General features: G+C 70.3%; 51 protein-coding genes and 1 riboswitch (2 of these 52 running past the window's edge). Of the genes, 27 read left to right on the forward strand and 24 right to left on the reverse strand.

The genetic code is table 11. From position 1 onward, the window contains the following. Positions 1-2080, reverse strand: partial view of a DNA helicase PcrA gene (gene pcrA, locus ABT340_RS08835; protein ID WP_352010176.1) — the 5' portion only. It extends 146 nt beyond the left edge of the window; only the first 2080 of its 2226 coding nucleotides appear in the window; the start codon lies at positions 2078-2080; its stop codon lies off the left edge, out of view. A 140-nt stretch (positions 2081-2220) separates the two neighbouring features. Between pcrA and ABT340_RS08840 the strand changes: the two genes are divergently transcribed. Continuing rightward, the gene (locus tag ABT340_RS08840; RefSeq protein WP_352010095.1) at positions 2221-2940 is read left to right on the forward strand and encodes a PIG-L deacetylase family protein; all 720 of its coding nucleotides are present in this window, start codon (positions 2221-2223) and stop codon (positions 2938-2940) included. 259 nt (positions 2941-3199) lie between these two features. Then, positions 3200-4702, forward strand: a complete 1503-nt coding sequence (locus ABT340_RS08845) for a M1 family metallopeptidase (protein WP_352010096.1) — start codon at positions 3200-3202, stop codon at positions 4700-4702. A 120-nt stretch (positions 4703-4822) separates the two neighbouring features. Here ABT340_RS08845 and ABT340_RS08850 read toward each other — a convergent pair whose 3' ends face one another. The 5 genes from ABT340_RS08850 to ABT340_RS08870 all read right to left on the reverse strand — a co-directional run bounded on the left by ABT340_RS08850 (position 4823) and on the right by ABT340_RS08870 (position 9499). Then, complete coding sequence (locus tag ABT340_RS08850) at positions 4823-5632, reverse strand: CPBP family intramembrane glutamic endopeptidase (RefSeq protein WP_352010097.1); 810 nt, start codon at positions 5630-5632, stop codon at positions 4823-4825. Between the two features lie 32 nt (positions 5633-5664). Further along, a complete protein-coding gene (locus tag ABT340_RS08855; protein ID WP_352010098.1) occupies positions 5665-5928 on the reverse strand; it encodes a WhiB family transcriptional regulator in 264 nt (87 codons plus the stop codon). Between the two features lie 196 nt (positions 5929-6124). Further along, complete coding sequence (locus ABT340_RS08860) at positions 6125-7603, reverse strand: glutamate-cysteine ligase family protein (RefSeq protein WP_352010099.1); 1479 nt, start codon at positions 7601-7603, stop codon at positions 6125-6127. A 38-nt stretch (positions 7604-7641) separates the two neighbouring features. Then, on the reverse strand, positions 7642-8280 hold the full coding sequence (locus ABT340_RS08865) for a response regulator (RefSeq protein ID WP_352010100.1): 639 nt from the start codon (positions 8278-8280) through the stop codon (positions 7642-7644). 4 nt (positions 8281-8284) lie between these two features. Continuing rightward, positions 8285-9499: a PspC domain-containing protein gene (locus ABT340_RS08870; RefSeq protein ID WP_352010101.1), complete on the reverse strand. Its 1215-nt coding sequence runs from the start codon at positions 9497-9499 to the stop codon at positions 8285-8287. 142 nt (positions 9500-9641) lie between these two features. On the opposite strand from ABT340_RS08870, the gene ABT340_RS08875 reads away from it, so the two are divergent. From ABT340_RS08875 to ABT340_RS08915, 9 genes are all read left to right on the forward strand, one after another. Beyond that, complete coding sequence (locus tag ABT340_RS08875) at positions 9642-11369, forward strand: PspC domain-containing protein (RefSeq protein WP_352010102.1); 1728 nt, start codon at positions 9642-9644, stop codon at positions 11367-11369. Next, positions 11359-11565 (forward strand): hypothetical protein, encoded by a 207-nt coding sequence (locus ABT340_RS08880; RefSeq protein ID WP_352010103.1) that lies wholly within the window; start codon positions 11359-11361, stop codon positions 11563-11565. The genes ABT340_RS08875 and ABT340_RS08880 overlap by 11 nt, the downstream gene beginning before the upstream one ends. Positions 11566-12482: 917 nt before the next feature. Next, complete coding sequence (locus tag ABT340_RS08885; protein ID WP_352010104.1) at positions 12483-12968, forward strand: (2Fe-2S)-binding protein; 486 nt, start codon at positions 12483-12485, stop codon at positions 12966-12968. Beyond that, a complete protein-coding gene (locus ABT340_RS08890; protein WP_352010105.1) occupies positions 12965-15577 on the forward strand; it encodes a xanthine dehydrogenase family protein molybdopterin-binding subunit in 2613 nt (870 codons plus the stop codon). The genes ABT340_RS08885 and ABT340_RS08890 overlap by 4 nt, the downstream gene beginning before the upstream one ends. Next, positions 15574-16488, forward strand: coding sequence for an FAD binding domain-containing protein (locus ABT340_RS08895; protein WP_352010106.1), 915 nt, complete (start codon positions 15574-15576; stop codon positions 16486-16488). The genes ABT340_RS08890 and ABT340_RS08895 overlap by 4 nt, the downstream gene beginning before the upstream one ends. 53 nt (positions 16489-16541) lie before the next feature. Beyond that, the gene (locus tag ABT340_RS08900) at positions 16542-17339 is read left to right on the forward strand and encodes an SRPBCC family protein (protein WP_352010107.1); all 798 of its coding nucleotides are present in this window, start codon (positions 16542-16544) and stop codon (positions 17337-17339) included. 204 nt (positions 17340-17543) lie between these two features. Beyond that, complete coding sequence (locus tag ABT340_RS08905; RefSeq protein WP_352010108.1) at positions 17544-20384, forward strand: helix-turn-helix transcriptional regulator; 2841 nt, start codon at positions 17544-17546, stop codon at positions 20382-20384. 189 nt (positions 20385-20573) lie between these two features. Further along, the gene (locus ABT340_RS08910; protein WP_352010109.1) at positions 20574-23339 is read left to right on the forward strand and encodes a bifunctional glycosyltransferase/CDP-glycerol:glycerophosphate glycerophosphotransferase; all 2766 of its coding nucleotides are present in this window, start codon (positions 20574-20576) and stop codon (positions 23337-23339) included. After that, the gene (locus ABT340_RS08915; RefSeq protein ID WP_352010110.1) at positions 23336-24430 is read left to right on the forward strand and encodes a glycosyltransferase; all 1095 of its coding nucleotides are present in this window, start codon (positions 23336-23338) and stop codon (positions 24428-24430) included. The genes ABT340_RS08910 and ABT340_RS08915 overlap by 4 nt, the downstream gene beginning before the upstream one ends. On the opposite strand, the gene ABT340_RS08920 is transcribed toward ABT340_RS08915, so the two are convergent. The 3 genes from ABT340_RS08920 to ABT340_RS08930 are packed head-to-tail and all read right to left on the reverse strand — an operon-like array spanning position 24422 to position 27319. Next, on the reverse strand, positions 24422-25474 hold the full coding sequence (locus ABT340_RS08920; protein ID WP_352010111.1) for a sulfotransferase family protein: 1053 nt from the start codon (positions 25472-25474) through the stop codon (positions 24422-24424). The two genes, ABT340_RS08915 and ABT340_RS08920, sit on opposite strands and share 9 nt — an antisense overlap. A 2-nt stretch (positions 25475-25476) precedes the next feature. Continuing rightward, on the reverse strand, positions 25477-26487 hold the full coding sequence (locus ABT340_RS08925; protein WP_352010112.1) for a sulfotransferase family protein: 1011 nt from the start codon (positions 26485-26487) through the stop codon (positions 25477-25479). 25 nt (positions 26488-26512) lie between these two features. After that, the gene (locus tag ABT340_RS08930; RefSeq protein WP_352010113.1) at positions 26513-27319 is read right to left on the reverse strand and encodes a CDP-alcohol phosphatidyltransferase family protein; all 807 of its coding nucleotides are present in this window, start codon (positions 27317-27319) and stop codon (positions 26513-26515) included. A 251-nt stretch (positions 27320-27570) separates the two neighbouring features. Between ABT340_RS08930 and ABT340_RS08935 the strand changes: the two genes are divergently transcribed. Next, positions 27571-28371: a polysaccharide deacetylase family protein gene (locus ABT340_RS08935; RefSeq protein ID WP_352010114.1), complete on the forward strand. Its 801-nt coding sequence runs from the start codon at positions 27571-27573 to the stop codon at positions 28369-28371. Here ABT340_RS08935 and ABT340_RS08940 read toward each other — a convergent pair. Further along, on the reverse strand, positions 28278-29537 hold the full coding sequence (locus ABT340_RS08940; RefSeq protein WP_352010115.1) for an acyltransferase family protein: 1260 nt from the start codon (positions 29535-29537) through the stop codon (positions 28278-28280). The two genes, ABT340_RS08935 and ABT340_RS08940, sit on opposite strands and share 94 nt — an antisense overlap. A 195-nt stretch (positions 29538-29732) precedes the next feature. Between ABT340_RS08940 and ABT340_RS08945 the strand changes: the two genes are divergently transcribed. After that, positions 29733-30095 (forward strand): nuclear transport factor 2 family protein, encoded by a 363-nt coding sequence (locus tag ABT340_RS08945; RefSeq protein ID WP_352010116.1) that lies wholly within the window; start codon positions 29733-29735, stop codon positions 30093-30095. A gap of 129 nt (positions 30096-30224) precedes the next feature. After that, entirely contained in the window at positions 30225-30614 is a 390-nt protein-coding gene (locus ABT340_RS08950) for a hypothetical protein (RefSeq protein WP_352010117.1), read from the forward strand. A 58-nt stretch (positions 30615-30672) separates the two neighbouring features. Here the strand turns inward: ABT340_RS08950 and guaA are convergent, their stop codons facing one another. Beyond that, positions 30673-32223, reverse strand: coding sequence for a glutamine-hydrolyzing GMP synthase (gene guaA / locus ABT340_RS08955; protein WP_352010118.1), 1551 nt, complete (start codon positions 32221-32223; stop codon positions 30673-30675). Between the two features lie 122 nt (positions 32224-32345). Beyond that, positions 32346-33875, reverse strand: coding sequence for a DUF885 family protein (locus ABT340_RS08960; protein ID WP_352010119.1), 1530 nt, complete (start codon positions 33873-33875; stop codon positions 32346-32348). A 163-nt stretch (positions 33876-34038) separates the two neighbouring features. Here ABT340_RS08960 and ABT340_RS08965 point away from each other — a divergent pair, with 163 nt between their 5' ends. Next, positions 34039-34446 (forward strand): hypothetical protein, encoded by a 408-nt coding sequence (locus tag ABT340_RS08965; RefSeq protein ID WP_352010120.1) that lies wholly within the window; start codon positions 34039-34041, stop codon positions 34444-34446. A gap of 59 nt (positions 34447-34505) precedes the next feature. Here the strand turns inward: ABT340_RS08965 and ABT340_RS08970 are convergent, their stop codons facing one another. From ABT340_RS08970 to ABT340_RS08980, 3 genes are all read right to left on the reverse strand, one after another. Next, positions 34506-35882, reverse strand: a complete 1377-nt coding sequence (locus ABT340_RS08970; protein ID WP_352010121.1) for a pyridoxal phosphate-dependent decarboxylase family protein — start codon at positions 35880-35882, stop codon at positions 34506-34508. Positions 35883-35995: 113 nt separating this feature from the next. Further along, positions 35996-36559: a PIN domain-containing protein gene (locus ABT340_RS08975; RefSeq protein WP_352010122.1), complete on the reverse strand. Its 564-nt coding sequence runs from the start codon at positions 36557-36559 to the stop codon at positions 35996-35998. A 19-nt stretch (positions 36560-36578) separates the two neighbouring features. Beyond that, positions 36579-37025 carry an excisionase family DNA-binding protein gene (locus ABT340_RS08980; RefSeq protein ID WP_352010123.1) on the reverse strand — a complete coding sequence of 149 codons (447 nt, stop codon included), beginning with the start codon at positions 37023-37025 and terminating at the stop codon, positions 36579-36581. A 99-nt stretch (positions 37026-37124) separates the two neighbouring features. Here ABT340_RS08980 and ABT340_RS08985 point away from each other — a divergent pair, with 99 nt between their 5' ends. Further along, positions 37125-37520, forward strand: coding sequence for a VOC family protein (locus tag ABT340_RS08985; RefSeq protein WP_352010124.1), 396 nt, complete (start codon positions 37125-37127; stop codon positions 37518-37520). 88 nt (positions 37521-37608) lie between these two features. Here ABT340_RS08985 and ABT340_RS08990 read toward each other — a convergent pair whose 3' ends face one another. Beyond that, entirely contained in the window at positions 37609-39000 is a 1392-nt protein-coding gene (locus ABT340_RS08990; RefSeq protein ID WP_352010125.1) for an alpha/beta hydrolase family protein, read from the reverse strand. Between the two features lie 225 nt (positions 39001-39225). Here ABT340_RS08990 and ABT340_RS08995 point away from each other — a divergent pair, with 225 nt between their 5' ends. Both ABT340_RS08995 and ABT340_RS09000 read left to right on the forward strand, forming a co-directional pair. After that, positions 39226-40566, forward strand: coding sequence for a sensor histidine kinase (locus tag ABT340_RS08995; protein ID WP_352010126.1), 1341 nt, complete (start codon positions 39226-39228; stop codon positions 40564-40566). Next, positions 40563-41261: a response regulator gene (locus ABT340_RS09000; protein WP_352010127.1), complete on the forward strand. Its 699-nt coding sequence runs from the start codon at positions 40563-40565 to the stop codon at positions 41259-41261. The genes ABT340_RS08995 and ABT340_RS09000 overlap by 4 nt, the downstream gene beginning before the upstream one ends. A gap of 119 nt (positions 41262-41380) precedes the next feature. On the opposite strand, the gene ABT340_RS09005 is transcribed toward ABT340_RS09000, so the two are convergent. Together ABT340_RS09005 and thiC are read right to left on the reverse strand one after the other, a co-directional pair. Beyond that, on the reverse strand, positions 41381-41737 hold the full coding sequence (locus ABT340_RS09005; protein WP_352010128.1) for a DUF5335 family protein: 357 nt from the start codon (positions 41735-41737) through the stop codon (positions 41381-41383). Between the two features lie 87 nt (positions 41738-41824). Further along, positions 41825-43516, reverse strand: a complete 1692-nt coding sequence (gene thiC / locus ABT340_RS09010) for a phosphomethylpyrimidine synthase ThiC (RefSeq protein ID WP_352010129.1) — start codon at positions 43514-43516, stop codon at positions 41825-41827. After that, positions 43511-43622, reverse strand: a riboswitch (TPP riboswitch). It overlaps the preceding gene by 6 nt. A 208-nt stretch (positions 43623-43830) precedes the next feature. Here thiC and ABT340_RS09015 point away from each other — a divergent pair. After that, positions 43831-44415 carry a cysteine hydrolase family protein gene (locus ABT340_RS09015; protein WP_352010130.1) on the forward strand — a complete coding sequence of 195 codons (585 nt, stop codon included), beginning with the start codon at positions 43831-43833 and terminating at the stop codon, positions 44413-44415. Positions 44416-44427: 12 nt separating this feature from the next. Continuing rightward, positions 44428-45360, forward strand: coding sequence for a GlxA family transcriptional regulator (locus ABT340_RS09020; protein ID WP_352010131.1), 933 nt, complete (start codon positions 44428-44430; stop codon positions 45358-45360). Between the two features lie 39 nt (positions 45361-45399). Here ABT340_RS09020 and ABT340_RS09025 read toward each other — a convergent pair whose 3' ends face one another. The 3 genes from ABT340_RS09025 to ABT340_RS09035 all read right to left on the reverse strand — a co-directional run bounded on the left by ABT340_RS09025 (position 45400) and on the right by ABT340_RS09035 (position 48073). Further along, positions 45400-45972, reverse strand: coding sequence for a hypothetical protein (locus tag ABT340_RS09025; protein ID WP_352010132.1), 573 nt, complete (start codon positions 45970-45972; stop codon positions 45400-45402). A 108-nt stretch (positions 45973-46080) separates the two neighbouring features. Next, on the reverse strand, positions 46081-46446 hold the full coding sequence (locus ABT340_RS09030; protein ID WP_352010133.1) for a hypothetical protein: 366 nt from the start codon (positions 46444-46446) through the stop codon (positions 46081-46083). A gap of 157 nt (positions 46447-46603) precedes the next feature. Next, positions 46604-48073, reverse strand: coding sequence for an NsdA family TPR-like regulatory protein (locus ABT340_RS09035; protein ID WP_352010134.1), 1470 nt, complete (start codon positions 48071-48073; stop codon positions 46604-46606). 524 nt (positions 48074-48597) lie between these two features. On the opposite strand from ABT340_RS09035, the gene ABT340_RS09040 reads away from it, so the two are divergent. The 7 genes from ABT340_RS09040 (at position 48598) to ABT340_RS09070 (ending at position 52965) form a co-directional block, all read left to right on the forward strand. Further along, positions 48598-48813 carry a hypothetical protein gene (locus ABT340_RS09040; protein ID WP_352010135.1) on the forward strand — a complete coding sequence of 72 codons (216 nt, stop codon included), beginning with the start codon at positions 48598-48600 and terminating at the stop codon, positions 48811-48813. Further along, a complete protein-coding gene (locus ABT340_RS09045; protein WP_352010136.1) occupies positions 48810-49205 on the forward strand; it encodes a hypothetical protein in 396 nt (131 codons plus the stop codon). Before ABT340_RS09040 ends, ABT340_RS09045 begins: the two co-directional genes overlap by 4 nt. A 59-nt stretch (positions 49206-49264) precedes the next feature. Beyond that, positions 49265-49555: a hypothetical protein gene (locus tag ABT340_RS09050; protein WP_352010137.1), complete on the forward strand. Its 291-nt coding sequence runs from the start codon at positions 49265-49267 to the stop codon at positions 49553-49555. Between the two features lie 415 nt (positions 49556-49970). Continuing rightward, the gene (locus ABT340_RS09055; protein WP_352010138.1) at positions 49971-50204 is read left to right on the forward strand and encodes a hypothetical protein; all 234 of its coding nucleotides are present in this window, start codon (positions 49971-49973) and stop codon (positions 50202-50204) included. A gap of 13 nt (positions 50205-50217) precedes the next feature. After that, positions 50218-50436, forward strand: coding sequence for a BldC family transcriptional regulator (locus ABT340_RS09060; RefSeq protein WP_352010139.1), 219 nt, complete (start codon positions 50218-50220; stop codon positions 50434-50436). A 61-nt stretch (positions 50437-50497) separates the two neighbouring features. After that, complete coding sequence (locus ABT340_RS09065) at positions 50498-51217, forward strand: AAA family ATPase (protein ID WP_352010140.1); 720 nt, start codon at positions 50498-50500, stop codon at positions 51215-51217. A 521-nt stretch (positions 51218-51738) separates the two neighbouring features. Further along, positions 51739-52965: an outer membrane protein assembly factor BamB family protein gene (locus tag ABT340_RS09070; RefSeq protein ID WP_352010141.1), complete on the forward strand. Its 1227-nt coding sequence runs from the start codon at positions 51739-51741 to the stop codon at positions 52963-52965. Positions 52966-53208: 243 nt separating this feature from the next. Here ABT340_RS09070 and ABT340_RS09075 read toward each other — a convergent pair whose 3' ends face one another. The 3 genes from ABT340_RS09075 to ABT340_RS09085 form a co-directional block, all read right to left on the reverse strand. Further along, a complete protein-coding gene (locus ABT340_RS09075; RefSeq protein ID WP_352010142.1) occupies positions 53209-53424 on the reverse strand; it encodes a hypothetical protein in 216 nt (71 codons plus the stop codon). Between the two features lie 180 nt (positions 53425-53604). Beyond that, positions 53605-54018: a hypothetical protein gene (locus tag ABT340_RS09080; protein WP_352010143.1), complete on the reverse strand. Its 414-nt coding sequence runs from the start codon at positions 54016-54018 to the stop codon at positions 53605-53607. Between the two features lie 739 nt (positions 54019-54757). Beyond that, positions 54758-56956 carry the 3' portion of a GDSL-type esterase/lipase family protein gene (locus ABT340_RS09085; RefSeq protein ID WP_352010144.1) on the reverse strand. The gene runs 1446 nt beyond the window's last position, so the window shows 2199 of its 3645 coding nt (coding positions 1447-3645); its start codon lies beyond the right edge, outside the window — the gene reads right to left on this strand; its stop codon occupies positions 54758-54760.

The following is a 56956-nucleotide window of genomic DNA, read 5'->3' on the forward strand; positions in this document are numbered from 1 at the left end:
CGGGGGCCAGGTTGGGGACCTGCCGCCCGCCTGACTTCCTTGGCTGGGCGGGACGTGCCTCACGGCGGGTCGTCGCGGCGCTCCAGGCGCTCTTGCCGGGATCGCCGCGCCACTCGACCAGGTCGGCCGGGATCTCGGTGACGAACCGGGAGGCCGGGTTGAAGGCGGGGGCGCCCCAGGAGCTGCGGACGGCCGCGCGGGAGAGGTACAGCCGCCGTTCGGCCCGGGTGATGCCGACGTAGGCCAGTCTGCGCTCCTCCTCAAGCTCCTTGGGCTCGCCCAGCGAACGCATGTGCGGGAAGACGCCGTCCTCCATGCCGGTCAGGAAGACCACGGGGAACTCCAGCCCCTTGGCCGTGTGCAGCGTCATCAGCGTGACCACGCCCTGGCCGCCGTCACCGGCCGGGATCTGGTCGGCGTCGGCCACCAGCGAGACCTGTTCGAGGAACTCGACCAGCGTGCCCTCGGGGTTGGCCTCCTCGAACTCGGAGGCGACCGAGACCATCTCGTCGAGGTTCTCCAGGCGGCTCTCGTCCTGCGGGTCCTCCGAGGCGGCCAGCTCGGCGCGGTAGCCGGTGGCCTCAAGCACCTCCTGGGCCAGCTCCGAGGGCGGCGTCGTCTCCGCCTTGGCGAGCAGGCCGTCGAGCAGCGCGACGAAGTCCTTGATCGCGTTGAGCGAGCGGGTGGCCATGCCCGGTGCCTCGTCGGCCCGGCGCAGCCCCTCCCAGAACGAGACGCGCTCACGGGAGGCGAACGCCTCGACCATGGCCTCGGCCCGCTCGCCGATGCCGCGCTTGGGCACGTTGAGGATGCGGCGCAGTGAGACCACGTCGTTCGGGTTGGCCAGGACCCTGAGGTAGGCCAGCAGGTCGCGGACCTCCTTGCGCTCGTAGAAGCGCACCCCTCCGACCACCTTGTACGGCAGGCCGGTCCTGATGAAGATCTCCTCGAAGACCCGGGAGGCCGCGTTGGTGCGGTAGAACACGGCCACCTGGCCGGGGACGACCTCCTCGTCGTCGGCGAGCCTGTCCACCTCCTGGGCGACGAACATGGCCTCGTCGTGCTCGTTGTCCGCGACGTAACCGATGATCTTCGGCCCCGCGCCCTGGTCGGACCAGAGGTTCTTCGGCTTGCGGCTCTCGTTGCGCGAGATCACCGCGTTCGCCGCGCTGAGGATCGTCTGGGTCGAGCGGTAGTTCTGTTCGAGCAGGATCGTCCTGGCGTCGGGATAGTCGCGCTCGAACTCCAGGATGTTGCGGATCGTCGCGCCGCGGAAGGCGTAGATCGACTGGTCGGCGTCGCCGACGACGCACAGCTCGGCGGGGTCGACGGTGCCCTCCCTGACCACCTCGCCGTCCGCGGTGACCAGCTCGGGAGAGCCGACCAGCTCTCTGACCAGGGTGTACTGGGCGTGGTTGGTGTCCTGGTACTCGTCGACCATGACGTGCCGCCAGCGGCGCCGGTAGTGCTCGGCGACGTCGGGGAAGATCTGCAGCAGCGTGACCGTCAGCATGATGAGGTCGTCGAAGTCCATCGCGCCGGCCTCGGTGAGCCTGCGCTGGTAGTTGCGGTAGGCCTCGGCGAGGGTGCGCTCCAGGTGGGTGCCCGCCTGGGCCGCGGCCGTCTCGTAGTCGATCAGCTCGTTCTTGAAGTTGCTGACCTGCGCCGAGAAGGAGCGCGGCGGGTAACGCTTGGGGTCGAGGTCCATCTCCCTGCAGACCATGGCCATCAGCCGCTGGGAGTCGGCCTGGTCGTAGATGGAGAAGCTCGTGGGGAAGCCGAGCCGCTTGGCCTCCCTGCGCAGGATGCGCACGCACGCGCTGTGGAAGGTCATCACCCACATCGAGGCCGAACGCGGGCCGATGAGGGCGTCGATCCGGTCCTTCATCTCCCTGGCGGCCTTGTTGGTGAAGGTGATGGCCAGGATCTCCTGCGGCCTGACGTCACGCTCGGCCAGGAGGTAGGCGATGCGGTGCGTCAGCACCCGTGTCTTGCCGGAGCCCGCGCCCGCGACGATGAGCAGGGGGGCGCCGTGGTGCACGACGGCCTCACGCTGCTGGGGGTTGAGCCCGTCGAGCAACGGGTGGGTCAGGGGAGCGGCTGGGATCGACACGTCCCCTAGGGTAAGGCGGCCCGCCGACAGCCGGGTCCAGGAATGTGGGCGGGCCGGTGGACGGTTATGAGAATTCATCAGTACGTGAACGACACGAGGGGGCGCACATGTTGTCGGAGAGCGAGATCGAGCGGGTGCTCGTGGTCACCGCCCACCCTGACGACGTCGACTTCGGCGCGGCGGGCTCGATCGCGCGTTTCACCGACCGTGGTGTCGAGGTGACGTACTGCGTCGTCACGGACGGCGACGCGGGGGGCTTCGACCGGGAGGTGGACAACGGCGGGATGGCCGAGCTGCGCCGTGGCGAGCAGACCGCGGCCGCCAAGGCCGTCGGCGTGACCGACGTGCGCTTCCTGGGCTACCCGGACGGCTCCGTGGTGCAGAGTCTCGACCTGCGGCGTGACATCGCCCGGGTCATCCGCCAGGTCAGGCCCGACCTGGTGATCACCCACTCGCCGGAGCGCAACTACCGTTTCGTGGCCCCCAGCCACCCCGACCACCGGGCCGTCGGCGGGGCCGCGCTCGACGCCGTCTACCCCGACGCCCGCAACCCCTACGCCTTCCCCGAGCTCCTCCTCCAGGAGGGTCTTGAGGCGTGGACGGTCAGGGAGGTCTGGCTCAACGGCTCGCCGACCCCGGACCACCACGTGGACATCACCGAGACCGTGGACCGCAAGATCAACGCGCTGCGCGCCCACGCCAGCCAGGTGAGTCACATGGACGACCTCGACGGCTTCGTGCGCGACCGGTTCGGTCAGACGGCGGTCACGGCGGGCTTCGGCGAGGGCCGTTACGCGGAGGCCTTCCAGCGGGTCCTGACCGTCTGACCTCCGGCCTGCGAGCCGTACCTTTTCGGCGGAGTCCGAGGCCGCCCGCGTGGGCGGGCGGCCTCCTCCCGTCCGCGTCGAGTGCCCGGAGACCGTCTCGCGACCGCGGTGACCGCGAAGGAATCCGAGAAGGTCCGACCGGTCCGCAGCGTGTCCTGACCGTCTGAGACCACGATCGCGTTCGTCTCTTGTAAGCTTTGCCCACATTACCTAGTATTCAGGTAGGTAATGCATGCTTAACGACCGGATGGAGACAAACGTGCGCAAGAGAGTCCTCGCCACCGCAGTCGTCGCCCTCGCCGGCATGTTCACGAGCCTGCCAGCCGGTGCCGTCACCGCGGGCCAGGGCGCGCCGGGGGTCGGCGACCCCTACTACCCCGACTACGGCAACGGCGGATACGACGTCGCCCACTACGACCTGAGACTGAAGTACCAGCCCGCCGACGACCACTTGGAGGGCACGGCGACCATCACGGCCACCGCGACCCAGGATCTGACCCGCTTCAACCTCGACTTCGCGCTGACGGTCAGCGAGGTCCTGGTCAACAACCGCAAGGCGACCTTCGCCCGGTCGGGCGCCCACGAGCTTGAGATCACCCCGGCGCTGCCCCTGCGCAGGAACCAGCCCGTCACCGTCGTGGTGAGATACGCGGGCACGCCGTCCCAGGTCACGGTCAACGGCATCAACCCCTGGCTGCGCACCCCCGACGGCGGTGTGGCGGCGGGCGAGCCCGAGGGCTCCTGGTGGTGGTTCCCGAGCAACGACCACCCCTCGGACAAGGCGACCTACGACGTCTCCGTCCTCGTCCCCGACGGCACCCAGGCCATCAGCAACGGCACGCTGCAGTCGGCCGTCTCCCGCCTCGGCTGGACCCGCTACAACTGGCGTTCCTCCAAGCCCCAGGCGACCTACCTGACCACCCTCGCGGTCGGCAGGTTCGAGATCGTCACGGACACCACGGAGAGCGGCCTTCCGGTCTTCAGCGCCTACAGCAGGGACCTCGGCGCCGACGAGGGCGCGGCCAAGGCGAGCGTCGGGCGCGCCGCGGAGATCCTCGACTGGGAGACCGGGGTCTTCGGCCCCTACCCGTTCGACGCGATCGGCGGCTACGTCCCCAACGTGCCCACCGGCTACGCCCTGGAGACCCAGACCAGGCCCTTCTACAGCCCGCGTCACTTCCGCAGCGGGGCCAACCCCTACGTGGTGGTGCACGAGCAGGCGCACCAGTGGTTCGGCGACGACGTCTCGGTGAGGACCTGGCGCGACATCTGGCTCAACGAGGGCTTCGCACGTTACGCCGAGTGGCTCTGGTCGGAGAAGGAGGGCGAGGGGACGGCCGCGGAGCTGGCCGCCTACACCTACGGCTTCTACCCGGCGGACAACCCGTTCTGGCAGGTCAGGCCGGGCGACCCGGGTGCTGAGAACCAGTTCCACGCCGCGGTGTACAACCGGGGCGCCATCGCCCTGCAGGCCCTGCGCGGCGAGGTCGGCGACCAGACCTTCTTCAAGATCCTCAAGGGCTGGCCCGTGGCCAACAAGTACGGCAACGCCCGCGTCGAGGACTTCGTCGCCTACGCCGGGCGCCTGGCCGGCAGGCCGCTGGACGACCTGTTCAGGACCTGGCTGTTCACCGCGGGCAAGCCCGCCTCGCCCCCGGTGGCGGCCAACGCCCGCAGCGCCGCCCCCACCGGCCCGCTCCAGGAGCCCAGGTCCTGGAAGAAGATCCAGCGCGAGGGCCTGTCCGACCACGCCGCACACTGACCCGCGCGTCCCGGCGCGAAACACGGAAAGGAGGGATGCCGTTCACGCACCCACAGGAATCCGCTGAGCACGCACGTCCCACGGTCCCCGTGTCCCTCTCAGGGCACGGGGACCGTCACGTCAGCGAGAGGTGTCAGCGGGGGCCAGCCGCGCGAACAGGTAGCCGAGCGAGTTGGTCGCCACGTGCAGCAGCGACGGCGCGGCCAGGCCTCCCCTGCGCCGTAGCTCGCAGAACACGACCCCGGCGAGCGCCGTCGCGACCACGGAACCGGCGACCGCCCGGGAGACCTCCCGCGTGGACGGCTTGCCCGGCGTGGGGTCCTCCCCCGCGGCCAGGCGGCCGAGGGCCGGGTTCGCGGTCAGCATGTCGATCGCGGGCAGCACGTGCCAGAGACCGAACAAGGCCGAGGAGACCGCGGTCGCCGTGACGGGCCCGTGCGAACGGGCGACGAGGGCGTGCACCACCCCGCGGAAGCCGACCTCCTCAAGCAGGACCGTGCCGAACGGCACCTGGATCAGGGCCTCCTCGGCCACCCTGGCCGGTGAGAGCGCCAGCGCCCGCTCGTCGCGGAAGAACCCGCGGGTGGCGGGCAGCGCGATCCCCACCCCGTAGGCCCCGGCGACCGCGGAGGCCAGGACGCCCCCGATCAACAGGCCGCGGGAACCCTCCTGGAAACCGACCTCCGACCAGGAGACCCCACGGCGTCGGGCGACCGCGAGCAGGACGCCGACCGTGACGGCCGAGGTCAGCGGGGCCAGCCTCGGCGCGACCCGGTTGTTGAGCACGTTGGCCGCCGCCAGCACGGCGACCGCCCCCGCCAGCGCGGCCCGCTGCCGCTGCCTGACGGGCGCGACCCGCTCGCGCGCCGCCCGCCGTACCGCCTTGAAGGTCCTGAAGCCCATGCTCTCCGGATGCACGCGTCGCGTCATCCCGCCTCCGTCCCTGCCAGTTCCGGGATGGGTCATCCGGCCTCGGGCCGCCGCCACCCTGCCGGGAAGCGCAGCCCGCGCCGTTCCTGAACGGTGAGACCACCCCAGATGCCCTCGGGTTCGGCCGCCCTCAGCGCGTAGGCGCGGCACTCGCCCAGGACCGGGCAGCCGGAGCAGACCGCCTTCGCCCGCGCCTCCTGCTCGACCGCCTGCGCCAGCGGGAAGAACAGCTCGGGATCGCTCGCACGACACGCCCCCCGTACGGCCCAGCCGATCTCCCCGACCATCTTCCGCATGACATCACCCCCTGGTGGACCACCGATCAACAGACTAGGCGGACCGGGGTGACGCCGACATCAACCTCGTGGCGGATTTCCGGGTAGGCGCCGCGGCGTACCCGGCGCCCAGGACGGTGCCCAGGACGGTGCTCCGGGCAGAGGCTCCGAACAGGTGCTCCGGACAGCGCTCCGGGCAGGGGCTCGGTTCAGCGGCTCAGTTCAGGGGCCAGGCGTGGACCGGCTCGTTGGTGTGCATGTGCTCGATGTAGCGCAGGGTCATCCGGCGCAGCGCCTCGTGCCGGTCGAGGCCGTCGGTCGCCTCAAGGGCCTCGACCGTGCCGGTCTGCCACCTGGCCCCGGTCCTGCCCGTCACGCACCGCCGTTCGACGATGGTGAGCAGCCTGTCGCGTATCTCCGCGTCCACGCCCCGCAGCCGGAGGCCCTCGTCGGCGATCGGCAGCAGGCGGCGCAGGATCAGGTCCGAGGCGGTCACCTCGCCCTCCCCCGGCCAGTAGAGGCGGGCGCCGAGACCGTGCCTGGCGGCGGAGTGCAGGTTGTCCCGCGCGGCGGAGAAGGGCATGCGCGTCCAGATCGGCCGCTCGGCCTCGGTGAGCACGCGCATGAGGCCGTAGTAGAAGGCCGCGTTCGCCGCGATGTCGGCCACCGAGGGCCCGGCGGGCAGCACCCGGTTCTCCACCCTCAGGTGCGGGACGCCGTCCACGACCGCGTAGATCGGCCGGTTCCAGCGGTAGACGGTCCCGTTGTGCAGGGTCAGCTCGGCCAGTTCGGGCGGGACGCCCCGGTCGAGTTCCTCCTGCGGGTCCGCCTCCTCGCACAGAGGCAGCAGCGGCGGGAAGTAGCGGACGTTCTCCTCGAACAGGTCGAAGACCGAGGTGATCCACCGTTCGCCGAACCACACCCTCGGCCGCACCCCCTGGGCCCGCAGCTCGACGGGACGGGTGTCGGTCGCCTGCTCGAACAGCGGGATCCTGGTCTCCTGCCACAGGAGCCTGCCGAACAGGAAGGGCGAGTTGGCCGCGACCGCCACCTGCGGCCCAGCGACGGCCTGGGCGGCGTTCCAGGTGGCCGCGAACGCCGAGGGCGCCACCTGGAGGTGGAGCTGGAGGCTCGTGCAGGCGGCCTCGGGCGTGATGCTGTCGGCGTAGGTGTCGAGGCTCTCCCCGCCCTCGATCGACAGGTGCATGTCCTCACCCCTGGCCGCGAAGATCTGCTCGTTGAGCAGCCGGTAGCGGGGGTTGGCCGACAGCGTCCCCTCGTGCACGTCGCTCTCGCGCAGCGTGGGCAGGATCCCGACCATCACCAGGTGGCCGCCGACCGTGTCGGCCCGCTCCTCGGCGTGGTTGAGCCGGTCGCGCACCGCCTTCTCCAGGCGTACGGCGCCGTCCCCCTCAAGCGGCTCGGGCAGGACGTTGATCTCGACGTTGAACTGGCCCAGCTCCGTCGCCCAGTCCGGTTGGGCGATCGCCGCCAGCACCTCGGCGTTCTTCATCGTGGGCTCACCCCGGTCGTCGACCAGGTTGAGCTCTATCTCCAGGCCCGCCCGTGGCCTGTCGGCCTCGAACCTGAACTCACGCAGCATCCGCGCCAGCGCGTCGAGGGACCGCCGGATCTTGTCCCGGTAGCGTCGGCGGTCCTCCCGGCTGAACACCATGGCAGGTACGTCACGACCCATACATCGCAGAGTCGCACATAAGTTACATATAGTACAGATCACACCAGACGGCGTGCGGTCGCCCATCGTGACAGTTCGTGCCTGTTGGAGAGCTGAAGCTTACGCAGGACGGACGAAACATGCGTCTCAACCGTCTTCACCGAGATGAACAGCTCCTTCGCGATCTCCTTGTAGGCGTAGCCCCTGGCGATCAGGCGCAGCACCTCACGCTCCCGCTGGGTCAGCGAGTCGAGTTCGGGGTCGATCGGCGGGGCCTCGCTGGAGGCGAAGGCGTCCAGCACGAAACCCGCCAGACGCGGAGAGAAGACCGCGTCGCCCTCGGCGACCCTGCGGATCGCGTCGGTCAGCTCACGCCCGCTGATGGTCTTGGTGACGTAGCCCCTCGCGCCACCCCGGATCACGCCGATGACGTCCTCGGCCGCGTCGGAGACGGAAAGGGCCAGGAACCGTACCGGCGAACCCGACCCGAGCACCCGGCGCAGCACCTCCTGGCCGCCACCGCCCGGCATGTGCACATCCAGCAGCACCACGTCGGGCTGCAGCTCGGCGATGGCCTTGACCGCCGACTCCACGTCCTCGGCCTCACCGATCACCTCGACCGAGTCGCCCAGCTCGGCGCGGACGCCCGAGCGGAAGAGCCGGTGGTCGTCGACGATCAGAACCCTGACGGTGCTCACGCGCTCACACCTTCTCCAGTTTCATGGTCAGCATCACTTCCGTACCCTCGCCCGGCTCGGTCCTGACCCGGGCACTGCCCCCGTTGCGCTCCATCCTGCCGATGATCGACTGGCGGATGCCCATCCGGTCCTCCGGGACGTCCTTCATGTCGAAGCCGACACCCCGGTCCCGGACGAAGATGACGACCTCCTCCGGCTCCGCCTCGGCGTAGACGGAGATGACCGGCGAGCCGGAGTACTTCGCGGCGTTGACCATAGCCTGTCTCGCCGCCTGCATCATCGCCGACAGCTCCGGGGTCAGCGGGCAGTCGCCGACGCAGACGATCTCGATGGGCACGCCGTGCGCGTCCTCCTCCTCGGCCGCCACCCGCCGCACGGCCGCCGCGACCGAGGCGTCGGCGTCCTGCTTGGGCTGGTAGAGCCAGTTGCGCAGCTCACGTTCCTGGGAACGGGCCAGCCGCATCACCTCACGGGAGTCGTGCGCGTTGCGCTGGATCAGCGTCAGCGTGTGCAGGACGGAGTCGTGCACGTGCGCGGCGAACTCGGCCCGCTCCTCCTGCCGGATGCGCTCGCGCCGCTCCCGCTGGAGCTCCTTCCACAGGGCCGCCAGCCACGGCGCCGCGATGAGCGCGACCCCACCGACGACCACCAGCGTGAACATGATGCCGGGGCGGGCGCTGCCCAGCTCGTTGGTCGCCGCCAGGAAGCCGATCGCCCCGACGACCACCAGCCCGAGGCCGACGAACGTGCGGACCCGGTTCTGGCGCACCTGCCCGACCGTGGTGGACATCCAGCGCCGCCGCCGGTCGGGGTCGGCCTGCTGCCACAGGATCAGCGAGCCGATGCCGCCGACCGCGATCGGCCACGCGCCGATCCCCCCCGCTGAGGCGCCGGTGAGCCACCCCAGGGCCAGCAGCGCCATGCCGATCGCGCCGTAGGCGGCCAGCTGGCTCCAGTCCCTCGCCGGCTCCCTGCCCTCGTACGGCTCGCGCGGCGTGAACATCCACAGCGCCGCGTAGGCCACGGCGCCGATCCCGTCCAGGACCGTGAGCAGCACGAAGGCCAGCCGCAGCACCACCGGGTCAAGCCCGAGCTGGGCGGCCGCGCCCTGGGCGACACCCGCGAACAGCCGCCCCTCGACCGGCCGCATCAGCCGGGGGGAGGCGGGTTCCTCCGAGGTCGCGGGCGCCGCGTCGCGAATCATCGTTCTGTCAGCCATATCCCCAGCATCGTCACATGTAGGACGGTATCTCCGCATCCGGCGTTCCCCTGACGGGACCCTGAGGAAGGCTCGTTCGGTAGGGGACGACTCAGGGGTCTCCCGGATGCGACCACCACCCCGGCCAGGCCACGATGGACACATGAACGACACCGGGAACGCGCAGGACCCGGCGAGCAGCCCGCCCGACTCGCCATCTCCCTCGTCCCAGCGGAACAGGACGCTCGGGCGCGCCGAAGAGGGCCGGATGCTCACCGGTGTCTGCGCGGGACTCGGCCGCCACACGGGGGTCGACCCGGTGCTGTTCCGGGTGGGCTTCGCCGTACTGGTGCTGGGGTCGGGCATCGGCGTCATGCTCTACATCGCGGCGTTCCTGCTCATGCGGGAGACCAACGGCGGCCCCGGCTACATGGAGCAGTGGACCAGGCGTGACTTCGACAGCGAGACCGTCCTGGCCCTGCTGGCCGGCGTCTTCGCCGTCGGCCTGATCATCAACCTGTCCTCGGACGGCATCGGCACCGGCACCGTCGTGGTCGGCACGCTGTTCGCCATCGCGCTGCTCACCGCCCACTCGCGCGGCGTCGACCTGCTGGCCGTCACCCGCTCCCTGCCCGAACGGCTCCGCCCGCACCGGGCCTTCCACCCCCCGGCTCCCCCGTCCTTCGCCAACCCTCCCGGCTTCTCCTTCAGGCCCTCCTCCGCGCCGCCTGCCTCCGGGGAGCCGTACGGCGCGCCCCAGGGTCCCGTGGCGCAGCCGTACCCACGGCCCCACCAGGACACGGCCGAAGCACCCGTGCCTCCGGTCTCCGAGAGTTCCGAGGTCCCCCCGGCGCCCGAGACACCCACGGCCTCGGCCGCCGCGGCATCCGAGGCTCCTCCGGTGCCCGAGGCCCCTGAGGCATCCGTGTCGCCGGCCCCTGAGGCATCTGTGTCGCCGGCCCCTGCGGCTCCCCCTGCGCCCGCGGCCCCTGTCGCTCCCGAGGCGCCCGAAGTCCCCGAGCCCCCCGTGGCGGCCCGGCCGTACGCGGACGAGACGACCGTCAACGCGGCGCACACCCCGCCCGGGGCCGACAGAACCGTGCGGGCGGCCTCCAGCGGGCCGTACACCGCGACGCGGATGCCCTTCGACTCCTCGGGAGAACCGTTCTCCCCCTACGGCCCCTACCGCCCGCTCGACCCCAGCAGGCGGCAGCAGCCGTACTCTCCCTACGGCCCGCCCATGTACGGCCCGCCGCCGCAGAAGACGGCCAGGCCCAGGCGCCCAAGAACGTTCGTCGGGGTCATCACCATGTTCCTGGCCCTGATCGTCGGAGGAATCATCGTGGCGGCCCAGTCCCCGTCCGGATCTGTGAACATGACGGCCGTCGGTGGCGCGATGCTCATCACCATCGGCGCGGGCCTGCTGGTCGCCGCCTGGTTCGGCAGGGGCACCGCCCTGGTCGCCGTGGGCACCGTCCTCGCGCTCGCCCTCGTCGCCGGATCGACGCTCACCGGCATGCCGAGGAAGTTCGGCAGCTACCACTGGGAGCCGACCAGCATGGCCGACATGTCCCCCTCCTACGCGGTGGGCATCGGCGAAGGCACCCTCGACCTGAGCGAACTGCCCCTGACCCCCGGGTCGCGAACCGTCCTCGCCGCCTCCATCTCCGTGGGCGAGCTCCGTGTGATCCTTCCCCCGACCGCCAGGGTCGAGGTCAGGGCGTACACCAAGATCGGCGAAGTCAAGATCGACCACCTGGTCGAGGGCGGCGCCGACATCCGCTACGACAAGATCCTGGAGCCCGAGGTCCAGCCCAAGGGCGACGCACCGACCATCGTGCTCGACGTCAAGGCGGGCATCGGAGACGTGGAGGTACGGCGTGCGGCCTGACAACGAGCCCGAGGTGCGCCGACGGGTGCACCGCACGGACTGGATGGCCCTGCTCAGCGGCCTGCTGTTCATCGTCACCGGCATCCTCTTCATCACCCTGCCCGACATCGAGCCCCTGGTCATGCTCCCGGTGGTCCTCGGCGGGCTGGGGCTGGCGGGGTTCGCGGCGATCTTGGCTCGGGCGGTACGGCGTTAGCATTTGCTCCGCCTGGCGGCGTCGCGGGGCTTGGGCGCTTCGAGTCGGCGCTTTCCCTCGTCACTCCGTCGCTTCGCTCCTGCGTTCCTCAGTCCAAGCACCGACGCGCCCAAGCCGACACTCCTCACGCACGACACCGGTAAAGCACAAGCCCTGCCTCTTTGCGCCACCTTCGGTGGCACGGGGCTTGGGCGCTTCGGGTCGGTGTCTTCCCTCGTCACTGCGTCGCTTCGCTCCTGCGTTCCTCAGTCCAGACACCGACGCGCCCAAGCCGACACTCCTCACGCTTGGCGCCGGTAAGGCCAAGATCAAACCTCTCGCTTGGCACCGGGAAAGTCCTGGCAGAAAACTCTCGCGCCGGGGCGGAAAAGTGTGGGCCGAGACTTTCTATGGCTGGGGTGTCCGAATTCCGGGTGGCATGGGGCGTTGTCCGGTGCTCTCAGAGCTCGGTTTCGTTCGGATCGTGAAGCGACCCGAGGTCCGGCCGACGGCTCGGGCGTTCGATTCGGCGACGGGCGGGCCGATCCCTGATCGGTCGTTCACGCCCCTACGGCGTCCGGTACGGGTCTCCAGGCCGCCCCGGCGGTGTGGGCCTTTCTCGACGCCCGAGAACGCGGCCGTCGAGGACCGGAGCGCCTGACAGGCCCGCCCCGATCCCGGGTCTCAGCCGCGTCCCGACGGAGATCGGGGAGGCCGACGTCACGCGGGACACCGGCCGGTGGATCGACCGGGCGCCGATCACGCCTCCGTGCGAGGAGGCGTCGAGGACACGCGGCCGGCCGACATCGTGGGTTCCACGGCCCTGAGCTGTGGATTCGCCTGCTTGAAGGGGAAGACTGGCGGGCAGAAACAGGGAGGTACGTATACGTTTGTCCGGCTCTGCCTTCCGGGCCGCCGCAGGTGCATCGGGAGGGTCCATGCCTCGGATCACCGTCACCGTCGACGAGGTCACCTATGAGGAGGAGGTCGAGCCGCGGCTGCTGCTCGTCCATCTGCTCAGGGACCGGCTCGGCAGAACCGGGACCCCGATCGGCTGTGACACCGGCAACTGCGGCGCCTGCACCGTCATGCTCGACGGCGTCAGCGTCAAGAGCTGCTCCGTGCTGGCCGTACAGGCCGACGGGGGTGAGGTCGTCACGATCGAGGGTCTCGCCAGGGGGCCGGAGTGGCACCCCATGCAGAAGGCCTTCCACGCCGAGCACGCGCTGCAGTGCGGCTACTGCACCCCCGGCATGATCATGGCCGCGATCGACCTGGTCAGGAACGACCCGGACCCGTCGGAGGAGGCGGTGCGCCGGGGCCTTGAGGGCAACCTGTGCCGCTGCACCGGATACACCACCATCGTCAGGGCCGTACGGCGCGGCGCCCGCGAGATGGCGGGACGGGAGGCCGGAACGCCATGACCGAGCGGACCACCGAGAACGACCGGCCCGGCGCCCCCCGCGGGAGTCGCGAGACCGGCAGAGGCCACGAGCCTCAGGGACACGGACCGGCGAATCCGGCGGACCTCCCCCGAAACCACGAACCCGATGAGGACCACGAGGCCGACGAGGGCCGTGAGGTCGGCAGGGCGCGGAGGCGTAAGGAGGATGCCAGGCTGGTCACCGGGAGGACCACCTGGACCGACAACATCCAGCTTCCCGGCATGCTGTACGTGGCGTTCCTGCGCGCTCCGATGGCGCACGCCAGGATCACCCGGGTCGACACCTCCGCCGCGCGTTCCCGGCCCGGTGTGGTGGCCGCGTTCCACGGTCAGGACTTCGCCGGCGAGCAGGGCAGCCTGCCGTGCGCGTGGCCGGTCACCGAGGACGTCGTCATCCCCGACCACCCGCCGATGGCGGTCGACGAGGTCCGCTACGTCGGCGAGGCGGTCGCCTGCGTGGTGGCGACCGACCGTTACGCCGCCGCCGACGCCCTGGAGGACATCGAGATCGACTACGAGCCGCTCGCGGCGGTCGTGGACATGGCCGAGGCGCTCACCGAGGGTTCCCCGAAGGTCCACGAGACCGGGAACAGGGCCTTCACCTGGCGTTTCTCCCAGGGGGACGTCGAGGCGGCCTTCCGTGACGCGCCGGTTGTCGTCGATCGCTCCTACGTCCAGCAGCGGCTCATCCCGACCGCGATGGAGCCGAGGGCCGTGGTCGCGACGACCGACGGCGACTCCTTCACCCTGTACTCGGCGACCCAGATCCCGCACGTGCTGCGGGTGATGCTGGCCATGACCACCGGCATCCCCGAGCACCGGCTGCGGGTGATCGCCCCCGATGTGGGCGGCGGTTTCGGGTCCAAGCTCCAGGTGACCGCGGAGGAGGTCCTCGCGCTGCTGCTGACCCGCAGGCTCGGCAGGCCGGTGAAGTGGACGGAGTCCCGGTCCGAGGGGAACCTGACCGTGCACCACGGCCGTGACCAGCTCCAGCGGATCCGGCTCGCCGCCGAACGGGACGGGCGGCTGCGGGCCGTACAGGTCGAGCTGCTGGCCGACATGGGCGCCTATCTGATGCTGGTCACGCCGGGGGTGCCGCTGCTCGGGGCGTTCATGTACGGCGGCGTCTACAAGATGAACGCCTACGACTTCACCTGCACGGGCGTCTTCACCACCAAGATGCCGACCGACGCCTACCGGGGCGCGGGGCGCCCCGAGGCCACCTTCGCCATCGAGCGGGCCATGGACGAGCTGGCCCACGAACTCGGTCTCGACCCCGTCGAGGTACGGCGCCGCAACTGGATCACCCATGAGGAGTTCCCCTACACCACGGTCTGCGGCCTGACCTACGACTCGGGGAACTACGAGGCCGCGACGGACCGGGCGCTTGAGCTGTTCGGCTACGACGCGCTCAGGGCGGAACAGGCGCGGCGGCGGGCGGAGCGCGACCCGGTGCAGCTCGGCATCGGCGTCTCGACCTTCACCGAGATGTGCGGCATCGCGCCCTCACGGGTGCTGGGCTCGCTCAACTACGGCGCGGGCGGCTGGGAGCACGCCTCGGTCAGGGTGCTGCCGACCGGCAAGGTCGAGGTGGTGACCGGGACGAGCCCGCACGGCCAGGGGCACGAGACGGCCTGGAGCCAGATCGCGGCCGACGCGCTCGGCGTGCCGTTCGAGGACGTCTCGGTGCTGCACGGCGACACGGCGGTCTCGCACAAGGGCATGGACACCTACGGCTCCCGGTCGCTGGTCGTCGGGGGCGTCGCCGTACTGTCGGCCTGCGAGAAGGTGAAGGACAGGGCGCGGGAGCTGGCCGCCCACATGCTTGAGGCCTCGGCGCAGGACGTCGAGTTCGCCGACGGGTCGTTCCGGGTGCGCGGGACCACACAGGGACGGACCATCCAGGAGGTCGCGCTGGCCGCCTTCGCCGCGCACGACCTGCCGGACGGCGTCGAACCCAGCCTGGACGCCGAGACGACCTTCGACCCGGAGAACTTCTCCTTCCCGCACGGCACCCATCTGTGCGCGGTCGAGGTGGACACCGAGACCGGCGGGACCGTGATCAGGTCGTACGTCGCCGTCGACGACGTGGGGTTCGTGGTGAACCCGCTGATCGTCGAGGGCCAGGTGCACGGCGGCATCGCGCAGGGCGTCGGGCAGGCGCTGTTCGAGGAGGCGATCCACGACGTGGAGGGCAACCTGCTCACCACGACGATGGCCGACTACCTGATCCCGTCGGCGGCCGACCTGCCGGAGTTCGTCACCGCCAGGACGGAGACCCCCGCGACCAGCAACCCGCTGGGCGTCAAGGGCGTCGGGGAGGCGGGCACGATCGCCTCGACCCCCGCCGTGGTCAACGCGGTCGTCGACGCCCTGCGCCCGTACGGCGTGCACGACGTGCGGATGCCGTGCACCCCGGAGCGCGTCTGGCGGGCCATGACCTCCGGGGCTCCGGAGGGCTTCGGTGCTTCGGGGACCTTGGGCGCCTCCGGGGCCTTTGCGACTTCGGTGGGCTCCGACACCGCCGGGGTTTCGGAGGAGGGCCGGACCTCCGACGGTCCGGAGGGCTTCGAGGGGGGTGCCCGATGATTCCGCCGCCGTTCGACTACGTCAGGCCCGGCTCGCTCGACGAGGCGTGCCGGGTGCTCGCCGAGGCCGACGAGGCGGGTGAGGACGTCAAGGTGCTGGCGGGCGGCCAGTCGCTGCTGCCGCTGCTGCGCCTGCGGCTGGCCTACCCGTCGGCGCTGGTCGACGTGGGGCGGCTGGCCGAGCTGCGCGGTGTCGAGGACCGGGGCGACCACGTGTTCGTCGGCGCGCTCACCACGCATGACGAGGTGCTGCGCTCGGAGGTCGTCAGGGAGCTGGTCCCGCTGCTCGCGCTGGCCACGGCCACCGTCGCCGACCCCGCGGTACGGCACCGCGGTACGTTCGGCGGTTCCCTGGCCCACGCCGACCCGGCCGGGGACCTGCCCGCCGTCGCCCTGGCGCTCGACTGCGTGCTGGTCGTCAGGTCGGGCGAGGGGGAACGGGAGATCCCCGCCGCCGGCTTCTTCGTGGACTATCTGGAGTCCGCGCTCGAACCCGGCGAGGTGCTCGTCGGGGCGCGGGTGCCCAAGCTCGGCCCGGGCTGGGGTTTCCACTACGAGAAGTTCCACCGGACCGCGCAGTCCTGGGCCACCGTGGGGGTGGCGGCGGCCGTACGGCTCGGCGAGGACGGCGGGGTGGTCGAGGAGGCGCGGATCACGCTGACCAACATGGGTCCGGCCCCGGTGCGGGCACGGGCGGCCGAGGCCGCGCTCGTGGGTGTCCCCATCACGCCCTCGGGCCCCGGGTCCTTGGGTTCCGGGGGGCCCGCCTCGGGCGGGGAGCGGCTCAGGCATGCCTGTGACCTGGCGGACGAGGGCACCTCCCCGCCCACCGACCTGCACGGGGACCCCGCCTACCGGCGTCATCTGGCCCGGGTGCTGACCCGCAGGGCGGTCGTCGCGGCGGGCCGCTGAATCCCGGGCCCCGGCCTCCGGCGTGTGAGTGGTGATGGACAAGGAGCGGTTCGATGGCGATGCGGTTCGAGCACGAGTTCACGGTTCCGGTGCCGGTCGAGCGGGCGTGGACGGCGCTGCTCGACGTCGAGCGGGTCGCCTCCTGCCTGCCGGGGGCGACGCTGGAGACGGCGAAGGGCGATGAGATGACCGGGCGGTTGAAGGTGAAGGTCGGGCCGATCACCCTCACCTACCGGGGCAGGGCCAGGTTCGAGGAGGTGGACGAACCAGGTCGTACGCTGATGATCGGGGCGACCGGCAAGGAGACACGCGGCCCGGGCACGGCGTCGGCGACGGTGGTCGCGCGCCTGCGTCCCGAAGAGGGGCGGACGCGGGTGACCGTGGACACCTCCTTCACGGTGACGGGACGGCCCGCCCAGTTCGGCAGGGGCGTGATGTCGGAGGTCGGCGCCCGGCTGGTCGAGCGGTTCGCGGCGAACCTGTCGGAGTCGCTCCAGGGCTCGGAGGCCGCGCCCCGGGAGTCCCGTCGTCTCACCACCGTCCCCGGAAAGCCCGGGGATCCGGAAAAGGCCGCGAAATCCGAAAAGCAGGGAACCTCCGGGGAGACAGGAAAGTCCAAGGAAGGAGAAAACGCCGGGGACCGGGACGTCCACCCGGCGGGCACCTCACGCACCTCCCGGACACCCGACGAGGAGGCCCTGGACCTTCTGGAGGTCGCGGGGATTCCCCTCCTGAGACGTCTCGCCCCGCTCGCGGGCGCCCTCGCCGTCCTCGTTCTGGCGGGGTGGCTGGCCCGCCGCGCCCTGCGCGGCAGGGGTCTCCGGAGGACCCCGATCCTTATAGGAAGATGAAGAAAACCATAAACAAGAGTTATGAGTTGCGCTTCCGGTGAAATCCACCCGTTGACGGCGCTTCAACTCTCCACGCCCTGGAACTGCGATGATTTCCTTGAAGTCACAACAAGTCAGTTAATTTCTCAAACTGATGGTGAACGCGGATGCTATGACGGATAGCGTCTTCATATCGGGGAGGGCGATGCAGCGTCAGGAGCAGCCATGAGGAGCCCGGCGTCACCCGATCTGATCGGGCGTGGCAGCGAGCTGCGGGCGTTGGTCAGGGCGATGAGCAGACCACCCGCGGTCGTCCTGGTCGAGGGGGAGGCCGGGATCGGCAAGACCCGGCTGGTGCGCACCGCGCTCACCCACCTCATCCCCGGTGAACGTCTCGTCCTGCTGGGCGGCTGTCACCGCATCCGTGAGCCGTTCCCCTACGGGCCGGTGTTCGAGGCGCTGCGGGACCTGGCCGGTGGGCTGCCGCCCGCCGGGGACCTCAACCCGGTGATCGGGGCGCTGCGCGACTACCTGCCCGAACTACCCCTCCCTCCGGCGCCGCCGCCGCTCGGTGACTCCCGGGCCGAACGGCACCGGGTCTTCCGCGCCGTCCGCGCCCTGCTGGCGGCCGTGGGGCCCGCCGTACTGGTGGTGGAGGACATGCACTGGGCCGACGACGGGACCAGGGACCTGCTGCACTTCCTCATCGGGCAGCCGCCGGAGGAGCTGACGCTGGTGGTGACCTACCGGCGGGACGGGCAGCACGGGCAGGCCACGTTGCCGCTCGGCCACGCCTACCGGCGTCCGGCGGGCGCCGACAGCGTGGTGGTCACCCTGGCGCCGCTGGACGTCTCCGGGGTGCGCGGCATGGCAGCCGCGCTGCTCGGCCGTCCCGACCCGCCTGAGCCGTTCGTCACCAGGCTGCGGGAGCGGACGGCGGGCATCCCGTTCGTGATCGAGGAGGTCCTCAGGTCGCTGCCCCCGGCGTACGAGCCGGGTTCCGAGTGTCCGGACGCGCTCGACCACGTCGGTGTCCCGCTGCTGTTGCGCGAGGCGACCGCCGACCAGCTCTTCGGGCTGACCGAGGCCGCGGTGCGGACGGTCAGGGCCGCCGCCGTCTTCGGCGTCCCGGTCGGCGAACGGCTCGTCACCGCGGTCGGCGGTGACCTGACCGGGCTCGGCGAGGCCCTCGCCGCCGGGGTCCTGTACGAGGACCCTCCCGGCCGGTACGGCTTCCGCCACGCCCTGGCCCAGCAGGCGGTCTACGAGGCGATCCCGGGACCGGAACGGCGGGCGGGGCACGAGCGGGCGATGGCGGCGCTGCAGGAGTCCGACCCGCTGGCGCTGGTGCAGCTCGCCTTCCACGCCAGGCAGGCGGGGATGCGCGAGGCCTGGCTGCGGTACGGCACCGCGGCGGCGGACCACGCCGCGAAACTGGGCGACACCCCCGTGGCGGTCGAGCTGATCGAGGACATGCTCGCCTCCCCCGACCTGCCCCCGCGCGACCGGGAACCACTGGTGCTGACGCTGAGCCGCCTGGCCACGACCGGGCTGTCCCACCAGCGGGTGGTACGGCTGCTGCGCCGCCTGCTCGGCGACGGCCTCCTCGAACCCGACGCGCGCGGTGAGGCGCGGCTCAACCTGGGGCTGCTGCTGTGCAACCAGGCCAACGACAGCGCGGCGGGCAGGCCGGAGATCACCACGGCGGTCGGGGAACTGCGGGACCGGCCGATGCTCGCCGCCCGCGCCTGTTCGGCGCTCGCGATGCCGTGGTGGGGCTCCGACCCCCTGTCGGCCCACCGGAAGTGGATCGACCGCGCCGAGGAGCTGATCGTGGGCGCCGACGATCCGGCGCTCGCGACCGCGGTCCTGGTCAACCGGGTCTCCTTCGAGATGACCCTCGGTTCCCCGCGCGCGTTCGACCTGGTGGCGAGGCTGCCGGTCACCGACGGGAACCCGCGTGTGCGCAGGGAGGTCGCCAGGGCCTACGCCAACCTCGTCGACGCGGCGGCGACCCTGGGGCACCTTGAGTGGGCCGAGCGCTTCGCCCGGGAGGGTGTACGGCTGGCCACTGCGGCCAACGCCCCGGTCTCCGCCTACCAGCTCAACGCGACGGCGATCCGCAGGGACTGGCTCGCCGGCCGCTGGGAGGGGCTGCGGGAACGGGCCCACGCCCTGGTCGAGCTGGTCCCGGAGAACCCCCTGTCCGCGGCGGACGTCTGGCTGGTCATGGGGATGCTGGCGCTGGCCAGGGGTGAGTGGGAGGAGGCCGCCAGGCACCTGCGCGCGACCGGCCTTGAGGAGCCGGACGGCCACTTCCTGCCGGTCACGTTCACCGCGGCGAGCGGCATGATCGAGCTGTGCCTGGCCAGGGGGCTGACGCAGGAGGCCGTCGGCCACGCCGCGCGCGCGGTGGCCCGGCTGCGGCACAAGGACGTGTGGGTGTGGGGTGCCATGCTGGTGCCCTCCGCCGCCTCGGCGCTGGTCAGGACCGGCGGCACCGAGGAGGCCGCCGCCCTGGTGGCCGAGTTCGCCCGTGGGGTCGAGGGGTGTGACGCGCCCGCCGCGCGGGCCGGTCTCGCCCTCGCCGAGGGGACGATCTCCGCCGCGGCCGGGCGGCACGCCGCCGCGGCCGACCGTTTCGCCAGGGCCGACGAGGCCTACCGGGCTCTGCCGCAGCCCTACCAGGCGGCCAGGGCGCAGGAGGGCAGGGCGCGGTCCCTGCTCGCCCTGGGCGATCCGGCCGCCGCCTCGCTGCTGGCCGGGCTCGCCGGGTGGTACGACGAGTTCGGCGCGGTCCACGACGCGGCCCGGTGCAGGCGGACGCTGCGTGACACGGGGGTCGGCGTCGCGCCGCCGAGGTCCCGGGGCAGGGGCGGTTCCGGCGCGCTGTCCCGGCGGGAGCGGGAGGTGGCCAGGCTGGTCGCGCTCGGCAAGACCAACCGGGAGATCGCCGACGTGCTGTTCCTGTCGCCCCGTACGGTGGAGACCCATGTGGCGACCGTGCTGCGCAAACTGGGCGTGCGGTCGAGGACCGAGGTGGTCGCCCTCGCTCCCCCGCTCTGAGGGGTCCGCCCGACGTTCAACGGGCCGCATAAGCGACATGAAAAGTTAGGAACGCCATGAAACTCATGATCAACGGAGGTGAGAGCAAAAAGAGGGACGCGTCCCCCTTAAGACAGAAAGCCGCAAAAATAAATTCATAGGTCCATAAAGCGGACAATACCGATCACAGTCCAGGGAAAGCCCCATACTGTGATCAAGGCTCCCGAGTGCAGTGTGATCGTCATCACCTACAACGACTCCGCCCGGCTGCCCAGGGCCGTACGGTCCGCGCTCGGTCAGTCGTTGCGGAACATCGAAGTGATCATCTCCGACGACGGCAGCACGGACGGGACGGAAAGCGTCGCCCGCGCGCTCAGGCGGGAGGACCGCCGGGTGCGCTACCTGCGCAGGGACGTCAACAGCGGCGGCTGCGGGGCGCCGAGGAACGACGGGGTCGCCGCCGCCCGCGCGCCGTACGTGATGTTCCTCGACAGCGACGACGAGCTGCCCCCGCACGCCTGCAAGAGCTTGCTCCTGGAGATGGAGCGCACCGGCGCCGACTTCGTCACCGGGCAGATCTCCCGGCTGCACGAGTGGAACGGCAGGATCAAGCCCTACTATCCCGGGCTTTTCGCCCGCCGCAGGGTCGTCGAGGGGATCGCCGGGGAGCCGGACATGTTCCTCGACTCCTTCAGCACCAACAAGATCTACCGGACCTCGACGCTCCGGGGGCTGCCGTTCCTTGAGGACCTCCACTACGAGGACCACGTCTTCACCACGGAGCTGTACTGCGTGGCCCGGCGCTTCGCCGTCGTCCCGTGGGTCGTCTACCTCTGGCACCGGGCCGCCGAGGGGGACGGCAGGCCGTCGATCTCGCTGAACCTCCAGGAGATGGACAACATCGGGCACCGGATCAGGGCGGCCCGGCTGAGCGACGACATCCTGCGCGGCAACGGCCTGGCCGGGCTGGTCGCCGACCGGCAGCGCCGGTTCGTCCGCCACGACCTGCCGGTCTACCTCAACCCGCTGCCCGCGCGCGGCCCGGTCTGGGCGCGGGAGTTCTCCCGGCTGGTCCGCCCCTACCTCGCGAGCCTCGACCCCGGCGTCATGGACGGCGCCGACCCGCTCGTGCGGGTCTGCTGCCGCCTGATCCTCGACGAGGACGCGGACGATCTGGTGGTCGCCGCCCGGTCGCTGACCACCCCGAGGGCCGCGCCCCGCTTCGCCGTACGGCGGGCGGGACGCACCTACTGGGGCACCGTCCCGAAAGGGGAGCTGGACATCACCCCGCTCAGGATGGCCGAGCTGCCCTACGGCGCCGCCAGGCTGCGGCACGAGGCGGCCTTCCACGGCGACGGCTCCCGGCTGGCGCTGACGGTCAGGACCTACGACCCGTTCGGGGTGCTGGCCACGGCGCCGGACTGGCGCGCGTTCGCGCGTTTCGGCGGGCACCGGGTCGAGCTGGCGCCGCGCGCGCTCGACGACGGCTCCTACCTGAGCGAGGCGACCGTCGATCTGGCCAGGGCGGGCCGGGGGCGCTTCGGCCACGAGAGCTTCCGTGACCCGAGGATCTCCATCGTCCGCGCCGACGGCCGGGCCACCTCCGACCGGCTGCTCGTCGATCCGGCGGCCGAACCGGTCAGGGTCGCCGTCCCCGGTCACGAGATCGTCGCGGGGCCGGAGGGGCAGTCGGCGTTCCTGCGGGTGCGCTGGCGTCGCAGGGGGGCGCTGCGGTGGCTCGCGCCCAGGCTGGGCAGGCTCCGGGCCGGGCTGGTGCGGCGGCTCTGCGCCCCCCGGGTGAAGCTGCGCGTCTACCGGACGCTGATCAGGCTCCTCCCGCCGCGCGAGAACCTGGTGCTGTTCGAGGCGGACGTGGGCGCCGGATACACCGGCAACCCCCGCTACGTCTACGAGGAGCTGAAGCGCAGGCGGGCGCCGTTCGAGATGGTCTGGTCGGTCGCCGGGAACCGGCGCAACTTCCCCCCCGACGTCCGCCTGGTGCGGCGGATGAGCTGGCGCTACCTGTGGACCATGGCCAGGGCGGGGCACTGGGTGGACAGCCACGGCCTGCCGCTGGCCTACCCCAAGCCCGCCGGGACCCGCTACCTGCAGACCTGGCACGGGCAGGGCGTCAAGACGGTCGGCTTCGACGCCCCCGACCTGCGCGCCGACTTCGAGGCGCCCAGAAGGACCTGGCGCGGGGCCGTGGCCCGCTGGGACGCCCTCGTCATGCCGAGCGCCGAGTTCGAACGGATCTTCGTCACCTCCAACGGATACCGGGGACCGGTCCTGCGGCACGGCTCGCCCCGGTGCGACGTGCTGGTCAACGGCGACCCCGAGGCCGTACGGCGGGCCAGGGAGCGGCTCGAACTGCCCGGCGACCGCAAAGTCCTGCTGTACGCGCCCACCTACCGGGACAGGGCCAAGTTCTCCGGCGCCTCGGTCAGGGCCGACCTGGCCATGATGGCCGAGGAACTGGCCGACGGCTGGGTGGTCGTCCTGCGCACCCACCCCGTCGAACGCTACGCCGTGCCCGAACGGCTGCGGCACTTCGTACGGTTCGCGGGGGGTTATCCGGAGGTGAACGACCTGATGCTGGCCTCGGACGCGCTGCTGACCGACTACTCGTCGCTGATGTGCGACTACGCGGTCACCGGAAAGCCGATGTTCTTCCTGCTCGACGACTGGGAGGAGTACCGGCGCGCGGAACGGGGCGTCAACCACGACCTGCCCGCGATCGCCCCCGGCCCCTGCGTGACCGGGACCGAGGAGCTGATCAGGGCGATCCGCTCCCTCGACGCCGACCCGGCCGCCTTCGCCGCCGAGCACGCCGCCCGCTACGCCGGCTTCCGCGCCACCTGGTGCGCCGAGGAGCGCGGGGACGCCTCGGCCAGGGTCGTCGACGCCTTCTTCGGCCCCGTGCCCGTGCCCGCCGTACGGCCGGCGGCGGCGCCCGAGGTGGAGGAGGTCCGGTGAGCGGCGAGACCGTGGTGTTCGCGTGTCTGGACGCGGACACGCTCGGCGGCGTGCAGCGGGTCACCCACACGCTGGCGCAGGGGCTGGCCGGGCGGGGGTACGACGTACACGTGCTCGGCCTGCACCGGGCCGCCCGGCCGTTCCGCTACGTGGAACAACCCGGCTATCGGCGTCACGTGATCAACCGCTTCCCCGCCGGCAGGCTCTCCTGGACCGCCGCGCACCGGGAACGTCACCGGCTCCGCGGCATGCTGCGCACGCTCGGATCGGGCTTCGCCGTGCTCTCCTCGCCCGGGGTGGTCGCCCGGCTCAAGGACGTGATCCCCCGGCGGCTGCTGCCCATCGGGCAGTACCACGGCTCCTACGAGCACGCGCGGGGGTCGTGGCACCTGCGCTCGGTCGGCCGTGACTACGGGAGGCTGGAGAAGGCGGTCTTCCTCAGCGAGGAGGACGCCTGGTCCTTCTCCGAGCACGCGCTGCTGCCCAACGCCTGCGCGATCCCCAACCCGCTGCCCGGCTGGCCGTCCCGGGTCTCGCCGCTGACCCGTCACCGGGTGCTCGGCGTCGGCAGGCTGGAGGGCGTCAAGCGCTTCGACCGGCTGATCACGGCCTTCGCCGGGGCGAGCCGTACGGTGGGGGACGACTGGGAGCTGCACCTGATCGGGGAGGGCGCCGAGCTGGGCAGGCTCAGGGCGCACGCGCGCGAGAGCGGGGTCCGCGACCGGGTGGTGTTCCGTGGCGCGGTACCCGCGGCCGAACTGGGCCGCGAGTACCTCGACGGGGCGATCGCCGCCCTGTCCAGCGAGCACGAGGGCCTGCCGCTCGTGCTCGCCGAGGCCGCCTCGTACGGCGTGCCCTCGGTCGCGTTCGACGTCTCCGGCGGGGTGCGCTCCCTGGTCCTCGACGGCGAGACCGGGCTGCTGGCGCCCGCGGCCGACGTGCCCGCGCTCACGGCGGCGCTGACCACCCTGATGGCCTCGCACGAGGAGCGGCGGCGGCTCGGCGCCGCCGCCCGCGCCCACGTCGAGGCCTTCCGGCTGGAACGGGTCCTCGACCGCTGGGAGTCGCTGTTCGAGCAGGTCCTACGCTGACCACTCGCTGACCGCCGCCGGTTCGTTGCGCGGCATGGGAACCCCGGCGAGCACGAGCTGGCCCGAGGTGAGCCTGGCGCCCAGCGGGTTCGGTTCGCGGAGCCGTACCAGACGGTCGAAGGCGACCCGTTTCACCCGGGCCAGCTTGCGTTTCGCGGCGATCCGCTCGTAGGCCACCATCCGGGAGGCCTCGGTCCTGGGCGCCCCGCTGAGCTCGTAGCCGTAGGTTTCCAGCCGGTCCCCCAGGACGCTCTCGCACAGCGAGATCTCCCACGGTTCGAGCCGTTCACGCCAGGTTCCCGTCCGCGCGGCGGTCACCTCGCCGTGGGTGCGGGAGTGCCAGGTCTTGTGCGCGGGTACGGCCACGTCCGCGATCAGCCTCGGTTCGCACATCGCCGGGGCGAAGTCCTCACCCAGGAAGTCGCACAGCCTGCGCAGCTGGGCCTCGGGAGCGGCGGTCAGGTCCTCGTAGCGCAGCTCGTGGTAGCTGCCCTCGGGGAGCTTCGGCGCGCCGTGCCTGGCGAAGTCGACCGCCTCGGCCCAGGCGGAGACGGCGCTGTAGACGCTCCCGTTGTACCAGGGCATCTCCTTCAGCGAGGCGACGCAGTCGCGGCCGTCCCTGATCAGGTGGACGAACTGCGCGTCGGGGAACAGCCTCAGCAGCACGTCGATGTTCTGGAAGTAGGAGGGCCGCTTGTCGCCCCAGCGGGGCTTGCCGTGCTGGGTCGCGTAGAAGCGCAGCACGATGCCCAGCGCGGAGCCCAGCGTCGGCGGCCCCTCGACGATCTGCCTGGTCACCTCCTCCCCGTCGAGTTTCAGCTCGTGGAAGCGTGACTGGCGGCGGCCGACCACCCAGTCGGCCAGTTCGCGTCTGCGCGCCGGGTCGTTCAGATCGCCGAAGCGCAGCCGCCTCTGGTAGGCGGCGACCATGAACCGGGTCTCCGGGGGAATCGCGATGCGGGGGTGGGAGTGCAGCATGAGCTGCAGCAGAGTCGTCCCCGAGCGGGGACAGCCCACGACGAAGATCGGTCGGTCCGACTGCATGCTCAGACCTTCGCCAGCTCGCCAAGCTGCCGGGTGGTGAGCTGCGCGGCCACCGGCCCCGGCTCGCGGAGACGGTTGATCCGGTCGCGAAACCCCTTGCGCCTGCGGGCCCAGCGCCGCTTCGCCGCGACGCTCGCGCACGCGTCCACGTGGGACCTGCCCGCCACGGGCGCGCCGCTCAGCTCGTAGCCGTTGGCCGTCAGCCGCTCACCGAGCACGGTCTCGCAGAGCGAGATCTCCCACGGTTCGAGCCTGTTGCGCCACGACCCGGTCCTGGCGGTCGTCACGTCGCCGTGGGTGTTGCTGTGCCAGACCTTGTGCTGCGGGATGGCCAGCCTGCCCACGTGGTACGGCTCGCTCATCGCCGGGTCGTACTCCTCGCCCAGGAAGTCGCAGAGCTTGCTCAGCTCGGTCTCCGGGTAGGCCGTCAGGTCCTCGTAGCGCAGCTCGTAGTAGGTGTCCGCGGGCAGGTTCCTGGCGTGCCTGCGGCCGTAGTCGATGGCCTCGGCCCAGTTGGTCACCGCGTGGAAGACGTCCTTGGTGTACCAGGGCATCTCCTTCAGCGAGGCGACGCAGTCGCGGCCGTCCCTGATCAGATGGACGAACTGCGCGTCGGGGAACAGCCTCAGCAGCAGGTCCACGTGGTGGAAGTAGCTGGGCCGCTTGTCACCCCAGCGGGACTTGCCGTACTGCTCGGCGTAGGAGCGGAAGGCGATGCCCAGCGCGGAACCCAGCGTGGGCGGTCCCATGACGATGTCCTCGACCAGCTTGTCCCCGTCGAGCCTGAGCTCCTTGAACTTGGTGTCCTTGTCGCCGACGATCCACCGGGCCAGCCTGCGCCGGTTGACCTGCTCACGCAGGTTCCCGAAGGCCAGCCTGCGGTAGTAGCCGGGCACGACGAAACGGGTCTCCGGCGGCACCGCGATGCGCGGGTGGGAGTGCAGCATGAGCTGCAGCATGGTGGTGCCGGAACGCGGACATCCGATCACGAAGATCGGTCGATCGGACTGCATGACAACGAACCCCCGAAAAAGATGATCAAACAGGTACGCGCTGCGTGTTCCCCGGGCGCGGGACGAAAGGCGTCGACCGGGTGAACCGCCACATTCGGTAGATCAGCACGATCTCGTTCAGCAGCAGCAGCGATCCCGCGACGGCCGCGATGGGTATGAGCACCGCGGGCCCGGCCTGCGCGCTGAGCAGCGGGCCGACCACGAAGACCGCGGCGTGGAACTCGATCCCGCTGATCAGGTGGGTACGCACCCGGTGCCTGATGAGAAGACGGCCGATCCTGCGCCGCAGGCTCGGCGGCTTCGGTGGCCGGTAGGCGGCGGCACGGTCCTTCTGCGGCTGTTCCGCCCGGTTCTCCTTGACCGCCTCACGCACCCGCCTCATCTGCGGAGCGTTCACATATCTGAACAGGTCGAGCACCGCGACCCCGGCGCCGAGCAGGACGAACGAGACGTCCCCCGACGCGGCGTACTGGCCGAACGCCAGGCCCGTGGCACAACAGACCACCCTGATGCGGTCGCCCACGTAGTCGAGCCAGAGCCCGAACGGGGTCCCCGTCCCCTTGAGACGGGCGATCTTCCCGTCCATACAGTCGACCATGAAACTCACGTAGAACAGCGCGGCCCCCGCCACGACCTGTCCCAACGCGAAACAGACCGCCGACCCCAGCCCGAGGAGCAGCGACAGCCGGGTGAGCCCGTTCGGCGTGACGTCTGTGCGGTTGGCGACGGCGAGCGTGAGCCTGCACGCCACCGGGTCGACCAGGAAGACAGTCCACCAGGAGTCTTTTCGTTTCCGGGTCGCGTGCACATCGTTCAACGAATAGGCCCTCATGCCTACCAGGATGACCACCTGGAGCGACCGGAGAGTCACACTCTGACGCCAAGAGAGGATCTCCATACTGGTTCTTGACCGGCCGTGGCATACCGTGCCGCCTCCACCCAACCGGTCACGACCCCGGCGGTACGGAAACCAGAGCTATCCGCTTTTCACAGGACATCGTGACACATGCCCCTCAATGGCGTTGACAGGCCTCGATAGGCTGTTTGCTTCCCAGAAGTCACTCGACCCGGAAGCTCACCCTCATGAAGTCTCCCGTCCGACTGCTCCTGGCCGCCGCGTGCACCGCGGCCCTGCTGTCCTCGCCCACCGCGGCATGGAGCGCGAACAAACCCAAAGCGGAAAAGGCACCCCCGGTGGACTGCGCGAAGGTCAAGTGCATCGCGCTGACGTTCGACGACGGCCCCGGCAAGTACGCCGACAAGCTGCTCGACACCCTCAAGAAGACCAACTCCAAGGCCACCTTCTTCCTTGAGGGCCAGTACGCGAAGTCCCGCAAGGCCTTCGCCAAGCGGATGGCCGTCGAGGGCCACGAACTCGGCAACCACAGCTACACCCACCCCCACCTGCGCGAGCTGAGCGAGGAGAAGATCCGCGAGGAGCTGACCCGGACCCAGGACATCGTCAAGCAGGCCACCGGCAAGGCCCCCACCCTGCTGCGCCCGCCGTACGGCGAGCTGGACGAGAGGGTCCGGGCGATCGCCGCGGAGATGCGCCTGCCGATCGTGCTGTGGAACGGCGGTTCCCGCGACTGGGCGACCAAGAACGAGAAGGCCATCTACGACGAGGTGCTCAAGAACGCCAAGCGTGACGGGGTCATCCTCATGCACGACTGGGTCGAGCAGACCGTCAAGGTGATGCCCAAGCTGATCGCGGCCCTGCAGAAGCAGGGCTACCACATCGTCTCGGTCTCCTCGCTGCGCGGCGCTCAGGACCTCAAGGCCGGCGACATCTACCCGGTCGGCTCGGAGAAGGACGACGACCTGGCCTCCGAGACGCCCGACTCCCCCGGCCCCGAGGCGGCCTCCCCCGACGACGGCATGTGAGCCAGTCTCCGGCCGAAGCGCTGCATCGGTAACTCGACGTAGCGGTAGGTCAGCCAGCTCAGCCCGACCACGACGGCGACACAGGCCGCCGAGACCGACAGCTGCACCGCCTGCGGCATGGCCCGTACGTCGCCGAGAACGGCGGGGACGAGCTTCAGCAGCGGGTGGTGCAGCAGGTAGAGCGAGTAGCTGATCAGCCCGAGCCAGACGACGGGCCGTGGCAGGCGGCGTCCGCGCAGGGCCATGGCCCCGGCGAACGTCGCCCCCGCCAGCACGAGCGTGGTGATCCACACATCGGGCTGGACCCACCACCAGCCCGCCTGGATCGACCACACCGGGGCGAGCGCGACGAGCACGGCCGCGGCGGCCACCGGGAGCGGCCCGCCCACGCCCTGCTCCCAGCGGCGGATCGCGGTCCCGGTGAACATCACCGCCAGGATCGTCGCCCCCAGCCACGGGACGAACCCCGAAAAGAGCGTCAGCACGACGGCCATCACGCCGAGCACGCAGGCGGCGGCCGTGCGGAACCGGCCGCCGACCACGCACACCATGCCCACGCAGAACAGCACCCCGGCGACGTAGGCGGGCCAGGGCCCCCCGAGCAGCGGCGCGGACAGCACCAGCCCCGCCCCGACCCCCATGACGCCGAAGAGAACGGCGAAGAGCCCGCTCCTGAGATGCAGTCCCCGCACGAACAGCGCGGTCACCAGCAGGTAGAAGACCATCTCGTAGGAGAGCGTCCACATGGTGTCGGCCAGGCCGCCCATGTGCAGGACGTCCTGCAGCATCGTGACGTGCCCCGCCACGGCCGACAGGTCGCGCGGCACCTGCTCACGGACCGGGATCCAGAACCCCATGGCCAGGACGAGCCCGACGACCAGCAGGTAGATCGGGTAGAGCCGGAACGCCCTGCTGATCCAGAAGGCCCGCACATCCCCCCGCCCCTCCAGGGAGACCGGGATGATGTAGCCGCTGACCAGGAAGAACACCAGGACGCCGTACATCCCGAGGTTGAACCAGTAGGGCCGCAGCGCCGGCATGAACCACGGCAGCAGGTGTTCGAGCAGCACCGCGACCGCGCCGACACCGCGAAGCGCGTCCAGCCACGCCAGCCGCTTGCCGGTCGTGGGCAGCGGAGACGTCGGAGGAAGGGCCGGGGGAGACATTCGCCCCAAGTTACCCCCTCATTCCCTCTGAAACAGGACTGATCCCCGTCGGGGTCCTCCATCCACAGGACACTCCCAGGTTGACCGATAGGGAGCGTCAGAAGTACCGGTCGATGACGGATTCCCCGTTCCGTGCCGCTCCGTAACGTTGTGACCTGCGAGAACGAGGCACGCGAACGACGAGGAGAGATCGACATGACCGACGCAGCCAAGCTGGTCGAGCGCTACCTGGCCATCTGGAACACCACCGACGCCGCCGAACGGCGCGCGGAGATCGACGCCGTCTGGACCGAGGACGCCCGCTACGTGGACCCCCTGGTCGACGTCACCGGGCGCGACGCGATCGACGCGACCATCGCCGCCGTCCAGCGGCAGTTCCCCGGCCTGGTCTTCACCCCGGGCGGCGACGTCGACACCCACCACGACCTGGCCCGCTTCACCTGGAGACTCGGCCCCGAGGGCGGCGAGGCGATCGTGGTCGGCTTCGACGTCGCGACGCTGACCGAGGACGGCCGGATCAGGACCGTGCACGGCTTCCTCGACCAGGTCCCCGCCTGACCGCTTCCGGCCCCTCCGGGACGGCCCCCGCGGTGCCGTCCCGGGCCCGTTCCCGAACCCCCGAGAAACTCCGGGAAAGCTCCCGGAAAGCCTTCACAGAATCCGAAGAACCCTGGAAAGGCCCCCGACATGACCACCACCGCCACCACCCCTCTCCTGCGCCTGGCCCTGAGGCTCGACGCCGTCGTCACCGGCGCCAACGGCCTGGCCTACCTGCTGCTCTCGGGCCCCGTCAACGACCTGCTCGGCCTGGCCGTACCCCTCCAGCGTGGCGTCGGCGTCTTCCTCCTGGTGTACGGCGTCGCGGTCTGGCTGCTGACCGTGCCCAGGGTCGTCAACCGGGGCGCCGCGGCCGCGGTCGTCACCCTGAACGTCGTGTGGGCCGTGGTGAGCGTCGCCGAACTGGCGCTCGGCGGGCTGGGCACGACGACCCTCGGGGCCGTCTGGGTGGTCGCCCAGGCCCTCGTCGTCGGTGGCTTCGCCGCCCTGCAGTACGTCGCCCTCCGCCGCGAGCGGTGAGGGCCGAGAAAACGGCACGGCCCCGGAGAGGTTCTCTCCGGGGCCGTGCCGTCGTGTCCTACTCCCACTCGATGGTGCCCGGGGGCTTGCTCGTCACGTCGAGGACGACCCGGTTGACCTCGCGGACCTCGTTGGTGATCCGGGTGGAGATGCGGGCCAGCACGTCGTAGGGAAGGCGGGACCAGTCGGCCGTCATGGCGTCCTCGCTGGAGACCGGGCGCAGCACGATCGGGTGACCGTAGGTGCGGCCGTCGCCCTGGACGCCGACCGAGCGGACGTCGGCGAGCAGCACGACCGGGCACTGCCAGATGTCCCGGTCGAGGCCGGCCCTGGACAGCTCCTCACGGGCGATGACGTCGGCCTCGCGCAGGATCTCCAGGCGCTCGCGGGTGACCGCGCCGACGATGCGGATGCCCAGGCCGGGGCCGGGGAACGGCTGGCGCCAGACCATCGCGGACGGCAGCCCGAGCTCCTCGCCCGCACGGCGGACCTCGTCCTTGAACAGCGCGCGCAGCGGCTCGACCAGCGTGAACCGCAGGTCGTCCGGCAGGCCGCCCACGTTGTGGTGCGACTTGATGTTGGCGGTGCCGGTGCCGCCGCCGGACTCGACCACGTCGGGGTAGAGGGTGCCCTGGACGAGGAACTCGACCGGCCCGTCGGCGAGGATGGCGCGCTGCTCGTCCTCGAACACCCGGATGAACTCGCGCCCGATGATCTTGCGCTTCTCCTCGGGGTCGGTCACGCCGTCGAGGGCCTTCAGGAAGCGCTCCTGGGCGTCGACAACCCTGAGCTTGACCCCGGTCACATCGACGAAGTCGCGCTCGACCTGCTCGGCCTCGCCCTGACGCAGCAGGCCGTGGTCGACGAAGACGCAGGTCAGCCGGTCGCCGATGGCCCGCTGCACCATCGCCGCCGCCACCGCGGAGTCGACGCCGCCGGACAGGCCGCAGATCGCGCGGCCCTCGGGGCCGATCTGGGCGCGGATGGCCTCCACGGCGTCCTCGACGATGTTGAGCATCGTCCACGCGGGGCGGCAGCCCGCCGCGTCGAGGAAGTGCTTCAGCACGGCCTGACCGTGGTCACTGTGCAGGACCTCGGGGTGGAACTGCACGCCGTACAGGCCGCGGCCGGGGTTCTCGAAGGCGGCGACCGGGGTCTCGGCCGTCGTGGCGGTGACCAGGAAGCCCTCGGGGGCGGCGGCGACGCTGTCACCGTGGGACATCCAGACCGACTGGGCGACGGGCAGCCCGGCGAAGAGCACGCCCTCGCTGACCACGTCGAGCCGCGTCCCGCCGTACTCGGCGACACCGGTCTTGGCCACCTGGCCGCCGAGCGCCTGGGCCATGGCCTGGAAGCCGTAGCAGATGCCGAAGGTGGGAACCCCGGTCTCGAACAGGCCCACGGGGGCGGCCGGGGCACCCTCGGCGTAGACCGAGGAGGGACCTCCGGACAGGATGATGGCCTTGGGATTCTTGGCCATCATCTCCTCGACCGGCATCGTCGAGGGGACGATCTCGGAGTAGACGTGGCATTCACGCACTCGCCGCGCGATCAGCTGCGCGTACTGCGCGCCGAAGTCGACGACGAGGACCGTGTCGAACTCAGACACAAGACCCCCAAAGAAAACACAGCGGTCCTGTCAGTCTATCGGCGCTCGTCAGCGCGCTTACTCACGAGCGGCCTCCTCGGTCGCGCCTGGGCGGACACCCGAGTGTCCACCCAGGCGATCGGCTAGGCGGACGGCCGGGTGAGGGCCGCGTCGAGGAGGCCGAGGGGCGGGGAGCCGAGGTCGAGCATCGCGGTGTGGAAGCGCTTGAGGGTGAACCCCGCGCCCCACTCCGCCCTGGCCCGTGAACGCAGGTCGAGGATCTCCAGCTTGCCCCACGTGTAACGGCCGTAGGTCGGGTCGAAGGTGGCCCTGGCCGCCTCGGAGAGCGCGGCGGGCCCCGCGAGGTGGGTGTCGGCCTCGAAGCGCCTGGCCCCCTCCTGGACGGTCATCGCGCCGCTGTGGACGCCGATCGCGCAGGCCAGCCGGGTCACCCTGATCAGCGCCTCAAGCCAGACGCCGATCTCGAAACGCGGGTCCTCGGGGGCGAAGCCCTCCTCGACGCACAGCTCCTCCGCGTAGTGCGCCCAGCCCTCCGCGAACGCCAGCGACATGAGCGTACGGCGCACCGGCGAGGGGGCGCGCCGCAGGGCACGAGCGTGGGAGAAGTGCCCGGGGGCGACCTCGTGCACATTGATCGCGGGAAGCGTGGTGGCGCTGAAGACCTCAAGCCACTCCTCGATGTCGCGTTCCGGCCACGACGGGTCGGGCGGGGTGACGTGGTACCACGAGGGGGCCTCGGGTTCACCGGGCGCCGCCCAGCTCATCATCGCCATCGCCCATCTGCGCGACTCCGGCGCGATCCCGACCAGGCACTCGCCGTCGTGGTAGGGCACCAGGTCCTTCTCCCTGGTGAAGGCGATGGCCCGCTCGGTGCCGACCCTGGCGGCCTCGATCACGCCGTCGATCCCGGGGTGGTCCTTGACCAGTTCGCGGGCGACGTCGAGCGGGGGCCTGCCGCCCTGCCCGAGGCGCTCACAGGACTCGGCCAGCCTGGCCAGCAGCCGGTCGCGCTCGGCGTCGGCCCGTACGGCCAGCGCGCCGAGATCGACCGGGAGGCCGTCGCCCGTCCCCATCAGCCGGGCCAGCCCCGCCGCGCCGAGAGAGGCGTCGGGGTCGCCGGAGCGGGTGGCCTCCTCCACGTGCTCGACGAAGCGGGCGTGGGCCTTGAGCGCGGCCTCACGCACGGAGGCGTCGGCGTCGGCGGGCACCCCGGCGGCCAGGCCGCGCGCGGCGCCGAGCAGCGCGGTCGCGACGGGGGCGCTGAGCCGGTCGAGGGAGGCGATCGCGTGCTCGACGGCCTCGGGCCACCGGGCGAGGTGGGCGTTCCGCGCGGCGGCCCGCTCCGCCTCGGGGGCGTACTCGCGGTCGTAGGTCGCCAGGTCGAGGTTCGCCAGGTGCGGGAGCGGGCTGCTCCGGTGCAGCTCCAGCTCGCCGTACCTGACCCGGGCGTCCTCCTCGAAGATCCGCAGGTGCGCCGCGTCGTGGGGGTCGGCGGGCGGCTCTCCCCGGCCGAGCGCGGCCAGTCCCGCGCGCACCCCCTCGGGGGAGAGGTCCTGGATCCGGCCGTCGTACTCGTGTCTGCCCGCCATCTCCCGAATCTCCGGGAGGGACAGGTCGCACACCGCGCGCAGGCGGCTGTCGAGTTCGGTCATGGCCTCGACGCTATATCAGACGATCAGGGCGGATCCCCTGTTCCCTCCCGGCGCATTTGGCAGGAAAACCGTGATTTTTGGCGCTTTATCCACTCGTGGAAGAACACCGGAGAAAAGTAGTTTGATGAACATCAAACCGTAATCGGCCAAGGAAAGAGGCTCCATGCGCAAGCTCTTCCTCACCGTGCTGGCCGTTCTCGCCGGCCTCACGCTCCTGTCCGTCCCCTCAACGGCCCAGGCCGCGCAGTCCAGCAAGGCGCTGGTCAGCTGCCCCGGCAGCAAGGCCGAGACCGGCGACGGCATCACCATCAGGGTCTACTACGTGGTCTACGGCAGTAACTGCCAGGTCAACCACGTGCAGGCCTGGAGCGCCGCCGGCTCCAAGTACGGGCACTTCAACCTCTTCGGCCCCTACGGCTGGTCGGACAACAGCCCCACCAAGAGCTGGGGCTGGGGCGAGCCGTACAACTCCTACCCCTGGGTGATCGCCTGGCCGGACCACCTGTGGTGCGCGAAGTTCTACAACGAGAACAACCAGCCCATCACGGACAACATCTGCGTCACCATCTGACGGGCTCCCCGCGCCGCCGTCGTCTCACCGGCACGGCGGCGCGGTGGTCCGTCCCCGTCTCACCCCGGCTCGGCGATCCGGTCGAGCAGCGCGTGCAGCGTCTTGTCGTCGGTGGCCGGGGCCATCACACTGGCCCGCAGGTGACGGACCCCGCCGATCTCGGCGGAGGTCAGATGGAAGGCGCCGTCGGCCGTCAGCGACTCCCGGATCGCCGCCTGGTCGCCGGTGCCGTACCGGAAACAGACGATGTTGCTCTCCGGCTCGTACGGCAGCGCGAACCCGGGCCGTTCCCGGGCCAGTTCCCACAGGCGGCGCGCGGTGGCGTACCGCCCCGCGACGTACTCGCCCAGGCCCCGCTCCCCCCGCCAGGCCAGGTTGAGGAAGATCTTCAGACCGAGCTCGGCCTTGCTGCACTCGACGGTCCTGCCGATCGAGTCGAAGCCCTGGTCACCGTAGAACAGGTAGCTCGCCCGCTGCCTGAAGGCCGCGTCCAGGGCGCCTCCCCTCTTGACCAGCACGGCCGCCGCGAGACTTGAGGTACGCAGCATCTTGTGCGCGTCCCAGGTGAGCGAGTCGGCCAGTTCGACCCCGTCGAGCAGGTGCCGGTACCCCTCGGACAGCAGCGCCGAGGCCCCGTGGGCGCCGTCCACGTGGAACCACAGGCCGTTGGCGGCGCAGAACTCCCCGATCGGCCGCAGGTCGTCGTACAGACCGGTCCCGGTCGCGCAGGCCGCCGCGACCAGCGCCATCGGCCGCCGCCCCGCCCGCCGTACCCGGCCGAGGGCCTCCGGCAGCCGCGCCACGTCGATCCGGCCGAGGGGGTCGGTGTCCAGCGGCACGACGGCCCGCTCGCCCAGTCCGAGGATCGCCGCGGCCCTGGTGAGCGAGTAGTGCGCCGACTCGGGGGCCAGCAGCGCCAGATCACCGGGGACCCCGTCCTCCCACGCCTCGGGCACGGCCGCCGCCCGCGCGGCCAGCAGGGCGGTGAGGTTGGCCAGTGACCCCCCGTGGGTGAGCACGCCCCCGCCCGCCGGGCCGTACCCGGCCTTGTCCAGCATCCAGCGCACGACCTCGAACTCGACGGTCGCCGCCGCCGCGCCCATCTCGTAGACCGCCATCGGGTTGTTGGCGGCGCCGTGCACGAGGTCGGCGAGCGCGGCGGGGAAGTCGGGCGCGGCGATCTGGTGCCCCAGGTGGCCGGGATGGTGGAACCTGGTCCCCTCGTCGAGGTAGACCGCCAGGAACTCGGCGTACGTCTCCGGCGTCATCCCGCCCTCGCGTATCCACCGCGCCAGCCCGAGCCGCTCGGCCAGTTCCCCCCGCGGACGCCGCCCGACGACCGGGGACAACCCCCGCTGACTGCCGTCCACGTAGGCCGCCAACCGCTCGACGGTCACACCCGCGGCGCCCACGAACTCCTCAACGTTCCAGATCACACCGGGGATACTGAAGGATTTCCCCGCGAATCTCCACTTCGGGGTACGGCTCCCGCCGACATCCCCGAGGGCCGTGGTCAGATCGTGCTGAGCGCGTTCGCCGGGGAGCCGGGTCAGACGAGCAGCCGATCGCGAACACTCCGCGCGAAAAGCTTCACTCCCGCCCGCTCCAGGGCATCGGCGATGTCCAGCACGGTCATGGGCGGACGCCGCTTTCCCTCGGCCATTCGCCGCAGAACCTCTGTCACCTCACGAGGACTCCGGTTCAGCAACGAACACAGATAAGTGTCGGGATCGGCGACGGCCACTCCGTACCGGGCGAGGAAAGCCTCCGGAAAGTCCGCGAGATTCCAGGTCACCAGGACACGAACACGGCCTGCGACGGCAGCGGCCATATGGTGGCAGTCATCCGGGTCGGGACCTTCCATCCGATCGAGCAGGTGTTTGTAGTCGTCCTCCGGAATCCGGCCATCGGCGAAGAATTCTTGGATCGCCGCGCTGATACGCGTCGCCGCAGGGGCCGAGCGCTGCCGCTCGCGCACGATGACCCGCTCCCACTCCGCCAGCAGGTGATCGCTCCAAACCAGGGTGTGCACCGCGTCCTCGGTCAGGGCGAGCATCAGGTCCATCAGCGAGAACGGGAACAGCACGTTGGTGTCGACGAAGACACGGGCCATCGGCCGGTCTCCAGGGAGGTCAGTAGGGCAGGTCCGCCTCTTCGGCGAGTTCCATGATCCTGCGTCGCCCCTCCGCCCGCCGTTCACGCCGGGCCTGGAACTCCAGGACATCCGTGAGGCGGATCAGACGATGACGACTGCCGGGCAGGTGCTGGGAGGGGATCTCCCCCTCGTCGAGCAGACGTGCGACGAAGGGGCGCGACAACCCGAGCACCCGGGCGGCCTCACTCGGGGTCAGCCTGGCCTCCATCGGAAGCGCGAGAACGGCGTTGCCCTTGGCGAGATCGTGCGCCGCGGCCAACACGAGGGCGAGAAGCGACTCGGGCAGCACGACGTCGCGGCTGTCCGGGCCGCGCAACACCAGCTGCACATGCTCGGCGACGTCCCCGAGCCGGGCCAGCAGCTCACGATCATCGTTGTCGGCTTCGACACGGACGGCATTGGCGAGAACTCCGGCGCGAGCCATGAGCACCTCCTGCAGGTTATCTGCAATAAGTGTAACCGGCGGCGTCCCCAGAGAGGTGAACTCCGGCCAGGCCCTGCCGGCGCCCCTACGATCGGGGGCGTGCGAATCGATCTGTTCACGATCGTGGTGGACGACTACGACCCGGCCATCGAGTTCTTCGTCGGGGTGCTCGGGTTCGAGCTGGCCGAGGACTCGCCGTCCCTGACGAACGACGGCCGCAGGAAGCGGTGGGTCGTCGTCCGCCCGCCGGGCGCGGAGACGGGCATCCTCCTCGCCCGCGCGGACGGAGACCACCAGGCGACGGCCGTCGGGAACCAGGTGGCGGGACGGGTGGGCTTCTTCCTGCGGGTCGACGACTTCGACGCCGCCTACCGGCGGATGACAGCCGCCGGTGTCGAGTTCGTCACCGCACCGCGCGCTGAGCCGTACGGCCGGTTCGCCGTCTTCCTCGACATCGCGGGCAACCGCTGGGACCTGCTCGGCCCCAGACCCTAGAAGGGCCCGGGACCGGCAGGCCCGTCCGGGCGGCCGAAACGTCGGCTCCGGACCCTGGAAAGCTCCGGACCCTGGGAAGCTCCGGACCCTAGGAGCAGGTGCTCCGGGGCGGGGAGCAGTGCCCGACCTCGGGATAGCGGGCGGAGGGCCCGTCCAGCAGGGGTCGTGACCTGCCACGCAGGTGCCGGTCGAGGAAGGCGAGGACGTAGTCCCGGGTGATCTTCATGGAGCGGTCACCCGACAGCTCGCCCTCGTGCGGGACGCCGAGCTGGTCGGCCAGCGAGATGAGGTCGGTGAAGGAGGAGTGCTGGGCCCCGGCCACGGTGAGCCAGCGCTTCCAGCCGGTCATGAGCCCCCAGTCGCGGTCCCACGCCGGGCTCCCGCCTCCCGGGGTGTGTTCCGGCGAGGCCAGGAACATGAACGGCCGCGCGATCCCCTCCGGCGGGATCGGGGCGTAGGTGGTGCCGTCCATGTCGATCCCGGCCTTCACCCGGCCGTCCTTCAGCATCGCCGCCAGGGAGCTCGCGCCGCCCAGTGAGTGACCCGCCATCGCGATCCTGCCGGGGTCGATCAGGGAGGCGCCCGCCCACTTCGGACGGGGACCGGTCAGCTCGTCGAGCACGAAGGAGACGTCGGCCGCCCGTACGGCCACGGCCTTCTCCCCGAAGCCCTTCTCGTGGTCGACCTCGCACGCGACACAGGTGGCGAGCCGCCCGTCGGGGAAGCTCGTGCCCCGGCTCTCGTAGGTGTGGTCGATCCCGGCCACCACGTATCCCCGGCTCGCCAGCTCCTCGGCCAGGCCCGTGAGGGTCTTGCGCGACCTGATGAAGCCCGGGGAGAGCACCACCAGCGGTGACCCGTGCCTACGCCCCACCGGCCGGGCCCCGAGGACGGCGCTGGTCCGCGTCTCGGCGAGGACACCGGGCGGCAGGTCGGTGAGCCCCTCCCCCTTGAGCAGCGCCTCCGACTCCTGCGGCGTCATGTACGGCGCCCGCCGTCCGTGCCTCGGCGCCGCCGGGTACCACAGGGAGACCATCAGCTCCCTGACCTTCACGGACGGAACCCACGGGTCGGGCCGGGAGGTGTCCTTCAGGTAGAGGGAGACGGTGCCGACCGGATGCGGCCCGGTCGGCGCGGGCAGCCGCGCCGCCGTGACCGGAACGTCCCCGGTTCCGGTCACGGCGGGCTCCGGAGTCGTGCCGGGGCCGGAAGCCTTGGAGTTCTCGGACGCCGGATCGCCGGAACCTGAGGGCGCCGGGGTGGCGCTCGACCCGGTGCCGGAACCCGGTGCGGCGGCCGCCGGAGGAGCGCCGTCACCGAGGGTGGCGGGCGCCGGAGCGCCGCCGGAGGCGGAGGCCGGGGTCAGCGGGACGAGAAGGGCCAGCAGGCCGGCGGCGACGGCCAGGCCACCCCGTACGGCCCGCCCTCCCGTCCCCGGTGCCCGCCCTAAGGCGCCGTACCGCCTGGGTTCGTTGTCCATGTGATGTCCGTCCTTCCCCGTCGGGACGGCCGCCCTGTCAGGACGGCCGGATGACGGAAAGGTAGGCGCCACCGGTTCCCCCGCGCGTCGGCCATCACACCGATATTGGATACGCCCAGAAAACGACCGATTTCCCCCGTCGTCCGCGCGGTGTACTTCCCGGGAAGGTAAGCCTGGTCTTCCCGGCGGATGTGGGGGCCGGGTGGTGGAGGTCACAATGGGCGGGTGGTGGCAGAAGGACGACGATCATGGAAACGGTACGCGCTTGAGGTACTGCGACCGGCGGGAGAGCCCGTCACACCGTCACGCCGGTCGATCGTCGTCGACGTGCTGCTGGCGGTCGCGCTGACCGCCCTCGCGGTGATCGCGGCGGTGAACCTCCCCGGTGGGAACCGTGACGACCACGGCGGCCCGCAGCCCCTGGTCGGGGTTCTGCGGCTGCGTCCCGACGGGCTGGGCAGCGGCACCCTGACCGTCATGCCACCCACCAGCGAGATCTACGACGAGGACGCCTGGTCCTGGGACTACGAGCCTCCGGTGGTCCTGGTGGTGCTGACGGCGCTGCCGCTGGCGTTGCGGCGCCGCTTTCCGCTGGCCGTCTTCTGGACGGTGCTGACCGCCGCGCTGGTCACCTACGCGGGGGCGACCTGGATCACCGTGCTGGCCTGCGCCGTCGCGGCCTACAGCGCCGTCGCGCACAGCCGTAACCGGGTGGCCGCGGTGGCCGGTCTGCTGCTGGCCGCCGTACTGGCCGGGGCCGCCTTCGAGGGCGTCGCCCCACGGTTGCCCGGCTGGTTCGGCCCCTCGGTCCTGCTGCTGGGGGCCGGGATCGTCGCGAGCCTCGTCCATGTCTGGCGGCAGCGGCTCAGGGCGAGCAGACGCAGGATCGAGGAGCTGCGCCAGGCCCAGGAGGAGACCACCCGCAGGGCCGTCGAGGCCGAACGCGCCCGCATCGCCGGAGAACTCCACGACGTCGTGACCCACAATGTGAGCGTGATGGTGATCCAGGCCGGTGCCGCGCGCAAGGTGATGGCGGCCGATCCCGGAATGTCCCGGGAGGCCATGCTCGCGATCGAGGCGAGCGGCAGGACCGCCCTGGCCGAGCTGCGGCACGTCATGGGCCTGCTCGCGGGGCCCGCCGGGGGACGCTACGCCGACCCCGGTGAGGGTCTCGAACCACAGCCGGGCCTCGACCGGCTGGACACCCTGGTCGAACGGGTCCGCGCCGCGGGGACGCCGGTGGACGTCACGCTGTCGTCGCCTCCCGGGCCGCTGCCCCCCGGGATCGACCTGGCCGCCTACCGCGTCGTCCAGGAGGCCCTGACCAACACGATCAAGCACGCCTCCGGCGCGGCGGCGTCCGTCGTGATCGGCCACGACGGCGACTGGCTGAGGATCGAGGTCACCGACACCGGAGCCGCACGTCCGGCCCTCTCCAGGACCGGCGACGGCCGGGGCCTGATCGGCCTGCGTGAACGGCTGGCCCTGTACGGCGGAAGCCTGGAGGCGGGCCCTCGGGGCCGTGGCTACCGTCTCGTCGCCCGCCTGCCCAGGACGACCTCGTGAACCGGCCCCCCGAGTGGGCCGTCGACCGGCCGCCGCGTGTCGTCATCGCCGACGACCAGGCTCTGGTCCGCACCGGTTTCCGGATGATCCTCACCGCCGACGGCGCCGAGGTCGTCGGCGAGGCCGCCGACGGGGCCGAGGCGATCGAGGCCGTACGGCGGACCAGCCCCGACGTGGTGCTCATGGACATCCGGATGCCGCAGATGGACGGCCTTGAGGCCACCCGGCGGCTCATGGCCGAGGAGTCCCAGGAGACCCGGGTGATCATCCTGACCACCTACGACCTCGACCACTACGTCTACGCGGCCCTCGCCGCGGGGGCCAGCGGCTTCCTGCTCAAGGACGTCACCCCGGAGCACCTGGTCGCGGCCGTACGGCTGGTGCGCACCGGGGACGCCCTGCTCGCGCCGTCCATCACCCGCCGCCTGGTCGAGCGTTTCGCCCGCCGGGAGGAGGCGGGGACCGACACCCCGCACCGTGACCTGTCCGAGCTGACGCCACGGGAGCTTGAGGTGCTGCGCCTGCTCGCCACCGGGCTGAGCAACGCCGAACTCGCCGAGCGGCTCACCCTCAGCACGACGACGGTCAAGACGCACGTCGCGCGCATCCTGTCCAAGCTGGGGCTGCGTGACCGGGTCCAGGCCGTCGTGCTGGCCTACGAGACCGGCCTGATCTCCCCCGGCGGCCACGCCTGAGCTCCGGCCCGAGGGGTACGCAGGGGCGAGCCTTCGAGGGTACGGCGGCGCGAGCCGGGGAAGGGCGCCGCCGTACCGGCTCCGGTCCGGCCCCGCGACGACGGCGGGGCCGGACCAGGTCACGCGGCGTGCCGGTGGATGGTGATGATCGTCTGGGTGCCCTCCCCGTCCACGACGTCGAAGACCCGTGGCGTTTCCGGCGAGACGGTGTCGGCCAGGATCCGCCTCGGGTGTTCGATGCCGTGGCGGAGCACGACCGGGTAACGCGGATCGCGTCCTCCGACGCCCACGGAGAAGATGTCGTCCTTGTCGTCGTACTCGATGTAGGCCAGGGGGAGCTTCTCCGCCTGGTAGAGGTCACCGGCCGAGGCGTCCAGCACCTCGATGGTCACGTCCGAGCCCTCGTACTGTCTCGTCAGGCCGTCCAAGAACGGGCGCCACTCCTCGCGCGGCACCTCGGGTCGTTCCTGAGCCATCTGCCAGCCCCTCTCGTCGGAAACGACAACCGCCTCTGTCCATGCTCGTCGGCTCCCGGCCGCGCCACATCCCACGAACGGACGGGTCTACTCCTCGCCCGGGGGTGAGGGCATGGGGAGGTAGACCTTGCCGCCCTCCTTGCGGAACTCCTCGGCCTTGGCCCGCATCCCCGCCTCGATGGCCTCGGTGTCGGTCAGGCCGTTGCGTTCGGCGTAGGCCCGCACGTCCTGGGTGATCCGCATGGAGCAGAAGTGCGGACCGCACATGGAGCAGAAGTGCGCGGTCTTCGCCGGGGCGGCGGGCATGGTCTCGTCGTGGAAGGAGCGGGCGGTCTCCGGGTCGAGGGAGAGGTTGAACTGGTCCTCCCACCGGAACTCGAAACGGGCCTGTGACAGCGCGTCGTCCCAGGCCTGCGCCCCGGGGTGGCCCTTGGCCAGGTCCGCGGCGTGGGCCGCGATCTTGTAGGCGATCACCCCGGCCTTGACGTCGTCACGGTCCGGCAGGCCCAGGTGCTCCTTCGGGGTGACGTAGCACAGCATCGCCGTGCCGTACCAGCCGATCATCGCCGCGCCGATGGCCGAGGTGATGTGGTCGTAGCCCGGCGCGATGTCCGTGGTCAGCGGCCCCAGCGTGTAGAAGGGGGCCTCCGAGCACAGCTCCATCTGCAGGTCGACGTTCTCCTTGATCTTGTGCATGGGCACGTGGCCCGGCCCCTCGATCATGACCTGGCAGTCGTGTTCCCAGGCGACGTGGGTCAGCTCCCCCAGGGTGCGCAGCTCGGCGAACTGCGCCTCGTCGTTGGCGTCGTAGATCGATCCGGGCCGCAGCCCGTCGCCGAGGGAGAAGGTCACGTCGTAGGCGGCGAGGATCTCGCACAGCTCCGCGAAGTTGGTGTAGATGAAGTTCTCCGCGTGGTGGGCCAGGCACCAGGCCGCCAGGATCGAGCCGCCCCGGGAGACGATGCCCGTCTTGCGGTTGGCGGTCAGCGGCACATAGGCCAGCCGTACCCCCGCGTGCACGGTCATGTAGTCGACGCCCTGCTCGCACTGCTCGATCACCGTCTCGCGGAAGACCTCCCACGACAGGGCCTCCGGTTTGCCGCCGACCTTCTCCAGCGCCTGGTAGATCGGCACCGTGCCGACCGGCACCGGGGAGTTGCGCAGGATCCACTCGCGGGTCTCGTGGATCCGTTTCCCGGTGGACAGGTCCATGATCGTGTCGGCCCCCCAGCGGGTGGCCCAGCGCATCTTCTCCACCTCCTCCTCGATCGAGGAGGAGACGGCCGAGTTGCCGATGTTGGCGTTGACCTTCACCAGGAAGTTCCGGCCGATGATCATCGGCTCGCTCTCCGGATGATTGACGTTCACCGGCAGTACGGCCCGGCCTCTGGCGATCTCGTCGCGGACGAACTCCGCGGCCACGCCCTCGCGCAGCGCGACGAACTCCATCTCCGGTGTGATCTCCCCGCGTCTGGCGCGGGCCAGCTGCGTGTGCCGTACCGGCTTGGGCAGCGTTCCGCCGCAGGACTCCGTCCCGCCGCAGGCGAGCGTCTCCCCGGTCCGCCGCCAGGCCGACCTGAGCGGCGGCAGGCCCTTGGCCGGGTCGGCGTCGTACTCCGGATCGGTGTACGGACCCGAGGTGTCGTACAGGACGACGGACGACCCGTCGGTCAGCGGCACCTCGCGCATCGGCACGCGGATGTCCGGCCGCGAACCGGTGAGGTAGATCTTCCTTGCGTTCTGGACATTCTGGGCAGCCTTCTGGGCAGGTGGCACCATAGGACAACTTCTCCCTACGCCGGCATTACCCGGTCAGGTTCAGCGGTCGGCAGCGGCGGTAGCTGCCCTCTCAGCCCGGTTGCCCCGAGCTCCCGCGTTGGCATACGTGCCGAACTGAGATGATCTCAGTTCGCGCCCCAATGATGCCCCATTCACCCCTTTGGAGCTACCTTCTGGCCTCTTGTGGCTATTTTTAGCGACACGGTACGGGCTGCCTTGGGTACGGCGTGCGGGTGAGGCCCCTGACCGGATCGGTCCGCAGGCCGACCAGGTGATGCCTTCAGCCCGGACCCCCGCGTCGCCAGGCTGAGGGCATGACCGGCGCTCTCATCGTCATCGACGTCCAGAACTCCTTCCTCCAGCTCCCCGACTGGCGGTACACCTCACGACCCGACATCGTCCCCCAGGTCAACCGCCTCGCCACGGCCGCCAGGGCCGCCGGGGACACGGTCGTGTGGGTCCTCGGCTCACGCCCGGGATCGGGCTCCGTCTTCGACCCGGCCCGGGGGTTCGTCCGTCTGATGGACGGCGTCGAGCCCCTTCCCGGGGAGCCGGTCCTCACCAAGACCGCGCACAACGCCTTCACCACCACCAACCTCCAGCAGTACCTCACCCAGCGCGGCATCAGGAAGCTGACCATCTGCGGAATCCGCACCGAGCAGTGCTGCGAGACCACCACCCGCATAGCCTCCGACCTGGGCTTCGAGGTCGACTTCGCCATCGACGCCACCGCTACCACGCCGATCCCGCACCGCACCGCCCCGGACGACCTGTCCTTCGCCGAACTCGTACGGCACCCGCGCACACTCGGCGTCGACGAGATCATCGCCCGCACCGAATACGCTCTGTCGGGCCGTTTCGCCACCATCAGAACCGTGGACCAGCTCACCGGAAACTAGGAGGTGCCGGTCATGCCGAGGGTCGTCTTCCTGCTCATCCCGCGGGTGCACCTCCTCGACGTGGCCGGGCCCGCCCAGGTCTTCTCCACCGCCGACGACCTCGGGCACCCGTACACGCTCACCTACGTCGCCGAGGACGACGAGGTCGCCACCGTCCAGGGGCTGCCCCTGCGGGCGGAGACCGGCTGGCCGACCCTGACGCCCGACGATCTGGTCATCGTGCCGGGCTGGCGCGGCCCGACCCGCCCCGCGAGTCAGAAAACCCTGCGCCACCTGCGCGAACACCACGCGTCCGGCGGTACGGTCGCCAGCGTGTGCGCGGGCGCCGACGCGCTGGGCCGCGCCGGGCTGCTCGACGGCCGCCGCTGTACGACCCACCACGCCGTCCAGGACGAACTCGCCCGCCTCCACCCCCGGACGACGGTCGTCAGGGACACGCTGTACGTCGAGGACGACCGGATCGTCACCTCGGCGGGCGTGGCCAGCGGAACCGACATGGCACTGCACCTGGTGACCACCCGGCACGGGCCGTACGTCGCGGGGCAGGTGGCCCGCGCCATGCTCGTCCACACCCACCGCGACGGTACGGCGGAGCAGGTCAGTCCGCTGTTGCGCCGTCGCTCGCACGTGGACGAGACGGTCCACCGCGTCCAGGACCTGATCGAGGTCCGGTTCACCGAACGGCTGCCGCTGAGCCTGCTGGCCGAGGCCGCCGGATGCAGCGAACGGACCGTGACCCGGCTGTTCAGCAGGGCGACCGGACTCACCCCCCTGGCCTACCAGACCGCCCTGCGCCTGGAACGCGCCGAACACCTCCTCGGTCGCGGAGCCACCGTCGAGACCGCCGCCCGCGCCGTGGGCTTCGCCGACGCCCGCATGCTCCGCAGGCTACGCGCCCGTACGACGCCCTCGGCGGGCCGCCGAAGCGTGGGGTTCCGCCGCTGATCCCGTCCCGGCGTGCACACCCACCTGGACAGGACTCGATCAGCGAGACCAGGCGTCGCCGGGGACACGATAGAGAACGCGCGACGCCGCGAACCACTCCCGGTCGAGGAACCGGCCCGTGATCCGCCCCGCCAGGATGAGGTAGTACTCCACCTGCTCCCGGAATCCGGCGCCGTCCAGGTCCAGATCCAGCGCGTGATCCCGGAACGCCTCCTCGCCCACCCTGCCCATGTGCTCCCCGTCGTGGTAGTAGACCATCCCCTCGTCGGCGAGCTCATACAGGCCGGCCATGTGCCAGTGGGCGAGAACGCCCCTTCCTCCCGTGCTCGCTTCTTCGGACAACGTGAAACCCCTGTTCATGGTGACCGCGACAGACCAGCCCGGGGAGTGCGTCCCGATCCAGACCAGAGTCTCCTGCCCGTCGTTCTCAATCAGGTCGAACGCGGTATCGAGATCGCAGGGAACTCCAGAGCCCGGATCCACCCAGAAACGCTCCGCGGCTTCACCGATTTCCTCCGTGTCGATCCAGGCCACATCGAAGCGGCTGTTCAGAAGATGCTCCTCCAGAAGATCCCACTGGCTCTCCGCAGGCATCGCTCGCGACAGGCTCAACAGACAGATCCTTCTAGAGGCCCTTTTACTGGAGGCGGACGGCCGCCTCCATCCGCAGATGTTCGGCTGCGCGACCTGCGCGTCGCCTGGGTCCATTGTGCCCGGCTGTCAGGACTCCAGCTCGATGCGTTCGAAGATGTCGGCGTCGGTCTGGCGCTGCCATTCGGGGAGGTCGTCCCAGTCGGCGACGTAGGACGGCTTGGGGTCGGGGATGTGCTTGTGGATCTGGGCGATCCAGCAGAGGGCCACGAAGCGCCCCTTCTGCTCACGGGTGAGCTTGCCGGTGTTCCCGCCGCTGACCCTGATGAACTCGGCCACCTGCCCGTAGACCGCCGCGGCGGCCTCACGCTCCCACTCGGGGGTCTGGTCCCACGGGGTGACGTAACCGGGCTTCGGCTCACCGGGAAAATGCTTCAGAACACCGGCGATCCAAGCCTCCCGAAAAACACGACCGTTCTCAGCCGTGGCACTCATCGAGAACTCCTCTCGTTCAGACGGAACCGGACAACCAGGTGTCCTTCCAGAGCGCACTGCGTCGTCACACGACAACAGGTCGTGCCAAGCGGACCCGTACGGCGGTGTTGCTCACACGGCCAGGCCTTCTTGGTTCTGACCACGATGGGAATGGCGGTCAGACCGCTCGCGCGGTGTGCAACTCCTCCTGGAAGTGGCGCACCTGCGGTTGTCTCGGCCACTGTCTCATCAGGGTGTCGGCGAGTTGGTCGAGTTCGGCCATGACGTGTTCGGAGGAAGATCTGCGTGCGTCGGCCAGGGCACCAAGTCCCGCGAAGGCCGCGGCGTCCGGTTCCCTGGCGGCGGCGTGGGCGGCGCCCAGCCGGGTCAGGTAGACGGCGCGGTCTCTGCGGTGAGCGGCCGGCATGGTGGTGATCTTGCTTTGCAGGATGGTGATCGCCCGTCCGGGTTCGCCCGCGTCCACGTAGCAGGTGGCCCGCTGCATGTCGGCGAAGTCGCCGGTGAAGAACCTCAGGTAGGGCGGGTCGGTCTCGGAGCGTCCCGTGGTTATCAGCTCGGTCGCCTCGTCGAGCTGGGCGGCGGCCACCGTGCCGGTGAGCGCGTGCCCACGCGCCTCGTAGGCCTGCGCGACACCGCGCAGGACCGGCGGGATCCTCCAGGAGGCGTTGCGGGCGGCCGTGGTGAGGTCGATCACCCGGGCGTGGTCGCCCTTGTCGAGAGCCAGGCTCGCCGAGCGGATCATCATGTAGGCGGCCATGGAGGTGTCTCCTGCTTCCATGGCCCAGGTGGCGGCGCGGTTGGCCCACTGCTGGCAGCCGTTCAGGTCCGCGCTCTCGCGCAGGAGCCAGCTGATGTGCTCGGCGTACTCGCTTTGGATCCGCCGCAGTTCCTTCCGTGCGACACCGGGGACCTCCTGGCGGGCCTTTTCGATGCCGCGTAGCTCCCGCTGAAGCACGGAGAGGTGCGCGGCCGGAGGTAGAAGGTGGTGACCCGCCTGATGGGCGTTCAGGACATGCCGGTAGTACGTCGTGCCGGTGGCCGTCAATGGTTCGGCTGAAGCAGCGCCGGGGACCAGGGCCGCCAGTCCGCCCGCGGCCAGTAGTTCGGTGAATTCACGACGGGAAAGTTTCACGGCGACAGTCCCTTCGCCGGTCGGGACATCAAAAGTGATGACCGTGGCGTCATCGGCTTTTCCAGGGTAGCCGTCGCTTTCCACTATCGACAGGACGTCGGCCAGTAGTTCCCCGATTTCCGGGGGCGGCAGTGGCAGCTTCCGGTGCGGGCCGAGAAGAAGGTCGTCGATCAGGCACCTGTACAGGCTCGCCAGCCGTACCAGGTCCTCGTAGGAGGGCGGCCGGGCGGAGGCGGACGACTCGGAGCCGGGGCCCTGCCAGCACTCCCAGTAGGAGATCTGTTTGAAGGTCTTGGGAGGGTCGCTGGGCCATTTCCTGTTGTACAGCTCGGCCACCTCGGCCTGGGTGAGGCCGGTGGCGTGCCGGAAGGCCATCAGCGGAGTAACGCCGAACCGTTCGGCTATCACCGCCGCGATCTGCCGGGTCGGAGCTCCGTGCTGTTGCAGTATCCGGCGCAGTTCCCTAACCTGGCGGCGACCACTTGCGGCTTCCATTCGGGTATGTCCCCTTTTCTTTATGGGTGAACAAACCAGAATCGACCGTACGCCGTTGACGGCTCTTCGTACTCCCCTTGTTGTGGGGAATTTCGAGTTTCACCGCTCCCCCTTCTCCGGGGTGGGAAAGCGCTTCGTTTCGATGTTCCGTACAGGGTGTTCACCGCCTTCGCCCGGAGAGACGAATGATCGCCGCTGCCTACCCGACCAGACGACCGTCGGCAACGACTCGACGCAATGTTCTCCCCACCGAGCCGTACGACCAACCTGGCCGCACCAGGACCGTTCCTCGCAGCTCTCGCCCCCAGGGAGCTGACGCCGAGCCACCGTGCCTCCGAATCGGGCAGCGCCGCTCCGGCGAGGCCCAGCAGGAGATCATCCGTTTCCCCGGAATCGAGATAGCGCTCCAAGCGTAACGACGCCCAAGGTTCAGCGAACAACAACTTTCGCCATTCGCTCCGTATCGCGTTTTCCTACCCGCCGTTCCTTCCTGAACCGTGGAGGCCCGTTTCATGCACAACGACATGCCCGTTCCCTCTACCCCGGAGATCCCGGGGTGGCGGCTGATCATCAGTGATGCCGGGCGGTTCTGGGCCGTTCGCAACCGTGCGTTTCCGCGTACGGCGTTGCGGGCCGGGGCGGAGCCGGCGGTGGACGCCGACACCTTCGAGGAGGTCCGCGAGGCCGTGGCCAAGCAGGAGGAGAAGGCCCGCGACGCCGTTGCGGGGGTGACCCCGTGACGGGGCGTCATCGGGACGGCCTGCCGTACGCGCCGGTGTATCGGCGGGTGTGGGACGGCCCGGCCCGCGCTGAGGCTGAACGGATCAACCAGTCGTGGGCGGACTGGACCGTCCTCTACAGCCTGGGACATCGCCGCTTCTACGCCATGGCGGGTTGGGACAACCCTCGGCCGGTGGTCGTCGAGGACATCACCGGTGAGGGGTTGGAGGAGCGGATGCGGGATGCGGAGATGATCCGGGCGATCCGGCTCACGGCGACCGCGTCCCGGCCCTCCCCGATGCCGGTTCGCGCGGAGGTTTCCCTCAGGCGGGGTGAGCCTTCCGGGGTGGCGGTCGTTGAGGAGACGGCGTCCACCGGTGGTCGGCGTTCACCGGACGGGAGGGCGGCATGATGTTCCCGTCCTGGGCACCTCGTCAAGTTTCTGAGTTTTCCGATCGAGCCTGTAACTCCGTGCAAGCGGCTCATCCGGACTGGCTGGTCTTTCACAGCGCGCAGTCCGGGCTGTGGAGCGCCTATCGGAGTGTCCTGTCCGGCAGGCCGTACCCCGGGGCGGTGCTGTTGGTGCGGGCCGAGTCCGCCGAGGAACTGGACCGTAAGTTGAGCGCCCAGGTGTCTCCGGCGGTGCCGCCGAGCATCCAGGCCGTCGCCGTCGCCCGCGCCCTGCGGGCTCGAACCGCCCGGGGCTCCCGGGCCGTCATGCCGGGTCGGTCCACGACGTTACGCAGACTTCTGCGCTCCTGAAGCCGGTACGGCGGGCGGTGGAACGTCATCCCACCCGTCGCTCGCCGTACCCATGAACGTGCGGCTCAGGTGGGAGGGACCTGGGCCGCACACCCTCGCGAGACGGCTCCCATGCGCGTTGGGGAAGGGGAACCGTCTGGCGCACCGGCCCCGCGTATGTGGGGCCGGTCCTCCTCCAGGGTGCCCGGCCCGTGCTCCCCGGCTCCGGGCCGGGCACCCGCCCTCGCGTCACCGCTCCACTCGACCCGGACGATCAGAAGTCCCGGCCCGGACGATCGGGAGTCCCGGCCGGGTGAAGGCTCCGGCCTCATGGCCCGGATGAACGAAGACGCCTGGACCTCACGGTTCGAGTGATCGGAAACCCCACCCGAACGATGACGGGCCGAGCGAAACCCGCCTCCTCACCAGGACGACCATGACCGACGACGAGCGACGACTGATCGACCTGCTGATCAGCGCCCACCCCGGCTGGCGGTACGAGTACCTCCACCTGCCCGGCCTGCCCCGGTGGTGGGCCATCCGCTACGAACCACTGCGCCTCCACCAGCGCGAAGCAGGGGCCCGCGACATGCTCGGCCGTACGTCCCTGCGCCGCCTCGCCAGGGCCCTGGCCCGGCATGACGAGATCCTCCGCCGAAGCCGCCACTGAAGGAGAGCCCTCCATGTCCCCACTCAAGGCCGTCGCCCCGGACGGCACCTTCGCCACCGGACCGGACACCACCGAACGGCTTCTCACCCCCGGCGAGGTGGCCCGCATCTTCGGCGTGGACCCCAAGACCGTCAACCGCTGGGCCCTCACCGGGAAGATCCCCTCCGTCCGCACCCCCAGCAGGCAACGCCGCTACCGGGAGAGCGACATCAACGCCCTTCTCAACGCCTGACACCGCTGACCTGCCCGGACGGCCGTATCGTGAGCCGCGTCGAGGAGAGGGGACGACCTTGTTGCTCACCCGGTTGGCCGTCAGGCGGGTTCCTGAGGGGTGGGCGGGGGCCGTACCCGCCGTCAGGCACCTTGTTGAGAACGGGCTTGAGGTGACCACGCCGGTCACCTTCCTCGTCGGAGAGAACGGCTCGGGCAAGTCGACTCTCGTCGAGGCCGTCGCCGATGTGTGCCGGGTCAACTCGGAGGGCGGCAAGGCGGGCACCATGTACTCCAGCACCGGGCCCGCCACACCGCTCGGGGAGGTGCTCGACGCCGAGCTGACCTCGAAGGGACTGCGGCTCATCCACGGGCCGAGGCTGAAGCGGCGGGTGTTCTTCCTCCGGGCTGAGACACTGTTCAACCTGGGGCAGAACGTGTCAGGCCGGTACGGCTTCTGGGAGCAGGACCTCACCCAGCAGTCCCACGGGGAGGGGTTCTTCACCGTCCTGGAGCGGATGGTCTCCGGTCCCGGGCTCTATCTGATGGACGAGCCCGAGGCGGCGTTGTCTTTCTCCTCCTGCCTGCGGCTGATGGCGTTGATGAACCGGGTGGCCGGGGAGGGCGGGCAGATCATCTGCGCCACCCACTCGCCCGTCCTCTCCAGTCTTCCGGGCGCGCGGGTCCTGGAACTCGGCGACGACGGCATCCGGGAGACCGAGTGGGACCGGCTCCAGGTGGTCGACCACTGGCGCCGGTTCCTCGCCAGGCCGGACCTCTACCTGCGGTACGCCTTGGAGTGACCCGGGTCGCCACTTACGCGGGCTTCAGCACACCGGCGATCCAGGCTCCCGGAAAACACGACCGTTTTCGATCAGAGCGCTCAACAGGAAACCCTCTCGTTCAGACAGAATCGGACAGCCGAGTGATACGGGGAAGCAGAGAAACGAACCATCTCTTCTCGGCTTAGAGGGTGTCCTGACAAGCCGATCGTCATCGACGAGATGGGGGACATCCCGTTCGACCAGGTCGTGGCCAACCTGTTCTTCACGGCCGAGGTGCTCACCCTGACTGGGGATTCCCACCGGAACCGTCGCGGGAGTCGCCGACCAAGGGACAACCGACCTGGGGAGTCGAATTCGCCGCAACCGCAGGGGGTCGGTGGTCGGCGTCCGTCGACGAACACGACCGTCCCAGTGATCGACAAGCCGTTCTCCAGCGCCCGCCCATAGCGTCGTTCGGAGCCTTCGCGCCGGGCGCGAAGCCAGAGCCGGCTCCAGGCGTGCGAGCACCCCCGAGAAGAGATAGCGGTGAGGTCCGGGAGATGAAGAGTGCAGGCGGGCGTCGGTGGAGCGGATGGCGGCGGGCGGTCACAGGGCTGGCGATCGGCGCTCTGGTCGTCGTCTCAGGGTTCGTGTGGCGGACGGTGACGACGACCGTGACCATGACCCCTTCCTGGACCTACGACATCGGCTACAGGGCCTCCGCTCCGGCGGTGGCCGACGGTGTGGTGTACGTCCTCGGCGGCGAACTCGGCGAGGACAGGATGTACGCCCTGGACGCGGCCACCGGCGAGCCGCGCTGGACCCACGACCTTCCCGGTGTGCCTTCAGCGGTCGGCTATTCCGATCCTGTGGTGGCCGAGGGTGTCGTGTACACCACCGATGACGGCAGGATGTACGCCCTGGACGCGGTGACCGGCGAGCGGCGCTGGACCCACGACACCCGTAACCGCGCCAGAGTCGGCTTCAGCCCGACGGCGACCGGCGACACCCTGTACTTCAGCGACGAGACAGGCAGGGTGTACGCACTGGACACGACCACCGGCGAACAACGCTGGGCCCGTGGAACCGGCGGCGGTGGCTTCAGGCCGGTGGTGGCCGGGGATGCCGTGTACGTCGGCGACGGAGCGGGCAGGGTGTACGCCCTGGACGCGGCCACCGGCAAGCAACGCTGGACCCACGACACCCGTAACCGCGCCAGGGTCGACTTCAGCCCGACGGCGACCGGCGACACCCTGTACTTCAGCGACGAGACAGGCAGGGTGTACGCACTGGACACGACCACCGGCGAACAACGCTGGACCCGTGAGATCGGCCTCGGCCTCTACGTCCGTCCGATGGTGGCCGACGGTGTCGTGTACGTCGGCGGCGCCAGGGTGTACGCCCTGGACGCGGCGACCGGCGAACAGCGCTGGATCTCCGAAACCAGCGGCCCCTACGTCAGTGTGACGCCGGTCGGCGGTGTCGTGTACGTCCGCGACGTCGAGGGCGACATGCGCGCCCTCGACGCGGTGACCGGCGAGCGACGCTGGACCTACGAGGTTTCCGATGGCGACTACTACCCCGATGATTCGGTGGTGGCCGAAGGGGTGGTGTATCTCGACGATGACGGCGAGAGCGTGGTGCGCGCCCTGGACGCGGCCACCGGCGAGCGACGCTGGACCTACGAAACCGGCGGCGGGATCCACAGGCCGGTGGTGGCCGACGGTGTCGTGTACATCTCCACCGGCGGCGACAAGTTACATGCCGTGAGAGCGGCGACGGGATGAGGCCGACCGGCCGTTTCCTCCGCCGACCGGCGACAGCTGCGGCAGTGCCACCGCACGACCTACCGTTCTCGAACAGACCGTCAACCGCTGGGCGTTGACCGGAAAGTCCGCTCCCCGGCAGGCAACGCCTTACCGGGGCAACGCCTGACACCGCTGACGAGCTCGGACGGCCATGTCGTGAGCCGCGCCGAGGAGACCTGCGCCACGCCCTGCGGGACTGACGGCCCGGCGCGTGAAGACCGCCTACTTGACGGTCTTCAGGAGGCTCGTCAGGGTGTCGACGTATTTGTCGTAGGTCATCCCGAGGATGGGTTCGAAGCCGAGCCAGGAGGCCTGACTGGCCATGGTCTGCGCCTCGGTGAACTTCAGCAGGCCCTCGGAGCCGTGACGACGACCCAGGCCGGAGGACTTCATGCCGCCCATGGGCGCGGTGAGCATCGGCGCTCGTCCAGTAGGCACAGGGCGTGTCCCATCGCTTCCGGACCGGGCAGACCGCGGGAGGGGGGATCTGGCGGCCTGCCCGTTCGGCACGGCTCAGGGCCCGCACGGGGGCGGGTTGAGGCGTGGCGGCGCTCGGTCCGGCTTCCTGCCGGAGGCCGAGTGCCGCCTCGACCCGGTCAGGGAACGAGTGGGCCTCGGTCAGCCGCCCGTACCCCAGCAGGGCTGGGACTGCTTGGTGATGTCACCATTGGTGTTCACCCAGACGTCGGCCATCCATCCTCTGGCGAACGGCTTGCCCGGAGAGCTTCCGGGGCCGTACACGGCGACCTTGTCCCAGTAGGGGTTGGACGGGTGGAACCAACCGGAGACATTCGAGCCACCGTCGACGTAGCACTCGACCTCGACACGCGTGCCGCCCTGGATATAGGGGCCGTCCTTGGCTCCCTTCTCGGGCCGTGCCCGTACGGCCACGAAGGCTTCGGAGCCGCCGAAGACGGTGCCGGCGACGGTCGACAAGCGGGTGGTCGCGGTGGGCTGCGCCTGGGCGGCGGCAGGGATGGGGGCGACTGCCAGCAGCAGCCCCGCCATCATGACCAGCGATCTGATACGCACTGTGGTACTCCATCTGACGCGTGAACCTCTTCAAGGCACCGTTCGCCCGACGTGTGGTGCGGGGCTTCGGGTGCGTCGATTGGCGATTCTGGTGTTCCGCGCGGTTGTCGCCCAGCGTGTGGATGCCGCGAGACAACGTGGAGACAACGAGATGGACGGCCGAGCCGCCCACGACCACTCCACGCACCAAGCCGTGCGCCGCAGCGACTGGCGACGGGCAGCGCGCCCGCCACCCTGGAACCACTCCTCGCCTACGTGACCGCCTGGTCAGACGCAGCTTCCAGCTCCGGGTGGAGGCGATCGCCTCTGCGGCCGATGACCCTCGTCGAGCAGGAGTACGGCGGCCTGCCCGAGAACGACAGGGCCGCCGCGCCGCTCAGGGCCGTGGGCACCCTCAAGCGGTCCGACTTCTCCGATCAGGCCGTGTTCGACGCGGCGGCCGACCCGAGTCCGGGTCGAGAACCACAGGCCACGAGCCACGCTCAGCATCGCCTGTATCAGGCTGTCCGTCTCCGCGGAAAGCCGCAGGCCCGAGCGAGAATGGCCACGGATCGGCGATCTGACCGGCGCGTCCACCCAGTACGGCGTGACCACCCGCCCTCCACCGGAGCGCCAACGTCATCCGGTCCTGGCAGCGCACGCATGAAGACCCCCAGCGCTCTGCTGGAGGTCTTCGTGTCATGGCCGGCGACGTCGGCCGTTCATGAACGCCAGACGTGCTCTGGCATCCCGGAGGCTCTCAGGGAGTCTGCAGGGTGGCTCGTACCCTGTCGTACATGGCCTGGTGGCCGAGCCTGTTCGGATGCACCCATTCCTGCTTGCTCAACGTGTCCAGGATCCCCGTCATCCAGCTCTGATCCGTGCACAGCTCGTGGCCCTTGAGAACATCGCTCATGTCGATGGCGTTGACACCTGCCCTCGTGGCCTCTCTCACGATGAGGGCGTCCATCTGGCGAGTGAGGTAGTTGAACCACTGTCGATCACCCTCGCTGAAAACACCGTCATCTATGCACCCCTGTCGGCGTTCGCTGTCGTGCTCGACGAAGAAGACCGGATAGGTCAGTACGTTGATCTCGGCGTCGGGGGCGCGGCGCCGCAAATCAGTGAAGAATTCACTGAGCTTGGGCTGCAGGTCAAGGATGTCACGCAGCACCAGGTCCACGCCGGTGCCTGTCTCGGTGTACTTGTTGCGGCAGTCGCTGGTCCATCTGTTCAGGACGCAGTTGGCGAGGACGCGGGCGAACCCGGCGTCGTTTCCGCCGAGGGTCAGCATGACCATGCCGGTGTCCGTGTCAAGCACGTCGCGCTGTGGACCTTCCCCCTTGTTGCCGGAGTGATTGGGCTGCTCGTAGTCGGCAAGAAGGGCGCCGCTGCAGGCGACCTGCCGCCAGTCGATGTCGTGGTAGGCGCTGCTGCCGCTCTGGAAGCGCCGCTGCCACGACAGCCCGGAGCGGTGGCATTTGTTCTCGCTGGTATTGGTCTCCAGGTCGTACGTGAGTGTGCCCTCGCCTGCGGAAAAGGAGTCGCCCAGCAGTCGCAGCGTGCCCGGGGCGGAAACGGGGGCGAAGGCCACGGCGTCGAATCCTATGTCGTCGCCTTCCTCGAAGCCGTTGCTCGTGATGTTGTTCAGCGTGACCTTCGCCCCCGAGCCGAGCCAGTACGTACCGAGCGACGTCCACGAGTTCGGGTGAAGCTCCTGGTTCACATCCTTCGCCCAGGTGGCACCCCTGCCGTTGTGGATGACATACCTCGCCATAGCCCAAGCGCCGTCACTCGGAACGAACGCGTAGACCCGATAGCGACCCCGTGCCAGGTTGTCGGGTTGCCAGGTCGCCTCGACCGACCATTGCGCGGGCACACCATTGAGGTACGTGTGGGTGAACCACGCGTGCCCGCCGAACCCGACACCGAGCTGGTGCCAATCGACGTCGTTGCCGTCGGGGCCGCCCGGCTCGCTGATCCCGCGAGCGACGGAGAAACGCCCACCGTTGGTCCAGTCGGGGCGGGAGCAGCCGACGAGGTTGACCCCCGCCGCCTGGTTGTCCACGATGACCGTGTCCGGAGGAAGGCCGCTCTCCAGACGACCGCATACGGGCGGCGAGGGATTGAGGGCCGAGGGCTCCGGCGCGTTGTCGGCGACGGTATCGGTGCCTCCGTGGCACAGGACGACCACACAGACGATGATGGGGCGATGCCACCAGCAGTGATAGTCGGCGCGCTGGCAGATTCCCGCATGCGGCAGCGGATTCAGCACCTGCGAGTCGCAGGAGCTGGTCTGGTCGCACATGGCGAACAGGTTGGGTAGCGCCAGCAGGGCGCCCGTCTGGGTGGCGTAGTCGTAGGTGCCCTCGAACTTCAACCCTCCGTCGTAGAGGTCCTGCTGGCCGCTCTCCATCCAGCCGAAGATCTTTTCTTGGTAGGGCCAGTCCTGCGGATGACGAGCGTCGTCGAACGTGCGCACCGCCGCGCCCTCGACGCCGACATGCAGGAACGGGTGCCGCTGGGGATCGTAGTTGGGGTTGGCCGGATTGTTGGTCCACCCCATACCCCAGTTGCCGTCCGCATCGGTGCAACCGGGACCCGGCGTGCACCCCGAGGTGTTGCCGGTACTGCCCTGGGGGTTCACACCGCTGTTGTACGCCCACACGGCGAAATACCAGTTCTCCAGGCTGCCGGGGTTGCCGGCGTCGACGGTGATGCCGGCCGCGCCGAGCTGGTTCCATTTCCGCGCCAGCACCTGCGCTGCGGCGGCCGCGTTCTCGGCGTAGTCCACGGCGATCTTACGCTGGAGGCCGCTGGGCTGACCGGTGGCGCCCATGCGCATGAGGTCGGTGATCTGGCCCAGCCCGTAGCCGCAGTCGGCTTGGGAGTAGTCGATGTACTCGCTGGCACGTGATCCGTAGTAGTCCGCGATCAGCGGGTTGCCGGACAGCCCGGG

Source organism: Streptosporangium sp. NPDC000239 (genome assembly GCF_040300765.1).
GTDB lineage: Bacteria > Actinomycetota > Actinomycetes > Streptosporangiales > Streptosporangiaceae > Streptosporangium.

Coding starts and splice junctions, on each gene's coding strand:
- ABT340_RS09035 (WP_352010134.1), bottom strand. CDS start 48,073: ATGGAAGCCGCAAGTGGTCGCCGCCAGGTTAGGGAACTGCGCCGGATA.
- ABT340_RS08900 (WP_352010107.1), top strand. CDS start 16,542: ATGGCGATGCGGTTCGAGCACGAGTTCACGGTTCCGGTGCCGGTCGAG.
- ABT340_RS08840 (WP_352010095.1), top strand. CDS start 2,221: ATGTTGTCGGAGAGCGAGATCGAGCGGGTGCTCGTGGTCACCGCCCAC.
- ABT340_RS08860 (WP_352010099.1), bottom strand. CDS start 7,603: ATGGGTCGTGACGTACCTGCCATGGTGTTCAGCCGGGAGGACCGCCGA.
- ABT340_RS08905 (WP_352010108.1), top strand. CDS start 17,544: ATGAGGAGCCCGGCGTCACCCGATCTGATCGGGCGTGGCAGCGAGCTG.
- ABT340_RS08895 (WP_352010106.1), top strand. CDS start 15,574: ATGATTCCGCCGCCGTTCGACTACGTCAGGCCCGGCTCGCTCGACGAG.
- ABT340_RS09060 (WP_352010139.1), top strand. CDS start 50,218: ATGTCCCCACTCAAGGCCGTCGCCCCGGACGGCACCTTCGCCACCGGA.
- ABT340_RS08920 (WP_352010111.1), bottom strand. CDS start 25,474: ATGCAGTCGGACCGACCGATCTTCGTCGTGGGCTGTCCCCGCTCGGGG.
- ABT340_RS08930 (WP_352010113.1), bottom strand. CDS start 27,319: ATGAGGGCCTATTCGTTGAACGATGTGCACGCGACCCGGAAACGAAAA.
- ABT340_RS08940 (WP_352010115.1), bottom strand. CDS start 29,537: ATGTCTCCCCCGGCCCTTCCTCCGACGTCTCCGCTGCCCACGACCGGC.
- ABT340_RS09040 (WP_352010135.1), top strand. CDS start 48,598: ATGCCCGTTCCCTCTACCCCGGAGATCCCGGGGTGGCGGCTGATCATC.
- ABT340_RS08935 (WP_352010114.1), top strand. CDS start 27,571: ATGAAGTCTCCCGTCCGACTGCTCCTGGCCGCCGCGTGCACCGCGGCC.
- ABT340_RS08890 (WP_352010105.1), top strand. CDS start 12,965: ATGACCGAGCGGACCACCGAGAACGACCGGCCCGGCGCCCCCCGCGGG.
- ABT340_RS08965 (WP_352010120.1), top strand. CDS start 34,039: ATGCGCAAGCTCTTCCTCACCGTGCTGGCCGTTCTCGCCGGCCTCACG.
- ABT340_RS08855 (WP_352010098.1), bottom strand. CDS start 5,928: ATGCGGAAGATGGTCGGGGAGATCGGCTGGGCCGTACGGGGGGCGTGT.
- ABT340_RS09015 (WP_352010130.1), top strand. CDS start 43,831: ATGACCGGCGCTCTCATCGTCATCGACGTCCAGAACTCCTTCCTCCAG.
- ABT340_RS08980 (WP_352010123.1), bottom strand. CDS start 37,025: ATGGCTCGCGCCGGAGTTCTCGCCAATGCCGTCCGTGTCGAAGCCGAC.
- ABT340_RS08885 (WP_352010104.1), top strand. CDS start 12,483: ATGCCTCGGATCACCGTCACCGTCGACGAGGTCACCTATGAGGAGGAG.
- ABT340_RS08870 (WP_352010101.1), bottom strand. CDS start 9,499: ATGGCTGACAGAACGATGATTCGCGACGCGGCGCCCGCGACCTCGGAG.
- ABT340_RS08925 (WP_352010112.1), bottom strand. CDS start 26,487: ATGCAGTCCGATCGACCGATCTTCGTGATCGGATGTCCGCGTTCCGGC.
- ABT340_RS09070 (WP_352010141.1), top strand. CDS start 51,739: ATGAAGAGTGCAGGCGGGCGTCGGTGGAGCGGATGGCGGCGGGCGGTC.
- ABT340_RS08960 (WP_352010119.1), bottom strand. CDS start 33,875: ATGACCGAACTCGACAGCCGCCTGCGCGCGGTGTGCGACCTGTCCCTC.
- ABT340_RS08850 (WP_352010097.1), bottom strand. CDS start 5,632: ATGACGCGACGCGTGCATCCGGAGAGCATGGGCTTCAGGACCTTCAAG.
- ABT340_RS08990 (WP_352010125.1), bottom strand. CDS start 39,000: ATGGACAACGAACCCAGGCGGTACGGCGCCTTAGGGCGGGCACCGGGG.
- ABT340_RS09030 (WP_352010133.1), bottom strand. CDS start 46,446: ATGAGTGCCACGGCTGAGAACGGTCGTGTTTTTCGGGAGGCTTGGATC.
- ABT340_RS08945 (WP_352010116.1), top strand. CDS start 29,733: ATGACCGACGCAGCCAAGCTGGTCGAGCGCTACCTGGCCATCTGGAAC.
- ABT340_RS08875 (WP_352010102.1), top strand. CDS start 9,642: ATGAACGACACCGGGAACGCGCAGGACCCGGCGAGCAGCCCGCCCGAC.
- ABT340_RS09020 (WP_352010131.1), top strand. CDS start 44,428: ATGCCGAGGGTCGTCTTCCTGCTCATCCCGCGGGTGCACCTCCTCGAC.
- ABT340_RS08975 (WP_352010122.1), bottom strand. CDS start 36,559: ATGGCCCGTGTCTTCGTCGACACCAACGTGCTGTTCCCGTTCTCGCTG.
- ABT340_RS09005 (WP_352010128.1), bottom strand. CDS start 41,737: ATGGCTCAGGAACGACCCGAGGTGCCGCGCGAGGAGTGGCGCCCGTTC.
- ABT340_RS09055 (WP_352010138.1), top strand. CDS start 49,971: ATGACCGACGACGAGCGACGACTGATCGACCTGCTGATCAGCGCCCAC.
- ABT340_RS08950 (WP_352010117.1), top strand. CDS start 30,225: ATGACCACCACCGCCACCACCCCTCTCCTGCGCCTGGCCCTGAGGCTC.
- thiC (WP_352010129.1), bottom strand. CDS start 43,516: ATGGTGCCACCTGCCCAGAAGGCTGCCCAGAATGTCCAGAACGCAAGG.